Consider the following 57,671-nt stretch of genomic DNA (forward strand, 5'->3'; position numbering starts at 1 on the left):
GGCAGACTTTTGTGCTAAAAATGGTTGCTATTTGGTTATTGATGAAGCGCATGCAACAGGAATCTTTGGTGATGGAAAAGATCTGGTCTGTCAACTGGGATTGGAGGAAAAAGTTTTTGCCAGAATCATCACTTTTGGTAAAGCATTGGGGAGTCATGGAGCAGTTGTTTTAGGGAGCCATGATTTAAAGACTTACTTGGTCAATTTTGCTCGAAGCTTAATTTATACCACCGCTCTTTCACCACATACAGTAGCTTCAGTTTTGTCTGCATATCAGTATTTGGAAACATCTAGTAGTGCAGATAGGTTGGAGTTAAAAGAAAACATCAAGTATTTTAAAGAACAGATTCAATTTTTAAATTTGAATGGGGGCTTTATTGAGAGTAATTCGGCAATACATTCTTTAATAATTCCTAGAAACGAAAGAGTAAAACAAGTATCAAAAAATTTACAATCTGAAGGCTTTGATGTAAAACCAATTCTGTCACCTACTGTAAAAGCTGGACAAGAGCGATTGCGATTTTGTTTGCATTCATACAATACAAAAGAAGAAATATCGCGAGTTTTGTCAATAACAAGAAATCTTATAAAATAATGGCGGAAGAATTTTACACACTTGCTTCTTTTGAATTCCCTGCAGATGTTCAAATTATTAAAGGAAGGCTTGAAGCAGAGGGTATTGCTGTTTTTTTAAAAGATGAGAATACCATTAACTCAGACCCTTTAATTAGTAGTGCTATAGGTGGGGTGAAATTACGAGTTTATGCTATAGATAAAGAAAGAGCAAAGGAGATTTATGATGAGGTGCGAAACTACGCGACGGATAATCAAGGTAATCTTATTATTTGCCCCAATTGTAAAGCAACAAAGTCTGAGACATACTACTCTAGAAACAGTATCTTTTACAAACTCTTCCCCTTTTTTGAGCCTAAAAAATACAAGTGCGCTCAATGTAATTTTATTACCAAACCGCAACAATGAGATTTTTTATAACAGGTATATCAACGGATGTTGGTAAAACCATTGCATCAGCAATAGTAGTAGAAGCACTTCAAGCAGATTATTGGAAACCAGTGCAAGCTGGGGATTTAAAATATTCGGATAGTCATAAGATTGAAGAGTTAATTTCAAACAGTAAGACAAAAATCCATATGAACAGTTATGCTTTACATACTCCAATGAGCCCTCATGCTGCCGCGGAAATAGATAGAGTCACTATTGAGGTTGACAAAATCAAAGAACCGAACACGGAAAACCGTCTGGTAATTGAAGGGGCTGGTGGATTGTTGGTGCCTTTAAACGATTCCGAAACCATCTTTGATTTGATTAAGTTGGATTACAAAGTCATAGTAGTGTCCAGACATTATTTAGGGAGCATAAACCATTCACTTTTGACCATAGAAAAACTTCAAGAAAAAAATCTAAACGTTGGTGTTATTTTCAGCGGAGATGAACACCCGACCACAGAAAGTATCATTTTAAAGAAAACCGGGGTTACATTTCTTGGGCGAATTAAGGAGGAGAAAGTTTTTAACAAGGAAGTGGTTAAAAAATATGCGGAACAATTTAGATCCGCTCTAGAGTCATTCTAACCTTTGGTAGATGAGTCCTCTGTCTATAGTTTTAACCAAGGCATAGTTTTTTTCTAGATAACCATCTATATAAGAGTTAAACTCTTCTAATTTTTTGTCAAAAATCTTTTTCCCTTTTCGGGTTATGACAGTTTTAGGTTGAACCACTTCTAAAATATAACGCAATTCTTCTATTCCTGTTTGCCGAGGATTTTTCATAAATGGGAAAAGCTCATCCCGGGTTATACTACTGGGGTGAGTGGCCGCTTTTGTAGGTGGTGTTTCGTCCAAAACCCAATATCCAATGTGATATTCTGTAAAAAAAATATTTTTGGTTTCTATTTCGTTGTCAACAATATATCTAGGAACATCAATTCCTTCGCCATTAAAAAAAGTGCCCTTTTTCATTTTGTTTGAAACAATATTTCCATATTCCAGATATGCTTCAACTGGAAGAAACACTAGCAGAAAAATAACAATCACGGTATACTTTTTCTTTATTGAAGGGAGCTTGCTTATGGCCATACCAGCTGGAACAAGAATAAATGGGTACAACTGTATTAGATAATGCCCGTTTACCTTTCCCGCTTGCATGAACGAGAGCAAAATACCAATAGTAATGACTGTTAACAACTGTAATTGTTTAGATTTAAAGTCAATTACTTTTGAGGCAAATCCGGCATATAATAGGCCTAGAATAACAAAAACAACAGGAAGCGTTTTAACCACAGAGTGTTGTTTTGAACCGGAATAGGCTAGTGGGGCTTCAAAAATGGATTGCCACCAGGTGGTAATCTCATTTTGTAAATAGTAGGGAATTGCAGTTGATATAATGAGACATACAAACCCAATGCCCATCACAAAAAGCCTTTGAAAACTATACCAAAATTGTTTTTCATGAACTGCTTTCCAAAGAAAATAGATTCCTAAAGCAAGTAAGGGATAAGCCATATTCAGTTTAGACATTACAGAAAGTCCAAAAAGAATCCCCGTTATAAAATACCAACCTTGATTCTGTTTGGCAAACAACAAATACACTCCTGCAGCAAAAAACATAGTGCAGATATGTTCAGACATTACCCCTTGTAAACTTCCAAACATGCTTTGAAAAAGGACACAAAATATAGCACACCAGAAACTCACCTTTTTAGAAGTGATTTTGGTTCCAATTCCGTACGTAAACAGCGCGGTTATGGCAACTAGGAAAACTCCAGCAAGGCGGATAGCGATAAAACTCTTTCCAAAAACTGAAATAACCGTAGCAAAAAATAAAAATGTAATAGGGGGCTTAAGGTCCCAAAGCTGTGTATATGGCAAATGGCCATTGATCCATGATTGTGCCATTATAATAAATGTACTTTCATCACGATCAATATAGTCCCTAAAAAAGAACGGAAACCGAATGAAGAAGGCGATTAAAAAAAGAACGACAAAAACAGTTTTCCAGTTCAGGTCTTTGTAGTTGGTAAGGTTAAATAAGGTAGCGTTTTTAAGCACTTTAGAGATTAAGTTTTTTGTGTTTTAATTACCATCTTTGCAAGATAGATAAATTGAAACATTTGATTAATCCAGAATTATTGGAAAAATTATCGGATAGAGATAAAAAACACCTTTGGCATCCATTGACCCAGCACAAAATTCATTCGGAGATGTTGGCGATTTCAAGGGCAAAAGGGGCGGTTCTTTATGATGACAATGGGAAAGAATATATAGATGGCATTTCTTCTTGGTATACAGCTATGTACGGACATTGCCATCCTTATATTTTAGAAAAAGTTGGAGCACAAATGCAACAATTAGATCAGGTTGTATTTAGTGGTTTCACCCATGAACCTGCGGTAAAACTATCTGAAGAATTGATTAAAGTTCTTCCAGACAATCAAGAAAAACTCTTTTTTTCTGACAATGGTTCCACAGCTACTGAAATAGGGATTAAAATGGCACTGCAATACCATTTTAACAAAGGAGAAAAACGTAATGTGTTGCTGGCGTTTGAAGAAGGGTTTCATGGTGATACTTTTGGAGCAATGTCTGTTTCTGGGCTATCAGTTTATAACGGTCCTTTTGCAGATTTCTTTATTGAGGTAGAGCGTATTCCCGTGCCTACTGAAGAAAATATTGAGACCATTCTAAATCATCTGCAAATCCAATTGAAGCAAAATAATATAGCCGGATTTATCTATGAGCCACTGGTTCAGGGGGCAGCAGCAATGAAAATGCATAATGCAGAAGGGCTTGACCGAATATTGAGCCTGTTGAAAGAACACCATGTGCTTACTATTGCAGATGAAGTAATGACAGGATTTGGAAAAACAGGCAAGTATTTTGCTTCTGATTACATGGAGGCCAAGCCAGACATCATTTGCCTTTCTAAAGCACTAACGGCAGGATTAGTGCCTATGGGGCTTACTACCTGCACCGAAAATGTTTACAATGCATTTTATAGTGATGAGCTTGCTAAAGGACTGTTTCATGGCCATACCTATACAGCAAATCCGTTAGCTTGTGCAGCAGCACTAGCTGCCTTGGAATTGCTTAAGACAGATGAGATTCAGGATAATATTCAAAACATCATCCAATGGCACAAAGAGTTTGATGATGGGATTAAAAATCATCCAAAAATTTCGTCAACACGTCAATTGGGTGTGATTTATGCCTTGGATTTGAATGTGAAAATGGAACGATACGGCAATTTGAGGGATAGGCTTTTCAAACATTTTATGGATAACGGTGTTTTTCTGCGTCCGTTGGGAAACACCATTTATATTCTAGCCCCTTTTATTACTACAAAAAAACAGATGGATTGTATTTACGATAACATCAAGTCTGCTATAGAAATGGTATAATTGGATTAAAATGTTGAAAGAACCAATTTCGATAACAGCGATATCCTCAATTTCTTCACTTGGAAATTCTTCAGAAGAAATATGGAATTCCTATTTAGACGATAATCATTATTTGTCCCAAATAACCATTGGCGAACAAAATGTTTGGGGATCAACAGTCTCAAACAAAATAAGATTAGACATTGAAAATCTAAGGGAATCAGATTCCAAGTACAGAGAGTTGGACGATTCGGTTCTTTTTGCAATGTATTCCGCTAGGCATGTAGTTTCTGATGCAGGTTGGGATGAGCATACCGATTTTGGAATCAATATTGGTTCATCTCGCGGAGCCACTTCACTTTTTGAAAAGTATCATGAGGAATTTTTAAGAGAGGGAAAATCTTCTACGCTATCTTCACCAACTACAACTTTAGGTAACATATCATCCTGGGTTGCCCATGATTTAAAATCCAAAGGCCCGGACATTTCACACTCCATCACATGTTCAACTGCTTTACATGCCCTTTTAAATGGTGTTGCTTGGATTCAAAGTGGTATGGCGGACAAGTTTTTAATAGGAGGTAGTGAAGCTCCATTAACACCCTTTACCATTGCTCAAATGCAAGCTTTAAAGATATACTCCGAAGATACGGGAGAGTTTCCGTGCAGAGCTTTTGATTTAGAAAAAAAGCAAAATACGATGGTTTTGGGAGAAGCCGCAGCAATGGCGTGTTTAGAAAAAGGCAAAAAAAACAGTACACTTGCTTTGATAGAAGGAATAGGGTTTGCAACAGAACCTTTGGAGCATAACGTTTCTATTTCCGCCGATGCGCTATGTTTTCAACAATCTATGAAGATGGCTTTGGGAGATTTACATCCAGATGAGGTAGATGCCATAGTGATGCATGCACCAGGAACAGTTAAAGGTGATTTATCTGAATTTAAAGCAATAGAAAAAGTTTTTTGTAACAAAACCCCTTTTTTAACTACCAATAAATGGAAAGTAGGTCATACTTTTGGTGCTTCGGGGATGTTAAGTGTCGAAATGGCAATTTTAATGTTACAGTACCAACAAGTCATAAAAGTCCCTAAGATAGCCTACAATACCATACCCAATACAATACAAAGAATAATAATAAACGCCGTGGGTTTTGGTGGAAATGCTGTGAGTATTCTTTTAAAAAAGACAAATTCTTTATAACCCTCTCATTTAGTTAATTCAAACTTCCTTGTTCTTTATTCTTATAATATGCTGTATTTTTGATTTTGATATTCAAGAAACATGAGTACTACAAGACACAACTGGACAAAGGAAGAAATCCTTAATATATATAACAGACCAATGATGGAGCTGCTTTACGATGCGGCAACTATCCATCGTAAAAATCATGACCCAAACACGGTACAGGTTTCCACATTACTTTCTATAAAAACAGGAGGTTGTCCAGAGGACTGTGGGTATTGCCCCCAAGCGGCGCGTTATCACACAGATATTGAAGGGAACGATTTAATGACCGTTTCTCATGTAAAGGCGCAGGCTTTAAGAGCTAAGGAATCCGGAAGTTCAAGGGTGTGTATGGGAGCAGCATGGAGAAATGTAAAGGATGGTCCAGAATTTGACCAGGTCTTAGAAATGGTTCGTACCATCAACAAATTGGATATGGAAGTTTGTTGTACCTTGGGAATGATTACTGAAAATCAAGCAAAAAGATTAGCGGAAGCTGGCTTGTATGCCTATAATCACAACTTGGACACTTCCGAGGACTATTACAAAGATGTAATTTCTACCCGCGCTTTTGAGGATAGACTGGAGACCATAGATAATGTAAGGAAGAGCAATGTTACTGTCTGCAGTGGAGGAATTATAGGAATGGGAGAGCAGTTGGAAGATCGTGCCGGAATGTTGGTAGCTTTAGCTTCTTTAAATCCGCAACCAGAATCCGTGCCAATAAATGCATTAGTTGCTGTAGAAGGCACACCTATGGAAGATATAGCCCCTATCTCTATCTGGGAAATGGTCAGGATGGTAGCAACTACAAGAATTGTAATGCCAGAGACTCAGGTTAGGTTATCTGCAGGGCGTACAGAGATGAGCAGAGAAGGACAAGCCATGTGCTTTTTTGCTGGGGCCAATTCTATTTTTGCCGGGGATAAATTGCTGACTACTCCAAATCCTGATGTGAATGAGGACATGGAAATGTTCAAACTTTTGGGATTGAATCCACAAAAACCTTTCACTAAAATCTCACAGCCCAAAACTGTTGAAGCTTCAGATTCTGAATATGAGTCATTAGGGGAGAAACCCAAATGGACCCGTCCAGGGCATACTATTGAACGCAATGAAGAAGCAAAACAAAAGCCCAATTTAGTTGCCAAGGAATGAGGTTATAGAACTATTTAAAAACCTTTTATTAATTTAGTTGTTTCAAAATAAGTGAAATTTTGGAGCTCAACCTTGAACAAATTCCTCGAGAACAAACACTTTCAAAGAAAGAGTTCATCCGTAAGTATTTCAAGCCACAAAAGCCAGTGGTGATAGAGAACTTTGTTGAGGATTGGCCAGCATATTCTAAGTGGAACTTGGAATATATGAAGGACATTGCAGGAGAGAAAATTGTCCCGCTCTATGATGATAGACCTGTAAAGCATGATGAAGGGTTTAACGAACCCCATGCTAGGATGAAGATGAAAGACTATATTGAACTTTTAAAAAGTGAACCTACAAAATATCGTATTTTTCTTTGGAATGTTTTAAAGGAAGTCCCGCAACTGCAAGACGACTTCACATATCCTAACTTTGGCCTAAGACTAATGAAAAGATTGCCGATGTTATTTTTTGGAGGGAGTAACTCGCATACATTTATGCATTATGACATTGATTTGGCCAACATTTTCCATTTTCATTTTGAAGGAAAGAAACAATGTATTCTTTTTTCACAATCAGAAACAAAATTCTTGTATAAGATTCCACATTCTTTAATTACTAGGGAGGATATAGATTTTGCAAAACCAGATTTAAAAAAATGGCCGGCATTAAAAAATGCCAAAGGCCATAAAACGCAATTGGAGCATGGGAATGTGCTATATATACCGGAAGGATATTGGCATCATATGAAATATATGACACCAGGGTTTTCCTTAAGTTTAAGGGCGATTGCCAGGAATCCAAAAAACTTTGGAAAAGCGGCTTATAATATTCTTTTTATGCGTCATTTTGATAATCTAATGCGCAGACTCAAAGGACAAGAATGGATCGATTGGAAGAATGAAAAAGCAATTAAGCGTACACATAGTGCACTAATTCAAGAATAGGGCTCTTAGGGTTATATGAGTTCCTTTAGCTTTTCATAGACTAGATTACTTTCCCAGCCTCTATAGAGAAGATAATCGGCCAATTTTTTCTTTTTCTTTTGAACGTTGGTTTCACTGATTTGAGTCACCCTTTTTTTGGCAAGTTCATCTAGGGTCCTGTGATAATCTTCTTCGTTTATTTCTGCCAAGGCACTTTTAATATTGAATTTTGATACTTGACGTAGCTTCAATTCGTTCACAATACGATTTTTGCCCCATTTTTTAATGGTAAATTTTCCTCTAGCATAGCTTTTTGAAAAACGTTCCTCGTTTAAGAAATTCTCTTGAATAAGGTGTGTGGTAATTTGATCTATAGCTTCTGGAATCATGCGCATGCCCTTTAGCTTTTCTACTACTTCTTTATGGCAACGCTCTTGGTAGGCACAATAACGCTCTAATTTCTTGGTAGCTTCGGTAAGGCTATATGCTTTATGGCTGATCAAGTTATCGGTTTTTACGGGAGTTCAGTTCAGCTTGCATTATCTTGGCTTGTTTCAGATTAATGATAACAATAATCGCGGAGCCTATAGTAACGATTAAAAGAGGTAGTGCAGAAGTATCTTTTTTGAATATAAAGAGATATAGAACCGTAAGCAATACAAGAATAGAGGTTCCAATCAACATCGCAACAATTGCTTTAATGGTTTTTATATTTTGTCTTAACTGTTCAGACGATTGTGTCTTTATTTTTTTGTTCTTCATTTTAAGATATAATACCTCTCAATAATTAGCTTTCAATATACTAAAAACAAAAAAAGCGACTCTAGAAATAGAGTCGCTTTGTATTATCTAATTGTTTTACCGTCTTTGTTTTTAAAACGATATTCAAGGTATGTATAGGCATCTCTGGGTTGAATTTTAACCCATTTCTTATAATCTAAGAACCACTTATAGCGTGGAGATGGAAATCCTTTAGTTAAGTAAGCAGCAATAAAAGGGTGTATATTCAAAATAATACCATTCTCTTTTTGGTTACCTTTCATGATTCGCTCTAAATCAACATTGATTTTGTCTATTAAAACTATGGGAGCTTCAACTTCGGTTCCTGAACCATTTGGATTTTCCTCACTTGTCTTGATATTCATTTCTGGACGAACCCTTTGTCTGGTTATTTGTACCAGGCCAAATTTACTGGGGGGCAAGATTTTGTGCTTTGCCCTATCATCTTTCATTTCATCCCTTAAATGATCAAACAATTTTCTTCTGTGATCACCTTTGATCATATCAATGAAATCGACAACAATAATTCCACCCATGTCACGAAGGCGAAGCTGTCGTGCTATTTCGGATGCTGCTGAAAGATTTACTTCCAGGGCAGTATCTTCTTGATTTTTAGCTTTATTAGAACGGTTACCACTGTTCACATCAATTACGTGAAGCGCTTCTGTATGTTCTATAACAAGATAAGCTCCTCGGCTCATGGAAGCCGTTCGACCAAAGGAAGTCTTTATTTGACGTTCAATTCCAAATTTTTCAAAAATTGGAGATGTGCCAGAATAATGTTTTACAATAGACTCCTTTTGGGGTGCGATTTCATGTAAATAATCCTTGATTTGATTATAAAGCGTTTCATCGTCAACATGTATTCCTGTAAAGGAATCGTTAAAGACATCTCTTAATATGGAAGAAGCTCTGTTTAGCTCTACCAATACTTTGGATGGATGAGGTGCTTTTTGCAGTCTCCTGCACATTTTCATCCATTTGGATGATAAATTCTGAAGATCTTTGTCTAGTTCTGCAACTTTTTTGCCTTCTGCAACGGTACGTATAATTACGCCAAAACCTTTGGGCTTAATACTCTTTACAAGACGTATTAGCCTATCTTTTTCTTCTTTGCTTCCTATTTTTTGTGATACGGAAACACGGTCAGAAAATGGAACCATAACCAAATAACGCCCTGCTAAGGAAAGTTCTGAGCTTATTCTTGGTCCTTTGGTGGAAATGGGTTCTTTTACAATCTGTACCAATAATGACTGATTGGCCTTAATAACTTCGTTAATACTGCCATTCTTGTCTATATCTTTTTCAAATGGAAAATCTTTCAAGGAATAGTCTTTTAACTTTCCCGTTCTAACTTTTTTTATGAATTGCAACATGGATGATAATTGCGGACCTAGGTCATGATAGTGCAGGAACGCATCTTTTTCATAACCTACATTTACGAATGCCGCATTTAGACCGGTAACGGGTTTTCTTATCTTAGCTAAGAAAATATCCCCTACGGAAAAATTGTTGTCATCCTCATCTTTGTGTAATTCTATAAGTTTTCCATCCTTTAGTAAGGCAAAATCGACTGCTTCCGGGCTAGATCTAACAATTAACTCTCTATTCACCTGAATCGATTTTTATTTATCCTGTAATATTTTACGGGATAAATGATTAAACAATATATAGAATCGGTTTTTTCAAACCGATTGAAATTCTTTTTTTGAATCTCTATGTCAAAGAACGTATGTGTGTAAAATGAAAAAGTAGTTGTTACAACTACTTTTTCTTGTGTCGGTTAGCTCTCCTGCGTTTTTTACGCTTATGGGTAGCTACCTTATGTCTTTTTCTTTTTTTACCACTCGGCATATGGCTCTTCCTTTAATGTTAATTATATTATTTTACTTGAACGTTGCTCTTTACACCTTCAACAAACACTTTTGCTGGTTTGAAGGCAGGAATATTGTGTGCGGGAATTTTAATGGTAGTGTTCTTAGAAATGTTTCTACCTGTTTTTTCCGCTCTTGTCTTAATGATAAAACTTCCGAAACCTCTTAAATAAACATTATCACCATTCTCCAAGGACGATTTAACCTCCTCCATAAACGATTCTACCGTTGCTTGTACGTCTCCTTTTTCAATACCTAGTTTTTCTGAGATTCTAGTTACAATATCTGCTTTCGTCATTTCGTATTATTATTTTCTTATTTTTTTAGGCTTGCAAATATAAAAATTAAAATCAATCTTTTGTTTAAACCCTTTAATTTTAAGTATATAAACTGCTACATTTAACCATTAGTATTTACCTGCATGTCTTTTTCCTTAAAAATCTTGAAATGGTACGATGAACATAAACGTGAACTTCCATGGAGAGCTACCAGAGATCCATACAAGATTTGGCTTTCTGAAATTATGTTGCAGCAAACACGTGTTGCACAAGGAACACCTTATTATCACAAGTTTTTGGAAGCTTTTCCTACGGTCTACGATCTTGCAAATGCAAAAGAGGACGAGGTTTTAAAGCTCTGGCAAGGTTTGGGATACTATTCTAGGGCTAGAAACCTTCATGCAACCGCAAAAATAGTGGTTGAGCAATATAAAGGTGAATTTCCCAACACTTATAAGGAACTAAAAGAACTAAAAGGAGTTGGAGATTATACCGCCAGTGCTATCGCATCCATTTGTTTTGATGTGCCTGAACCCGTTGTAGATGGTAATGTATATCGTGTTTTGTCTAGGTATTTTGGAGTGGATTTACCTATAAACAGTCCAAAAGGGATTCAACATTTTAAGCAATTGGCGCGAGATGTAATGAATACGGAAAATATTAGAGACTACAATCAAGGTATCATGGAATTCGGGGCGATACAATGTGCCCCAAAAAAACCATACTGCTTATTGTGTCCTTTAAATGATAGTTGCGTGGCCCTAAAAGAAAACAAAGTAGGCCAGTTACCGGTAAAACTTAAAAAAACCAAAGTTAAAGATAGATATTTTAATTATTTGGTTGTTTTGGATTCTAATAAGAACACTTTATTGGAACAAAGACAAGGTAGAGGAATATGGCAAAACCTATATCAGTTTCCTTTATTGGAATCAGAAAAAATACTGGAATTGAATGAATTACATGAGCAAATGTCCAAAGAATCTAGTTTGCCCGTTTCGCAAACGGTAACACTATTTAATGAGCAAGCTATAGTGCACAAACTATCCCATCAACACTTGCATACAAAGTTTTGGATTTTGGAAACAAAGGACGCAATTGAAGGGGGGGTTTCATGGGAACAGATTCATACTTTTCCCGTTCCGGTTTTGATTGCCGATTTCATCAAAACATTTAAAATTTAGTACTTTTGACTAATTAAAGAATTATGAGCGGGACATTAAATAAAGTGATGCTAATTGGGCATTTGGGAGACGAAGTAAAAATCCATTATTTTGAAGGAGGCAACTGTATTGGAAGATTTCCTTTGGCCACCAATGAAACCTATACCAATAGACAAACGGGAGAGAAAGTCACCAACACGGATTGGCATAATATTGTTGTAAGAAATAAAGCTGCTGAAATATGTGAAAAATACCTGAGCAAAGGAGATAAGGTATATTTAGAAGGAAGGTTGAAAAACCGACAATGGCAAGGTGAAGATGGCAATACCAGGTATACTACAGAAGTACATGTTCAGGATTTTACATTCTTGTCCACTAAGAAGGAGAGTATGGCTAATACACAACAGTCCTCAGGACCAGCAGTGCAAAACGACCCTGTTAAACCTACAGAACCTGCACCGGTTGATGGAACGGAACAGGATGATGACCTACCATTCTAGAGAAATAAGTTTAAAACAATTTACATTTGGATCCTGAGCCCTATTGTTTGGCGTTTTTCTTGACCACTTTTAGCGGTATATTCACAATCAAGGTGATTGTACTTTTACTTCTTTTAGGATGTTCTGCACTAATATCTGGAGCTGAGGTGGCATTGTTTGGCCTCTCCCAGACAGATTTAAACGAACTTGAAGAAACAGATACCTCAAGAGGGAAACTTATAGTCCGGTTATTGAACAAGCCAAAAAAACTGTTGGCAACGATATTGATTACCAATAATGCCATCAATATTGGAATAGTTTTATTGTTCAGCTCAATTGGGAATACCATTTTCTCAGAGATAACCCAAAACCTTTTTGGAGTGGTCTCCGTGCGTTTTCTTTTAGAGGTCATCGTTGCTACATTTTTAATTTTAATGTTTGGCGAAATCTTACCGAAAATCTATGCAAATAGAAATAAGGTTCAGTTTTCGCATTTTATGTCTATTCCCTTAAAACTTTTAAATACTCTCTTTACACCTTTAAGTTCGCCCATGAGTTCCGCTACGGTTTTTCTTCAAGAGAAATTGGGAAAGCAAAAATCCAATTTAAGTGTGGATCACTTATCTCAAGCATTAGAGCTTGCTTCGGAAGGAGATACTACAAAAGAAGAACAAAAGATATTGGAAGGGATAGTAACCTTTGGGAACACGGATACAAAACAGGTCATGCGTCCTCGCATTGATATTTTTGCGTTGGATGAGGAGATGAAGTTTCTGGAGGTTATACAAGAGATAAAAAAGAATGGCTATTCTAGAATCCCTGTTTTTTCAGAAAATATGGACAATGTCCTCGGTGTTCTTTATGTCAAAGACTTGTTGCCATATATAGATAGAAAGAGTTTCAATTGGATGTCATTGATTCGTGAACCCTATTTTGTTCCAGAAAATAAAAAGTTGGATGATTTGTTATTAGAATTCCAAGAGAAGAAAAACCACCTTGCCGTTGTAGTGGATGAATATGGTGGAACTTCTGGGATAGTAACACTGGAAGATATTATTGAAGAAATTGTTGGGGATATTAGTGATGAATTTGACGATGAGGATTTAGTTTTCTCCAAGCTGGACGATTATAATTATGTTTTTGATGGAAAAACCACATTGAAGGATTTTTACCGTGTTGTTAAGATTGAGGATGAAGAAGATTTTGAAGGGCAAAAAGGAGAATCAGAAACCATTGCCGGGTTTGTGTTGGAGATTTCGGGGAACTTTCCAAAGCGAGGAGAAAAAGTACTGTTTAAGAACTATCAATTCATTGTAGAAAGTTTAGATAAGAAGAGGTTAAAACGTATAAAAATTACATTGCCGCATGAAGCATAGTTGGATTTCAATCGTAGTTATTCTTGTTCTTTTTGTAAGTTGTAAGGACGAAGTCTTGCCAAAACCAAAGGCAATGTTGCGTTTGGAATATCCAAAAGCGGAGTACAAAGAACTGGACGCTGACTGCTCCTACATTTTTGACCTAAATACCTTATCCGTGGTAAAAGAAAATAAAGATTGCTCTTTGGTTTTGGATTATCCAGCCATGAAAGGGTCAATTTATATTACCTATAAACCTGTTAAAGACAATCTTAATACGCTGCTGACAGATGCGCAAAAACTCTCATATGAGCATGTGGTAAAGGCGGATAATATAGTAGAACAGCCCTTTATAAATTCCAATGGTAGAGTTTATGGAATGTTTTATGAGGTTAGTGGCAATGCAGCATCCCAGTCACAATTCTATATTACGGACAGTATCAACCATTTTGTAACTGGGTCACTCTATTTTTACGCGAAACCTAATTATGATTCTATTCTTCCTGCAGCTTTTTATATGCAAAAAGATGTTAGACGGATAATGGAAACCTTACGCTGGAAAGAATAACATTATTCCGTAGCCAATAACGCTTCTGCTTTTTTAATACTGGAATTAATCTGTTCCTTCAGCGCGTTCACCTTAGCTTCTTCTTCATTTAACCATCCTTGTTTTTCTTCGGAAAGTTCTTTTCCGTCTAAAATTTCATCAGAATCAAAACGGTTCCCAAATGACATCATCCAGTCCATCATATTAGTATTGGCCGCTTGAAGGTCTTTCATAGCTGCTTCGTATTGACGACCGGTTTCGGTCGTGTCTACTTTGCTTTTGAGTTCTCCTACCAATTTCCCTAATTTCCCCATTTTGGGCATTACCTCATCATGAACAGCCATTACTTGCTCCATTTGAGTTGGTCCTTCAGGCACTTTTTTTTCTTCCTTACATGCAGTTGCAAAAAGCAAAAGCGCAATTAAAAACATGGGATATTTCATTATTTCTTTCTTTTGTTCAAATGTATTTATTTTTCAATATATGGATCCAAACCTAAATCATACATTTTTTCAGTCATAATGCTTACAACGCGATCCGCTTTATCGGGGTGTCCACTTTCAAAAGGAGGTTGTGGGTCATACTCTAAATTTAATGCTACAAACTCGGCATAGTTACGACCTAAAATTTTGTCTACCAGAGCCATGCTCATATCAATGCCAGCAGAAACTCCCGCGCTTGTCCAGTATTTACCATCATTTGTGTAACGCTCTTTAACAAAAGTTGCTCCATATTCGGCCAATTTTTCTTCGGCACGGTACCAATGGGTAGTTGCATTTTTTCCTTTTAAAAGTCCTGCTGCACCTAAAATCCAAGCGCCAGTGCACACACTAACTGTATATTTGCTGTTTTGGTCAATTTTACGCACCCAATCCAATAGCTCTTGATCTTTGGTGGCTTGGTATGTTTCTATAAAACCTCCAGGAATGACCAACATATCCAGCTGTTCAATATCTTCAATCCCGTACTCAACTTCAATTTTCACCTTGTCACTGCTGGTAATGGTTCCTTTGTTCCTTCCTATGAGTATTTTCTCGGTAGGGAACATACTGTTCAATACGGAAAGCGGCCCCATGGCATCCATAGTAAAAAAACCATCATAAAGTAAAATCCCAATGCTTTCAATGGTATCCGTTGGGACCTCGTATAAAACGGCCATAGACTCTGTGTGTCCCATAAGGGCCAATTCTTCATTGGAATAGGCCGTGCCATCTGGTTTTAAGTTACGATCTTGTTTTTTTACCACTGCCTTTTCGTGGGCATTTGTATTGGAAGGGGTCTGTTTTTCTTGGCATGATAGAAGCCCTATTACTAAAAAGATGATTATTGTATTTTTCATTTTGTACTTTTTTTTGGATTAAAAATTCTTGAGGTTAATAGGTAAAGACTGAATCCTGAAAGGATGGTTACCAATCCAAACAGGGCAAACGCCCTAAGCAAAAGGTTGTTGAAGTTATCCCGCTCTTGATAGTCCATGGTATGAAGCATCCAAAAGAAATCAAAAACACGCCATTTGTTGCTTCTAAAGGTTTGTACGTTCCCATATTCGGTAGAAACATATACGGTTGTGTTCGCAGGCTCATCAAAAGTAATGGCGTATGCAGGTAATGGTCTGCCCCTATACTCATGATGTTTCCCCGTTTCGGTTAGATATTCTACCATTGTTATTGGAGCATTTACGGAAAGTTTTGCTTTGGCCACATCTATGCTTTGTTTCTTACTCAATGAGGGTAGTTTTTGTCCAGTTTTTGCATCAAATAGAAAAACTTTTTCACCCTCTCCCGTCCGTACTATCAATCTATAAGCGGGATGATTTAGATTTGAGAAAACTTCTAAAGAAACAATACTGTCGTTATCCCCAAGATTCTGAGTGAATATTGATGGAGACACTAAAGTATCTGAGACAAAAATTGGGGCATCTTTTTTCTTTAGGGTACTGCCTCGTATTTCCTCAATGTTGGTCCAACTGAAATAGAGACCGCCAAGGGTCCAAAGAAAGAATTGGATTCCTAAGATAACGCCCAAATAGCGATGCCATTTTCGATTAAGTTGAATAAGTTTTCTCTTTGTCATAATGGTAAGCCCGGAAGCATTGCTTCCGGGCATTTTTGGTTAAAATCTATAAATAACTGAACTTCCAAAGGTTAATGGCGCTGCTGTCCTAACATTTCTACTTCCAAAACTAGTATCCGCATTTCCAAAGGCCAAGTAGGTTTCATCCGTGAGGTTTTGTCCCCAAATAGCCAATTGGTAATTTTTATACCCAAAAGTGACCCTAGCGTTCAGCAATGTGTATGAAGGTTGTTCCAAGGTATTTTGAATATCTGTATAGTAACGGCCTATACTTCTAAGTTCCGTTCTAAAGGTTCCCTCGATTTCTTTAGAAAGGCCTGCGGTATATTGAGCGCCTAGAAATAATGTATACTCAGGTGCATTACCCAGTGAGTTACCGCTAATATCTGTACGTACCTCTTCTCCAGAAAGGAAATCCTGCCGAACCAGTTCAAAATCCTTGTACTCAGTGTCCGTAAATCCAAAACTTGCATCAAATTGTAATCCGTTCACTGGTATTATGGCAGTTTCCAACTCAACACCCAACGATCTTGCATCGCCAACATTTTCCCTTGCAAATGTAGATGGCGCCACTAAGTTGAAAAATTGAATATCTGTCCAGTCAATATAAAAAGCTGTTGCTCCCAACCTAAAACGATTGTTAGGGGTGTTTACCTTATAACCCAACTCAAAGTTGTTTGAGTATTCTGGGTCAAAGGTCTGTTTTGTCCCTTCTGGCAATCGCTGTGCATTTATGCCTCCTGCCCTAAAACCCCTGGTGTAACTTGCATACAAATTGGAATTGTTATTAGGGGTAAAAGAGACGGCAGCTTTAGGTGATATTGCTGAATAGTTACCATTTTCAGTAATCTCCGGATTAAATTCAACAAACGTTCCATTGGAAAAGATTAAATCTCCAAATCCATTGAATGTGGCTTTGCGTTCCTCATAATCATAGCGAAGGCCTCCTGTAAACTGAAACTTTTGGGTAAGGTTGACAGTAAATTCCCCAAAAGCAGCAAACCCTTTGTTTGATCCTTCGTTTTTGGAGATAATGTTGGAACCTCTTGGAAGCCCAAAAAAATCAGCTTCGGGGTCAGTCAATTCTTGAGCTAAATTGGTGGAAGGTTCAAATGCATTTTGTGTGAACCCAAAAAGCCCCCCGGTGTATTGCCATCTAGAATCTAAATTGACCGAATTAATTCTAAACTCCTGACTCCATACTTCTTGTGGTGGAAGTTTCTCACTAATCTCATCATCAACAAAAGAATGAAAAAAACCAGGAAAATCGATATCTTCAAACGCCAGAACAAGATTTTGATAGGTTGTTATGGAGCTCAATGTATAGCTTTCCCCAAAATGTTTGGCAACCAAAGCTGTATTGACAATGTTTCTATTATGGCTTGCCAGTCGGCTTAAATAAATCTTATCAGGATTTTCAAAAGCGATTTCTTCATTCGGTTGGGAGACGAAAAATCCAGAGGCATCGGACCAATCTCTTTGTCCTTTTACATTAAGAGAAAGACTTAGCTTTTGACTTGCCAACCACTTTAAACTAAGATTCCCATATAAATTGCTGAAATCACCAACCGATTCCCCATTTAAGGAGATATCTGGTATTGGCGCTAGAGAAGCATCGTTTTCCCAATATCCGTCCCTAGATTGAAACAGACCATTAAAACCAAAGAACAGTTTGTTCTTTACTAAAGGAGTTTTAATGCTTATTGCATGACGCTGTAAACTTAAATTCCCAAAACCAACCTCGGCAAAACCTTCGGTTTTATTTGTTGGTTGCTTAGTCAAGATATTTATTACCCCGCCCATTGCGTTTCTGCCAAATAATGTTCCTTGAGGCCCTCTAAGGACCTCAATACGCTCAATATCTGTTAATGCAAATCCGTTTGCAAGAATGTCCAACTGATTCACATCATCAATATAAGTTGCCACTGCAGGGTTCTCACTAAAAACCTGTATGCCCCTAATAGATTGGATGGCCTGGAATGGCACACCAGATTCTTGATAGAGATAATTGGGTACAACTGCTGTAAGTCCATCCAACCCCCAAGTACGAGTATCCTCAATGGTCTTACTGCTTAATGAACTGATCGAGATGGGAGAGGCCACTAAGGTTTCTTCACGTTTTCTTGCTGAAACCACCACATCTCCCAAAACTGTAGTTTGTTCCAATAAGACTATAGTTAGCTCAGATTCCTCAAAGATGACCACGGTCTGTGCTGCAAAACCCAACGCAGAAACCACCACAGCTTTTGAGGGAGTATTTAACTTTAGTGTAAACAGCCCCTTTTTGTCCGTAGCTGTACCAAGATCGCTATTTAGAACCGAGATGTTTGCCAAAGGGATTGGATTTCCTTGAGAATCTATAACATTCCCTTTTAATGTAATTTGAGCCGTTGCGCATAAAAACGAACATGCAAAAATTGCCAGTATCAGTACTCTTTTCATGAATAAATCTTAGAAAGAGTATTGTGTGCCAAAGGTTAAGGTCTCCTTGGTCTGCAATTGAATGCCATTTAGATTTTGATAAAGTGGATATCCAAATTCAAATCCAAACCTAAGGTTTTTAAGTGCTCCCTTTGAAATATAGGTGTTTACTCCAATTCCTGAGTTTATATAGGTTCCGCCAGAGTTGTTAGTGTCTGCCGTAATGACCATCATTGGGTTCAGGTTTGGGTCTACTCCCTCAATTTCTCCAACTATAAGACCTTCCAGTCTTGCTGAAACACTAAGCCAGTTACTTGTTTTAATTGCAAACCAGTTGTTTAGACTGTATCGATTGCCATAGCGGTACTCCCTATCATTTTCTCCAAATCGGAAGACCCCTCTTATTTGACTTCCCCAAGAAATAGATTCATTTTGACCTAAATAAGTCAATGACAAGTTGGGATCAAACGTACCACTGCCTACTTGCATGGGATAGGGCAATTCAGTTTCATTTGGTGCTGAAGCCGGAGTAACATCACTCTCCGTAACACTTCCGGTAGGAATTGAAAATCCTAATTGCCCATGTAGTGTTTGTTGGTTTTTGTTGAAGAATTTATACAAAATGGCAAGTTGAATATCTCCAAAACCACTAGACTCTGTAGTAAATGTTCCACCCATACGAGTAATATGATCCATTTCCATGGATAGATAATTGAACATGGCCATTAAGGTGATTTTGTCACTTGGCGCAAACATGGCCCCAAGCATATGCATGTTCATGGGCATATTTGTAGGGGTTACCATATAATTGGCCAAAGCGTCATCAAAAGAAGCATCATCACTGCCCTGTTTAAGCTCATCCATATTCATATACATATAGCGATAGGAAAACATCCATTCTCCCTTACCGTGCATATGATCTCCCATGACGGAAATTGGGGCGTGTCCATCTGGTCTGCCCGCGGACCATTTTTGAGATTCATCATTAGTTTCTTGTGCATAAAATGCGATTGTGGCCACCATAAAAATGGCCGATATATATATTTTCATCGGTTTTTATTATTGAAGTTGTTGGTGATTTTTGCAACGAATGTTTTAATGAATCACCTTAAAATAAATTTGTGTAAGCGTATGCTAGGAAATAGCGCTGGGCGGATGAAAATTGTAAGCAGAATACAAAAAAGTATAGCTGTTGGAATAATCAAAATGATTTTGATTAGGAACTAGATGAGGTTTTTTGGAATTGTAAAACATTAAATCAACAAAGCCAATAGGATATTCTTCTAAAGCAATTTTGGGAAGGTTTTGTTTTTTTTCCTCATTTTGTTCAGAAAGTCGCTGCATAAGATAGCACTTACCATTACATTGCAACTCCACCTTATCCTTGTTGACACAAAGAAATTCGGCTATGTAATCTTCATAGATGACATACTCTAACATTGGACCAACGGGACGTACCATGGCCATAATGTATAGCAATACAAAACAATATACGATTGAGTGTTTCAACTATGTTCTTTACGTATTGCAAAATTAGGCTATAAAGTGTAAAAAGTCTTAAATAAGACGCACTTTTGCATTTTAAAATTTTAATGTGAACGAACACAAAAGAAAGTGGATTTATCTAATTGTGCTGTCCATAATCTGGGGAACATCTTATATATTAATTAAAAAAGGGCTACAGGGTTTTAATCCAATTCAATTAGGTTCCATTCGTATTGTTTTGGCCGCACTTTTTTTGTTCATTGTTGGGTTTAAATCCTTAAGAACTATTTCTAAAAAAGAGTGGTTTTGGGTAGGTGTTTCTGGAATAGTTGGAAGTTTTATCCCCATGTTTTTGTTTGCTTTTGCAGAAACTGAGATAGATAGCAGTATAGCATCAATATTAAATTCGCTGGTTCCACTTTTTACTTTGTTTGTTGGGTTGTTTGCTTTTGGGGTGGGGTTTACGAGAAATCAATTATTGGGTGTTGTAGTTGGATTGTTGGGTGCCGCTTTTCTAATCTTTTTTGGGACGGAAGTGAACCCGAACCAAAATTATTGGTATTCGGGTTTTGTTATTATTGCAACCATTTGTTATGCATGTAATGCAAATATTATAAAGAACAAGTTACAAGATGTATCTCCTATGGGAATCGCAGTTGGAAATTTTGCTGTTATTTTAGTACCTGGAATTATCGTTCTTTTGTTCTCCGGATTTTTGAAAGAAGAGGTTACCACTGGCCCATACTTTTTTAGCTCACTGGGTTATATAGTAGTATTATGCATAATGGGAACCTGTGTTGCTAAGGTTATGTTCAATAAATTGGTTCAGATCTCTACTGCTGTTTTTTCTGTTTCGGTAACATATCTAATTCCCATAGTGGGTATTTTTTGGGGAGTGCTGGATGATGAAAAGTTTACATTATGGCAATTATTTGCAGCACTCGTAATTCTATTCGGAGTTTATTTGGTAAACAAAAAGAAGACGCCACAAAGGACGCCTTCTTCTAAAAAGTAATTGGACTTTATTCGAAATCTGAAGCTGTGACACCTTCATTGACTTTAATTTCTTTTACCACAAACTCAAAGTTTTGAGGCCCCATGGTTTGAGATAACTTGAAAGGGAATTTGATACCCGAAACTTCTTGATAGTTATCAAACCCTAGTGTATTTGACATTTGCTGTCCCTGCACTTCTTCCATACTGATTTCTTGCAGCTTAAGGCCGGTTTCCACATCATAGAATGAAGATTTTTTATCGGTTATCTTAAGTTTGTATGCTTTTTTATCACCTACTGATTCAACACCTTCTAAAGTGATATTGCCAGCTGCCAAATAGTTCAACTCTGGAAAGGCCGCAGACTCTTCTTTTACTCTTTTAATTTCTTCAGGAGAGAGGTCTTTTCGCTGGCCTTGAGCCACCATATAACCCTTGTCTCCATCCAAAACCTGCTTCTGCATAGAGTTGCCCATGACCTTTACATCTTGCATGAATTGGTCTTTTGAGGTTTTCTTCATTTCCAATTCTAACTTCATCCCCTGCATTTCTGCTTCAGCCACCATAGCATAGGACTCTACTCCTTCTAATTTTTCTTTTCCTCCAATGGCTTCCATATACTTTTCCAAAATAGCTTCCACAGTTATTCCTTCAGGGATAACACTGTTGTAATCTGGCTTTTCTGTTTTGTTTGCATATTTGTCATAAAATAAAACAGGAACGGCTTTGTCATTAAAGGTCACTTTCTCTAGATTTTCCAAGACTTCGCTTCCTTTTCCAGTCACTACGACTCGCGCATTTGAGGTGGAGAAATACTTTTGTGCTGCCTTTTGAACATCATCAATGCTTACTGCTTCAATTCGTTCCAAATAGGTTTTGTAAAAGTCTTTGGACAAATCTTCAGTTTCTATGTTCAAAGCATAATTGGCAATGGTCTCAGGGTTTTCTAATGCCATAACAAAGCTCCCGGCATATTTGGCCTTTGCATTGGTAAGCTCTTCTTCCGTAACAGGTTCTTTTGTAATTCTATCTATTTCACTTAGGATTTGAACTACTGAACTATCCGTAACTGTGTTTCTTACCTGTGCATATGCATTAAATCGCATTGGACTATACTTATTGTCCCTAATACCAGAGTAAGAGCCGTAGGTGTATCCTTTATCTTCTCGAAGATTCATATTCAACCTAGCTTGTGATCCTCCTCCCAATACTCTATTGGCTAAAAGAGCATCTAAATAATCTTCATCCTTCATTTTTAATTCAGTAATATTTTGCACCACAACTTCTGATTGTACCGAATTGGGAACATCTACAAAATTAATTTGATTGTATTGAGCATCTGTGGGTTTGGTATAGCTAAAAGATGGAGGGACTGCTTTTGACCATGGCGTAAAATTAGTTGTAACGAGCTCTTTTACATTGTCAAAATCGACATCACCAATAATGACCAAATAAGCATTGGCCGGCACAAAATAATCTCGGTAGTATTTGTCCACATCGGCAAGGGTAACGTTGTTTACGGTTTTTTCAGAGGTGATTTCTCCATAAGGATGTTTTTTCCCATACGCCAGTGCCAATTGAACTCTGGTTGCAATGGCAGAAACATCTTTTTCCTCAGATTTTATCCCAGTAATAATTCTGTCTTTTTCCTTATCGAACTCCTCTTGAGTAAAATTTGGATTTAACGCTGCATCTGTCATAAGTTCTAGAATTCTAGGGAAGTATTTGGAAAGGCAACTTGCAGACGCACTTTGGTCACCGATACTTATTGAAGCTCCCAAAAAATCTACCTCTTCATAAAAATCATCCTTTGGAATAGACTTGGATCCTTTACCCAACAAACTGGATGTTAAATCTGAAACACCTGCCTTGTCTCCTTGTAGAATGGGTGGGTTGTCTATGGTCAATTGAATGGAAACTCTTGGTAACTTATGGTTTTCCACCACCATAACCTTGAGTCCGTTGTTTAGTTCAAAGCGAGCAGGTTCCTTCAAATTTATCTCGGGAGCGGGACCTGCTTTGGGTGGTGTGCTTCTATCAATTTGTGCATATGATACTGCCATGAAAAAGGACAGTAAAGAAAAAATTATATACTTTTTCATCTTAATTGGCTTCTTTTTGTTCTGGTAAATACTCTAATTCTACCCTTTGATTCATCTTTAAATATTTTTTCGCAACTTCCATTATTTCTTCACGGGTGATGGAACGATAAATATCAATCTCAGTGTTTATGAGGTTGGTGTTATCACGTAGCATATAATTTTCTGCAAGAGAGTTCGCTATTCCCGCGATACTACTGTTGGCATTTACAAAGTTGTTTTCAAACTTGTTCTGAAGTTTCTGGTAGTCTTTTTCTGAAATCAATTCTGACTGCACTTTTAGAATTTCTGCATCTATTTCTTTTTTGATGTCTTGAATTGAATTCTCCCCTACAGGTAAGCCACCAACAACATAGCAACTATAATCTTCGGCATCAATGGGCACCGAAAATATTTGGAGTGCTATTTTTTTCTCATCTACCAATTTTTTATACAACTTGGAACTTTCACCATCGCTTAAATAAGTAGAAATCATATTGATGACATAGGCATCTCTTTCGGCCTGCCCCGGAGTTCTATAGGCAAGTAAGATTGCCGGAATCTGAATATTGGGATCGTGATACGTGGCCTTTATAGTTGTTGCAATTGGTTCTTCAACGACAATGTTTCTTTTTATCTCGGCACCTCTGGGAATCGGGCCAAAATAATCTGAGACCATTTTTTTTGTTTTTTCCATATTGATGTCGCCGGCTATGACCAAAACGGCATTGTTTGGCACGTAGTAAATCTTGTTGAAATTTTTAAAGTCATCAAGGCTTGCGCTGGCCAAGTGATCCAGAGAACCTATTACGCCCCATCTATATGGGTGTTTGGTATACAGGTTCTTAAGAAGTTCCTCAAAAAAAGCACCGTAGGGAGAATTATCTACCCTCAGTCTTCTTTCTTCTTGAACCACTTCTTTTTGGGTGTCCACACCAATTTGCCCTATTATGGGATGCATTAATCGTTCCGATTCTAACCACAACCCAGTTTCTAAACTATTTGAAGGAAACGTCTCATAGTAATATGTTCGGTCCAGAAAAGTATTGGCATTGCCACTTCCTCCATTCGAGGAAACTATTTTATCCCATTCCCCTCTTTCTATATTTTTGGTCCCTTCAAACAATAAGTGCTCAAAAAAATGTGCAAATCCGGTTTTACTGGGGTCCTCATCTTTAGAGCCTACATGGTACATTACTGCAGTGGTAACTACGGGAGCGGTATTGTCTTGATGTAAGATTACATGTAGTCCGTTATCCAAATCATACTCTTCAAAAGCAACTTCTTGAGCTATAAGAAAATTACCAGCAGAGAGCACGAAAAGTGCGGATAGTAAATGTCTTTTCATAATAGTAAGTTTTGTATAGATATAATAAAATAGGATTAGTAGAGAATTTTAGATTGATGTTACATTAAATATAGGATAAAATTTAAAAGGTAGACAGAATATTAAGTAAGTCTTTAACAAGAAATTATGGCATAATTCAACAACATTCAGTAAATTAAACATCCACCAAAAATTTAATGAGATGAAAAATCTAACGCTACCTATTCGTTTTGGAATTGTCACCAGTGCATGTTTGATGGCTTATTTTTTGATTTTATCCCTTTTAGGGAAACACACCAACGTGTTTTTTAGCTTATTAAATGGAGTGATTACCGGGTTTGGAATTTATGAGACCATTAAATACACCAAGGTAAGACTGGGAAAGGATTTTTCATATGGAAAAGGCTTTGTGGCCGGGATTACAACCGGGTTTGTAGCTACATTGCTCTTTACTGTTTTCTTTGCTATCTATTCCACGGAGTTAAACGCCAGTTTTTTAACTGAACTCTCTGAAGTTTGGGCCAAAGATTACGCCAATTTTGAAGGAATAGTCTTCTTTACAGTCGCCATAATGGGTTTTGCAACCACATTGGTTTTAACACTTTCTTTTATGCAACTCTTCAAAACCTCTAATAATCCTAAAAAATAATCTTTCAAATGGTTGAATATTACTTGTGAATTAAGGATTTAGCAGTATATTTGCACCCGCTAATTTTAATAAATAGCAAGTAAATTAATCTAATTAACGCATTATGTACGCAATTGTAGAGATGGCAGGGCAGCAGTTTAAAGTTGCAAAAGACCAGAAAGTGTACGTTCACCGTTTGCAGACAGAAGAAGGTAAAAAAGTAACTTTTGACAAAGTTCTTCTTTTGGATGACGGAGGTAACGTTACTGTTGGCGCCCCAGTCATAGAAGGTGCGGCCGTTGAGGCCAAAGTAGTAAAACACCTTAAAGGTGATAAAGTAATTGTCTTTAAAAAGAAAAGACGTAAAGGATACCGTGTAAAGAACGGACATAGACAATCCTTAACAGAGATTGTTGTTGAAGGTATTGTTGCAAAAGGAGCTAAAAAAGCTGCTCCTGCAAAGGCTAAGGCTGAAAAGCCAGCTGCAGAACCTAAAAAAGCAACGGCGGCTAAAACTGAGGCCCCTAAGAAGGAAGCTCCAAAGAAAACTGCGCCAAAAAAGGCAGCTGAAGATTTGAGTGGTAAAACAGTGGCAGAATTGAAAGAAATGGCAAAAGCAAAAGGTATTGCTGGTATTTCTTCCATGAAAAAAGCTGATTTAATAGAAGCTTTAAACAAATAAGATTAAGAACTAAAAATTATATATCATGGCACATAAGAAAGGTGTAGGTAGTTCAAAAAACGGTAGAGAATCAGAATCAAAACGCTTAGGTGTTAAGATATTTGGTGGACAAGCCGCTGTTGCTGGTAACATCATTGTTAGACAACGTGGTACAAAACACAATCCTGGTGAAAATGTTTATGCGGGAAAAGACCATACATTACATGCCAGAGTTGATGGTCTTGTAAAATTTGAAAAGAAGGCTGGTGGAAAATCATTTGTTTCCATTGAACCATTTGAAGCTTAATACTTTAGGTAATAAAATTTTTAAAACCCTCACTGTACAGTGAGGGTTTTTTGTTATCTGATTGTTAAGTCATTCTAAAACACCTTCAAAATGACACTAAATATGACTTATTCTTAAAAATGAGCTAACCTCTTTTTTTAAACATACTAATTTCTTTGTGGTCTAAAATCAACCACTTAGAAAATGAAAAAATATATACAGTTTTTTATCTTAGTTTTTGTCCCTTTATCCCTTTTTGCTCAAACAGGAAATATTCAAGGAACGATTTCCGATGAAAACGGAATTTACCTCCCTGGAGCCAACATTGTGATAACCTCTTTGGCAAAAGGCGCTATCTCTAATTTTGATGGAAGATTCACAATAGTGGATATTCCTGAGGGCACTTATACCTTGAAAGTATCTTATTTAGGCTATTCAGACATTGAAAAAGAAGTTACTATTAACGCAAATGAAACTACAGAAGTATCATTCTTTATTGAGCCCAAGAGTTTGGAATTGCAAGGTGTTGAGATTACCGCATACGGATTAAGTGGACAATCCAAGGCCCTAAACACACAAAAGAACAACTTAAATATCACCAACGTAGTTTCAACGGATCAAATAGGTAAATTTCCAGATGCAAATATTGGGGATGCCGTTAAAAGGATTCCTGGAATTACCATGCAGGTTGACCAAGGAGAAGCAAGGAACATAATTGTACGTGGACTTTCACCACAATTGAATTCGGTAACCTTAAATGGGAGTCGTGTTCCATCTGCCGAAGGCGATAACAGGAATGTACAGATGGATTTGATTCCTGCAGATATGATTCAAACCATAGAAGTTAGCAAGGCAGTTACCCCTGATATGGACGCAGATGCTTTGGGAGGTTCAGTGAACTTGATAACCAGGACTTCGCCACAAGGCTTTAGAGTTTCAACAACCTTGGGCTCAGGAATAAACTTTATTACTGATAAGGCAATTTTAAACGGTTCTTTTCTAATTGGGGACAGAAGCGACAACGGAAAATTTGGTTGGATGCTCTCGGCTTCCTTTAATGACAATGACTTTGGTTCTGACAATATTGAGGCTGAATGGACAGACGAGTTTGAATATTATACTGGAGTTGATGATATAGAGGGCGAGCCCATTTTAGATGAGGTTGATGTAGATCCATATGTAAACGTTTATGAACAACGTGAATATCTGGTGCAACGTGTACGAAGAAGTTTCTCTGCCAACATGGATTATAAGTTTGATGCCAACAATACTGTTTTCCTAAAGACCATGTACAATTGGAGAGATGATAGAGAAAATAGATTTCGATTAGAACATGAAATTTTAGATGGAGAAGATATACAGATAGGAGACTTCACCATTACCAACGGGGTACCAACAAGATTTCCTGTAGCGGTTAAACGCCAAAGCAAAGGGGGAATAGACAACAACAGAAACAAAAACCGTAGGTTGGAAGACCAACGTATGCAGAATTACACCTTGGGTGGTGACCATCTATGGGGTTCACTAAAAGTAGATTGGATTACCTCTTATGCTAAAGCATCAGAAGAGCGACTGAACGAACGATATGCAGAGTTTGAATCAGAATATATAATTAGCAACGATGTCTTTAATCCAAGATACCCAAGATTCTCAGCAGCGGATGCCAGTGATGCTTCGGATTTTGACAGTTTTGAATACAGCGAAATCACCGAAGAAAACCAATATACAGAAGAAGAGGATGTCAACGTTTTTGTCAATTTCGAACTGCCATCAGATTTGTTTGGTCAAGGAGACGGGAGTATAAAATTTGGCGCCCGTGGAAGATTTAAATCCAAAGTGCGGGACAATAATTTCTTTGAGTTTGATTTAGAAGATGATTTTCCAACATTGGCCAATACTCCATTAAAAGATTATTCAGATCCAGACTATTTGGCCGGTAGCCAATACCTTATTGGATCTTTTGCCAGTGAAGAATGGTTAGGTGCCTTAGACCTAGTGGATGGTGAATCATTGCCAGAGGAATTTTTACCTGGAAATTTTGATGTAAGTGAAAATGTTATTGCGGGTTACCTAATGATAAACCAAAAACTGTCTGATAAGTTTAGTGTGCTTGCGGGCGTACGCTTGGAAAGTACAAATTTGGAGTCCACAGGTAATAGTTTAACGTTTATTGAAGAAGATCAGGATAATGGTATTGAGGAGAGTATAGAGGTAGAAGAAGTAAATGCAGAAAATAGCTATACCAATGTTTTGCCAGGAGTACACTTCAAATATGATGTCTCCAATAGTACTGTTTTACGGTTTGCTTGGACAAATACGTTGGCAAGACCAAATTATGTAGATTTAATTCCAAGGGCTGAAATTATTAATGAGGACAACGAAATTATTCTAGGGAATGCAGATTTGGAACCCACTACCTCAATGAACTTTGATGTAATGGCAGAGCACTACTTTCAAAGTGTGGGATTGCTTTCTGGAGGAGTTTTTTATAAGGATATCAAAAACTTTATCTATACCTTCCAAGGAGAAACAACAGATGATACTTTTGGAGCTGGAACCACGGGTTATGAAACCTTTCAACCTTTGAACGGTGACGGGGCTTCGGTATTTGGATTGGAATTTGCATTTCAGCGTCAGTTGGATTTTCTTCCTGGATTTGCCAGAAACTTTAGCTTATATTTAAACTATACCTATTTATCCTCTTCTGCTGATGGGATTAGAAATGAGGATGGTGATGAGCGTGAGGATATAGATTTGCCAAATACAGCTCCAAACATGTTCAACGGCTCTTTGGCCTATGCGGACAAGAAATTTAGTGCGCGTTTATCTGTGAACTTTTCAGATAGTTATATCGATGAAATTGGAGGTAATGAATTTGAAGACCGGTATTATGATACCCAGCTTTTTATAGATTTTAATGCTTCTTTTCAAATCAATTCCAATCTTAGTTTTTATGCTGATTTGAATAATATCACCAACCAACCATTGCGCTATTTTCAGGGTGTAAAAGAGCGTACACAACAGATGGAATTTTACGGCCAACGATTGACTTTTGGTTTAAAATATGATCTATTCAAAAAATAAATACACGCAATTCGTGAGTAAACAAGAACCTAATTTTATCTTTAAAACATGTATAGATCTATTTATTCTTTAGTTGTAGTTGTGCTATTTTTTACATCGTGCAATACAAAAAGTACGTTACCGCCAATTCAACCAGATATCATTACAGAATTTACATTGAACGATACCGATGACCCCGCAATTTGGATCAATCCAGCAAATGCATCAAAAAGTATTGTTTTTGGAACTGATAAGGAAACCAATGGAGCCATCTATGCATTTGATTTGGATGGAAAAATAATCGAGGATAAAACTATCCGAAATATGAAACGGCCTAATAATGTGGATATTGAGTATGGTTTTCAATTAACCGATTCAACCACAACGGATATTATGGTTTTTACTGAACGGGAGAAACAACAAATCAGGATGTTTTCGGTTCCAAACATGAAACCTATGGATGGCGGTGGTTTTCCTGTATTTTCTGATGAAGAATTACTTGAAAATAAATTGCCTATGGGCATTAGTCTGTATAAATCGCCATTGGATTCTACGATTTACGCCATTGTGGGAAGAAAAACAGGCCCTGGTACTGGTTATTTGTATCAATATACATTGCAAGCAGATAGTTTAGGGGTCAAAGCAAAATTGGTTCGGAAATTTGGAAAGTTCAGTGGTCAAAAGGAAATAGAAGCTATTGCTGTTGATGATGAAAAAGGGTTTATATATTATTCAGATGAAGGAGTATGTATCAGAAAATACTATGCAGAACCTAAAAAGGGAAATGAGGAGCTATCATGTTTTGGAGGGGAACATTTTTTGAAGGATATTGAAGGTATTGCTATTGCCTCATATCCAAATAAAGAAGGTTTTATAATTGTCTCCGATCAACAAAGGGGGCAATTCAATATTTTTTCTAGAAAAGAAAATGTATTCGTTAAAGCTGTAAATCTTTCCACGCTTGAAACAGACGGTTGCGAGGTAGTGACCGTTCCATTGAACAGCACTTTTCCAAATGGACTTTTTGCTGCTATGAACGATGAAAAGAACTTTTATTTCTATGATTTAGGAAAGGTTTTAGAGTAAGATCATATAAACAGATTAAAAGTTTAATTTTCTTTTTCTAGCGGTAATTTCCCAGGTCGTTACTTTTAATCCATCCTCGATTACAGATACTTCATCGTGGAGGTTTATAGTTGGGCAAATGTGATATGGAATGCCATATAAAACATCTCCAATTTTTAGATTATTCCAATTATCAACTTTGAGAACACCATGCTCTTCACTTTGTGAGAGAAGCTCGTAATTGTCAATATTTAGAAACTTCACTCGCTTATCAATAGGGTTTTCTGGAGCTACGGATTTGTGACCTAAGTCTAGGGTTACAATCCCCTCAGTGGGCTTTGAGATAACTCGTGTTACTAACAGTGCAGCATACTTAAAGTTCTGTTCCGTTAGTTTTTCACTATACCCCCAATCCCATAAAACACAGGTGCCAGGGCTGGTAATTCGGTTTTCTTGTAATAGGTGGGTTGTAAACGAAGGAGTTCCGCCACAAATCATTTGTGCTGTAGAAAATACTTTTTTTATGTTGTTGAAATAGGCAGTTACATCTTCCAAACCGGTTTCTATCTTTCCGCTTCGTGTAGAAAAATCATTATCCCTCAAATGTCCATCATACACATGTAATCCTTTAAAATCTAAACCTTTGCAATCAGAAATAAAAACCATAAGCTCATCTAGGCCGGACCCTATTTTGATTCCTGAACGATCCATTCCATTATTGATGTCAACGTAAAAGTTGACAGTCAACCCATTTTCAAGAGCTTTTCTATTTAACAGATCAGCAGCTTCGATAGAATCTAGAATTGTAGAGAAATTGGTTTTAGGAAAATGTGTTACCAAAGAAAGAAAGCGGTCCACCTTAGGGCCAACCAATTGATGCGAAATCAAAACAGAATTAGCACCTGCTTCTGCTGCTATTTCCGCTTCCGAGATGGTTGAAGCTTTAAAATTAGATATTCCAACAGCCAATAGTATATCCAGAACTTTTGGCATTTTGTTGGTTTTGATATGAGGCATTAACCTTTGTGTTTCGCCATTGACCAAAGAAATCATCTCTTGAACATTATAATCCAAATGATTTTTATATACGGCTATTGACGGCGAATCAACTGTTTCAATATTTTGAATTTGGAACCAATTCTTTGTCATTTTTTGATTGCTTTTTGCGAAGAAACTCCTTTTTTATTTATTCTTTTAAAATGTCCTTTATAATTTTTAAGTGATGTTGTGTGTGTATTTTCAGAAAACGTTTGGTTTGCCCTTTATCAATTACATTGAAATAAGGATGTTTAAAATGTGCCTTTTCATTTAAAGCTTCAATTTTTTTAGATTTTCCTTGGCTTCTTCAATTTGAAGGTAAAGACTGTCTGTTAAAATTACTTTTGGCGGAATAACAGATTTAGGAGATTGTGCAACACCCCGTGGAATGATTGCCGAGGTGAAAACAAATATCCTTGACCAACTAAAATTTGATTTAAATTCATTTGGATTCGAACGTTCCAATGCTTCACAAATCCTATTAATGGTTCTAAGGCTATGATCTAAATGCCAGTCCACATTCACTTCCGATATTCTTTTATTGGATTTATCCTTTTTTGGAATGTAATCCACAATTTCCGAAAACTGTTCATCCAAGAAATATGGACCTGATTCAGTGTTTCTAGCCAAAATAATTGCTGTTAAAATGATGCTTAAAACTAGCAAAATAACCCCAATCTTTTTCATGATATTCTTGTTTGCCAGTATTTAGAACTGAAATTTATAGCCTACATCCGGAAAGAAACCAATCTGATCTATTTGATCAACATTATTGGTTAAACGGTTGTAACGTCTTGCAAATATGTTTTCATTGGCGGTAACGTTTTGTAAATCCACAAAAAAGCGATGAGACTGTTTTTTGTTTCTACTGTTGAGCTTAATTCCAAATTTAACATCCCACCTAAAATAGTCGTCATATTGTTGGCTAAAAGCAAGATCATCCTGCAATACCTCAAAGCCTGCTTGCTGAGAAGCGGCTAAATCCACTGGCGTATAATATCTACCCCCTGAAAAGGTTAAACGAGAATCTACAAATAGTATGTTTTTATTCTTTCCGCCCAAACTAAATTCTTTACCTGCCAAGGCATTTACAACATAGCCGTTGTTGAATGGTGAATTACGCTCAATACCGTCACTGCCTTCATATTTACTTTCATAAAATGACCCCGTAAGCAGACCATAATAACTGTTGCTAAAAAACTTTTCTAATGTGAATTCAATTCCTCGATTAAAGCCAGTACCTCCATTAATTAAAGAAACCTTATCATCATCAAAATCGAAATCAGCACCTTCCGTTAAAGAAGAATAGCTTGAAGGAAAAGATTCTATCGCGGCATTGTCAATATCTTGGTTGTACACTTCAATTTTTCCTCGCCAATCATTCCCTAATTTTACATCATAGCCCAAAACATAGTGATTGCTTCTAACAAGGTCAAGATTTCTATTGGTCTGTATTAGTTCTCCGTTGACTTCTTCGTTCAAAAACAATAAAGGAAAAGGAACAGATTGATGATGAAGACCATACCCAATATTTAGTTTGTGGTTTGGAGCCAGTTGAAAATTTAATGCAGCCCTAGGCTCAAATACGAATTGTTCGTTCAAGGAGCTGTATTGCGAATGCATTCCCGCATTAAAAGTAATTTTTTCAGTTAGGCGAAACTGACCCTGAATATAAGGTTGAAAAATGGTGAAGTTTTCATCAAAATCTCGGAAAGTGAATAAATCGGGGTCACCATCTCCATTCGTATCTGGCTGTTTTTCGCGGTCTCTATTGAAGGCATCAATTTTATAGCCTTCAACCAATACCCCTGTGCGCAATGTGGCTCTGTTGCTCAACTTTGAATTGAACAAGGTTGAAAATGAAACACGAGATTCTGAATTGTCCGCCTCTGTATATAGAATAATGCGTTCCTGGGAAGTGTCCTTGTCAATAAGCCGATCTGCCGTAAACTTGTTTCCAGTATAGGATCCTGCTACTATGGTCCTTAAAAACGAGTTTTTACCAACTGGAAGTTGATGTTTCAATCCTATAACCCCAAATTGAGAATCCACAAATGCGTTTTCATCTTCTGCTGCAAAAAGATCATCTTCATCAATATCATTCCCTAGAAACTCAATGTCAGAAGTACCAATGATTCCAAATAATGATAGTCTTCCAAGCTTCCCTTTTCCAAAATCAAAATTGAAGGAAACATCGCTATAATTAGGAGTTGCTGAGGTGCCCCCTGCACCACCGCCTACCAAACTGACTAAGGAATACCTGGCAGATAGCAGGAAAGAACCATTTTTGCTGCCCATAGGACCTTCGGCCATTGCTTCTACTCCGGTAAAAACCCCAACCTGTGCGGAGAATTCAAAATCGTCTATGTTTCCTTTTCTAAACCCAAGATCAAAAACCCCTCCAAGAGCATTGCCATATTCTGATGGAAATGCCGAAGTGATAAAATCTGAGTTCTTCAGTAGGTTTGGATTTACCGCTGAAACCGGACCACCCGTTGTACCAAAACTTGCAAAGTGATTTGGATTAGGGATTGGAATTCCTTCTAAGCGCCAAAGCAGACCAGTAGGAGAGTTACCGCGCACAACAATATCGTTACGGCTATCATCCGGTGCTGAAACCCCGGCAAAGTTTGCGGCCAGCCTTCCAACATCACTGCGCCCTCCGGAGAATCGGGTCACTTCTTCAACACCAAATTGCCTGGCGGATACAGTGGCCAGTTTGTTGTTTGCTCTATCTTTATTGGTTTCGGTGGTAACAATTACTTCATCCAACTGATTAAATGATTCAATTAACGAAATAGTCAATAAAACATCCTTCCCAGTGGTTACTTCTATGTTTGGAATTGTTGTGTTTTCAAAGCCTATATAACTTACTCGAACTATTTGTCTGCCCACGGGAACATCCTTGATTGTGAATCTCCCATCAAGATCAGTGATTACTCCTGTATCTGCTTGTTGATCTAATAATTCTACTGTTGCTCCTACCAAAGGACCTTCTGATTGTTTGTCCAAAACAATGCCTTTAATGACTCCCGTTTGCGAAAAGCCGACTGCGGTACAAAGAAAAGCGAATATCAAAATGATTTTTTTCATGATACGTTTATTTGATTTTCTTCCAAGATGAAACTATGAATTGGTAAAAAAGACGAAGAAATATTGAGATGTTCTTTTGCGGACTGAAGTGTTATAGGATATTTTGAAAGGGAATAGTGCTATATGCTCACGATCATATTCAACTAAATAATGTTTTGCTACGGTTCAATTCCTTTTTTGACAGTTGATGTGATGAGATTGCAAAGGATATAGTGTCTTATGTATCTTTAACAAATGGCAACAAGCATGTTCAAGAAAAAAGCGGTTAAAAAGTTTTTGTTCCGATGGATGGTGGTCAATGTTGTATATATTCTTATAAAAACTACTGTAAATCATGAGGTTGAAGAGCTAGACACTTTTTTTGCGCCTACAAATATTTTCTACTACAGCACAGCTTTTCTTTTTTTTATGCTCACCTGGGAGTTCAATGACTGGTTGATAAAAAGAGAACGTAATTATGGAAAGCTGAACCTTAAAAATAGTCTGAAAATTTATGCCCAGACCATGGCGTTATTACTGCCATTAAGTGCAGTGATTTATTACTTGGCCTTGTTCCCATTCAGAGAGACTATTGGCATTCACTGTGATGATCCCAAGGTGGAGTTTATGGGCGATTTTCTAAGAGCTGGTTTAATAGGTTCAACGGTGGTATTTTTTAATCTGTTCTATTTTTCAATGAAGCAAAAGGAAGAAATGGATGAACAAATGGAAAATTTAAAGAGGGAAATGTTAGTCTCTAAATATTCTTCGCTAAAAAGCCAGATAAGCCCACATTTTTTGTTTAACAGTTTAAATACCTTAACGTCCTTAATGTACGAAGACCGGGACTTGGCTTCTGACTTTGTGACTAGACTAGCTTCTAGTTACCGTTATATTTTGGATAATAAAGAGGAGGATTTGGTAAGCTTGCAAAAGGAATTAGGGTTTTTAGATGCTTATGTATTTATGATGGAAGTAAGACATAAAAATGCAGTGGTCATAGAAACGGACATCAGGGTTTCTCCAGATCAGTATTGGATTCCTACATTGACTTTACAAATGTTGATAGAAAATGCGTTAAAGCATAATTTGTATTCCAAAGAAAGACCTTTACAAATTTCCATTACTTCTATTGAAAATAATGCACTGGCCATTAAAAACAATCTTAGAAAAAGAGAGTTGAAACAGAAGACAACAAGGCTTGGCCTAGAAAACATTAAAAAAAGATATTCATATTATACCAATAAAACAGTTTTGGTGAGAGAAGACACTAATTCTTTTGAGGTTATTATTCCATTATTGGATAAAGAAGTCAAGGAAATCAATTTAATATCTGTATCCTAAAATGAGAGCTGTAATTATCGAGGATGAAGAGTTTGCTACCAAACGATTGATGAAATTGGTGGAAGAGTTAGCGCCAGAAATAGAAGTTATTGGTACTTTAAATTCTGTTGAGAGTGGTGTAAAATGGTTCAAAAAGAATGATCGTCCTGATTTGATTTTTTTGGACATTCAACTTAATGATGGTTATGGATTTGATATTTTGGATGATGTTACCGATCACCCTCCAGTTATATTTACTACTGCCTATAATGAATTTGCTATCAGGGGATTCAAGTATAATGGAGTGGATTATTTACTGAAACCTATCGTGAAAAGTGATTTAAAAACAGCTCTTGAAAAATTTAAGAAAAACGTCACACGAAATGGAAATACTTCTACCGATAATCTGGAGCATTTAAAACAACTTTTTCATAAGGAATACAAGCATCGTTTTATGGTAAAGGTTGGGAATCAGTTTAGATCTTTCAATGTAGAGGATATAGCGTATTTTAAATCGCATGAAGGTTTAATTTGTTTGCAGACACATACCGGACAGTCTTATCCCATTGAATATACTATTGATCAGTTGGAGAACATTTTAAATCCAATTCATTTTTTTAGAATCAATCGCAAGTTTATGGTTTCTGTGAAAGCAGTTGTTGAAATTCATAGTTATTTTAATAGTCGATTGCTTTTAAAGTTGCTGCCCAAAGAGGAAGAACAGATAGTTGTTTCAAGGGAACGTACCACTAATTTTAAGCGTTGGTTGGATATGTAAACCGTGGCAATTAAACTACCATTTTCTTCTTAGAATAAACCATGAGTATAAGCAATAAGCTTACCATCGTTGATTCCGAAACCCGTTGGTTTTAGCAAACTCAACAGTGGACACCAAATAATCTTCCAGGTTATATTTAGGTATGGGAAGAATACTTTCTAACAAAGTAGTATCCCATTCATAGGGTTTTGAAGTTAGATAAGGAGTTAGATGAACACCAATGGTCTCATAATAAAATTGCTCTAAAGAGCTTTCAAACTCTGAAGCAGTATCCATTAGCTCTTGTGTAAGTTTAAAATTTTTAAAGTTGACCGTCTCTAAAATTTTGGCAATTCCATTAAAGATGTTTGTGCCTTCTGAATTGACAATATTAAGCTGTTCCACATCGGTATCGAATACTTTGGCAATCACTTTTGCAGCATAATCCGTGGGAATGATATTAAGCTTACTGTCCATATTTGCTTGTATGCGCACGGCATCAATGGAGGTGTTTCGATAGAAGAACTTGGCAAAAAGATAAAATACCATGTATTTGGAAATAAAGAAACTTGGCTTGTCAAGTATATTTCCACCCAACACACTTGGTCTTAAGATTTGAATAGGAATGTTTGATAACTTCCCTGCTTTTACCAAAAATTTTTCTGCAGCATGTTTTGAAGCTTCATAATAATTGCGGTAATCATTCTGCTCCGTAGTCACATAATTGTCATTTAGAATTCCGCTTAATTTTCCAATTGAAAATGCAGTGCTTATATAGATAAATTTAGTGAGGTATGGCGTGTAGGCTTTGAATATGTCCTCTGTAAAGGTGAGGTTTTCTTTAAAAATCTCTTCCTTACTGTCTGGGTCTATGGATAGGTTTACATAACCCGCTGAATGTATAAAATGGTATTTTTTACTTTTTTGTAGAAAAGTGCTAGGTTCAAGTATCTGTTGTGCGGAAATGACTTGAATTTTTTCAGCTATTTCAGTTTTATGTTCACGTATAAATTCTGAAACTACATTGCTCTCGAGCATTTTGGAAACCCGTGCCTCAGGTGAGACCAAGTTTTTCTTGCGAACGATCAAGTATATCTTTTCCAAAGACTCAAACCTACTTTCTAGTATAGAAAAAAGTACTTGTGACCCTAATGTTCCTGTAGCCCCTGTTAAGATAATGTTCATACAGTAATCGTTGTTATTGTAAATATCGCATCAAAAAATAAACCCTCGCACAATTGCAAGGGTTTATTCTTGAATTTAACCTAAAAAAGGTTAATATCTATAATATTCTGGTTTATATGGGCCTTCAACAGTTACGCCAATATATTCTGCTTGATATTCCTTAAGTTCCGTAAGTTCAGCACCTAAACGAGCCAAATGTAACTTAGCAACCTTTTCATCCAAATGTTTTGGAAGCATGTATACATCATTATCGTACTTGTCACTGTTCTTCCAAAGCTCAATTTGTGCTAAGGTTTGATTGGTGAAAGAATTACTCATTACAAAACTAGGATGGCCAGTGGCGCAACCAAGGTTTACCAATCGGCCTTCTGCCAAAATGATAACGTCTTTACCATCAATGGTGTATTTATCGACCTGAGGTTTTATTTCATCTTTTGTGTTGCCATAGGTTCCATTCAACCAGGCCATATCTATTTCATTGTCAAAATGCCCAATGTTACAAACAATAGCTTTGTCCTTTAGAGCTCTGAAGTGTTCCTCACGGATAATATCTTTATTCCCAGTTGTGGTAATAACTACATCAGCTTTGCCAATAACGGTTTCCAGTCGTTTTACTTCATAGCCATCCATACATGCTTGCAATGCACAGATGGGGTCAATTTCGGTAACGGTAACAACGGCACCAGCACCTCTAAAAGAAGCGGCAGTTCCTTTGCCAACATCACCATAACCGGCAACCACGACCTTTTTTCCAGCTAACATGGTATCGGTGGCACGACGAATGGCATCCACAGCACTTTCTTTACAACCGTACTTGTTATCAAACTTAGATTTGGTGACAGAATCGTTTACATTGATTGCTGGCATGGGGAGTGTACCATTTTTTACTCTTTCGTACAAACGGTGTACTCCAGTGGTAGTTTCTTCAGAAAGTCCTTTGATTGCTCCGGCCAACTCAGGGTATTGATCCAAAACCATATTGGTTAGATCCCCACCATCGTCCAAAATCATGTTTAATGGTTGTCTGTCTTCGCCAAAGAACAACGTTTGCTCAATGCACCAGTCAAACTCTTCTTCATTCATTCCTTTCCACGCATAGACCGGAATTCCTGCAGCAGCTATTGCGGCAGCAGCGTGATCTTGGGTAGAGAAAATATTACAAGAACTCCAAGTAACATCCGCTCCTAATTCAACCAAAGTTTCAATTAAAACTGCAGTTTGAATGGTCATATGCAAACAACCGGCAATTCGTGTGCCTTTTAGAGGTTGTTCATCCTTGTACTCCTTTCGTAATGCCATAAGACCGGGCATTTCCGCTTCTGCAAGTTCAATTTCTTTTCGCCCCCAATCCGCTAGAGAAATATCCTTTACCTTAAAAGGTACGTAAGGAATTGTTTTTGTGCTCATATCTTTATTGTTAATTTACTTTTGTAGCTTCGTTTATGCAGTCTGCAAAGGTACAAATAACTTAAATATTAGCCGTGCCCATTTACAAAACCATAACAGTTTCACCAACTACCTCCGCATACCTTTGGAAGGTTACAGAGCCTGAAGATGAATTATCTGAAGGAATTGTGCTTACACCTCATTGTCAAAACCGCATGGATGGCATGAAATCTGAAGCTCACCGAAAAGCATTCTTAAGTATTCGTCATCTTTTAGCGCTATCAGGATATACGGACAGCGATTTATTCTATGATGAAATGGGCAAACCGCATTTAAAAGACGGTAATCATATTTCTATAACCCATTCCCATAATTTTACTGGTATTATTGTGAGCGAAACGGATGAAGTAGGAATCGATATTGAAATGCAACGGGACAAAATTCTTCGAATTGCCCATAAGTTTACACCCATACAAGAATATAGAACGTTAGCCAATACAGACGCAATAATTAGAAAATTAACCATGGTTTGGGGAGCAAAGGAGTCTCTTTACAAGATTTATGCCCAAAAGGGACTTAGCTTTTTGCGACATATAGATGTCATGGATTTTACATTTGAAGATAAGAGAACCGTGGCAGAAATTCTTTATGAAGGAAACAAATCACATTATGATGTTGAATTTTTAGAATTTGAAGGGTTTACATGTGCCTATGCGCTCAAATTAATGGGCAGTTGAAAGTTTCCTTTTCACTAGCTTTGTTCTTAAAAATTTTGCATAATCCATGAACATATCCGTAGAGCTTACATTGACTCCGCTTCAAGATAATTTTGAACCTCCAATTATAGAATTCATCAAAAAATTGCGAGCATCAAATCTTACCGTCCTAGAGAACCCGTTGAGTACCCAAGTTTATGGTGAATACGATAAGGTTATGGAATTACTTCGAAATGAAGTAAAGGAAACCTTTAAAAATCTAGAACATGTAGTGTTGAGCATGAAGATTGTAAAATCTGACCGAAGCGAGTATGAGCCACATTTTTGATTTTTTCCTTGATGCCTACCGCAATAAGGAAACCTATGTAATTCTCTTAGAGGCTATAGTTTTTGTTACTGGCATTGCAAGTGTTTGGTTTGCAAAACAGGAAAATATATTAGTATATCCAACCGGGTTAATAGCCACAATAATTTCCGTATATCTTCTATTGAAGGATGACCTTTATGGAGATATGATGATGAACTTCTACTTTTCCATAATGAGTATTTATGGATGGTGGAATTGGGCAAGAAAAAAGAACAATGAAAAAGTTGTCAAAATTTCTAGAACAAATACCAAAGAAAAAATCATTGGTTTCGGACTGTTTTTATTGACCATGGCAATTACGTACCTAGTCTATAAAGCTTCTGGAATTACCATTGAAAATTCAAACTATATTGACATTTTCACATCAGGATTATTCTTTACGGGCATGTGGTATATGGCCAAAAAGAAACTTGAAAATTGGACGCTTTGGATTATAGCCGACATAATAACAGTTCCACTATATGCCTATAGAGGTTGGGGGATGTTATCACTACAATATTTTATTTTTACCATCTTGGCAATACAAGCCTATGTTTTATGGAAAAAAAGCTTGGGCAAGAGCCCTCAGACCTTGTTAAAGTAGTTTTATTTGGTCCTGAATCCACAGGAAAAACGACCATTTCACAACAATTGGCCAGACATTACAATACCGTTTGGGTACCGGAGTATGCTAGGGAGTATTTGCAAAATAAATGGAACAATGAGCGCAAGACTTGTGAACCACAAGACTTGCTTCCAATTGCTGAGGGGCAAATTCGCTTGGAAAATGAACTGACCAAAAAGGCAATCGATTTGCTTATTTGTGATACCGATTTGTTAGAAACCAAGGTATATTCAGAAGCGTATTATATAGGCAATTGTGACCCAATCCTTGAAAAATACGCTTTGCAGAATACATATGACATTTACTTCTTAACTTATATAGATACTCCTTGGGAAGCGGATGATTTGCGTGATAAGCCCAATGAACGGGAACAAATGTTTACTTATTTTAAAGAAACCTTGGAGAAATATGATAGGAATTTTGTTATTTTAAAGGGAGATAAGGTACAGCGACTTTCAACAGCAATCCAACACATTGATAAACTCCTCTAGAACATGATCGATTTAAGTCAAAAAGACATAGAACAACTGGAAAAAAAAGGAATTTCCAAAGAAAAGGTGTTCAATCAAATTGAAACATTTAAAGAAGGAATTCCATTTGTAAAACTCGTTAAGGCAGCTGTTGTTTCAGATGGAATTTTAAGGTTTTCAGAAACGGAACAAGCCGATTTGATTCAGTACTTTGAAGATTCTCGCGGAACATTGGAGCTTTTAAAATTTGTGCCAGCATCTGGAGCTGCATCCCGTATGTTCAAGGCCATGTTCAATTTTGTGGAGGTTTATGATCATTCAAAAGAATCACTTTCCGAATACATTGACCGGACTGGAGATAAAGCAGTAAAGCAGTTTACGGAGAAGATGTCCAGTTTACCTTTCTATGAATTGATTATGGATAGGATTGCGGGAAAAGCCGCTAACGAAGATGAGAAAGCATATTTGTTTGTAAAGGAAATGTTGGTGGCAGATGGCTTAAATTATGGCTTCTACCCCAAAGGATTACTGCCCTTTCATAAATATGGTTCTTATAGTGCCACGCCGTTTCAGGAGCACCTAAAGGAAGCAGCACTGTATGGAAAAACAAATGGAAAGGCCAATCTTCATTTTACCATATCAGAACAACATGATGAAATGTTCAAAAAAGAGCATTCAGAAGTAAGCCCAAATATTTCAAGTGCTACGGATACCGAGTTTAGGATTTCTTATTCTAATCAAAAGCCATCTACAGATACTATTGCTGTGGATGTGGAGAACAAACCTTTTAAAAATAACGATGGTTCAATTCTTTTTAGACCGGGAGGACATGGGGCGTTGATTGAAAATTTGAATGACCAAGATGCTGATGTCGTTTTTATCAAAAATATTGATAATGTGGTGATTGATAAGAATTTGGAAACCGTTTCGGATAGCAAAAAAATGTTGGCAGGAGTATTGTTGAAAGCGCAATCCAAAGCATTTGAATATGCCAAGGCAATTGACAACGATACCATTTCTTCTGAACAGATTGAGGAAATAAAAAGCTTTCTGGAACAAGAGTTGAATGTACGTTTCTCAGAAAACTATGATCAAATGGGTTTTGAAGAGCAGCTTTCAATCCTTAGAGAAAAAATAAATAGACCAGTTAGAGTATGCGGAATGGTTAAAAATGAAGGAGAGCCGGGAGGAGGTCCATTTTGGATAAACAGTACGGAAGGAAATGTTTCGCTTCAGATTATAGAATCCGCACAAATAGATATGGAAAATGAGGAACAAGCTGCCATACTAAAGAATTCAACACATTTTAACCCAGTAGATTTAATCTGCGGCGTTAGAAATTATAAAGGAGAAAAGTACAATCTTTTAGACTTTGTAGACCCAAAACAAGGTTTTATAACAGGGAAAACCCAAGAAGGAAAAGAATTAAAGGCGTTGGAGCTTCCAGGGCTTTGGAATGGTGCCATGGCCTTTTGGAACACCATTTTTGTAGAAGTTCCACTAGTAACTTTTAACCCCGTGAAAACAGTGAACGACCTTTTAAAGACAACGCATCAAGCATAAAAAGAAATAAATACACTTGTAAAAAGACCGCAATTGCGGTCTTTTTTGTTTTAAATGTGACCAAACTACTATAAATGTGTCTTAATTGTAGATACGAAAACAAAATAGTATGGTAAAGGCAAAATTTAAGGTTTTACTAAAAAGATAAAAGGTATATCTAGGTGTGGTTGCCTAGATTATTTTGGTTGGTTGATTTGGTTGAAGGTCGTACATAGTACGACCTTTTTTTGTGACCTAATCAAAGATGTTGTGTCCAATAACTAGAAATGCGAAATAATGCTTTATAAAATAGTGTTGATTATAAGTATTCTATCCTTTGTGTTATCTGTGTTTTTGGTGGCATCTTATTTGAATAAAGAGTATAGGGGAAAGAAAAGAAAATAACTTGGATGGTGCTATGCGAACACTAACCGTGCGTTGTCCATTCCCGCCAATATCGTTTTAAATCTTATCTCCATAGAATGGGTTTTAAGATATTGGCAACATTGAAAAGGCTGCTTAGGCAGCCTTTTTTGTATAAAAAATATACATCCTGTACCATTGCTTACACACTATTACACAGTAAACTACAATCACATAATTTTTTAATAAATTGATTATCAATAAATTAAATTGATTTTAAAACTATTTGGAATGCTGGCACTAGATTTTCATATAGATAGTCAAGTTTAATTTTTAAAATAGAATACACCATGAGAAAATTGATTTTTGCAACTGTTTTATCTTTTGTTGGTTTAACAGCTATCGCCCAAGAAGAAACTGCTGAACTACAAGCAGACGAAACTACAGTAGTAAGTTCAACACAGGATTTTGAGGAAATAAGCGTATCCGACCTTCCTGAAGCTGTTGCTGCTGCTGTTGCCAAAGATTACCCAACAGCTACTGTTAATAAGGCTTATAAAAATGAATCAAATCAATTCAAATTGGAATTGTCATTGGAAGACGGTACTTCAGGTACTTTATATGCCGATGGTGAAGGAAATTGGATAGAGATTTAGTACAAATTTGATTAATCGTGTTAGGTTAGTTTGGTTAAGGAGAGGTCTGCATTGGCGGGCCTCTCCTTTTTATGATAATTTTACAATGCACTTGAAGTCCCATCCTAGTTCAGTATCGTATATTAGATACTGAGATATGCCCAAAATCTTAATCATTGAGGATGATACCGCTTTCTGTCAAATGCTTCAAAAGTTTTTGACCAAGCATGATTTTGACATTTCCACAAGCTTTACCGTTCATGAAGCCAAAAAGGAATTAAAGACTTCTTTTTTTGATGTAATACTATCAGATGTAAGACTACCTGAAGGAGATGGGGTAGCATTGCTTTCGGCAATAAAGACCGATTCCCCTAAAACTCAAGTTATTTTAATGACAGGTTATGCCGAGGTAAAAACCGCGGTAAGTGCTATGAAAAAAGGCGCATTCGACTATATTTCCAAACCCTTTACCCCAGAAAATATCTTAACGGTAATTAAGAATGCGCTGCATACGGAGACACAGAAAAAAATAGAGCGTTCGGATTCTAAAAATGAAAATGCAAAGCATACCAATAAAAAGAAATCAAGTATTATTATTGGAATAAGTGAGGTTTCCAGAAAGTTACAGCAGTATATAGATTTGGTTGCACCTACCAATATGTCAGTTTTAATAACTGGAGAGAGTGGAACAGGAAAAGAGGTAACCGCTAAAGCTATTCATGATAAAAGTAAGCGAAGTAATCAAAATTTTGTTGCTGTGGATTGCGGAGCAATACCAAAAGAGATAGCTACAAGCGAATTTTTTGGCCACCTAAAAGGGAGTTTTACGGGAGCTGTTGAAGACAAAGTGGGTCATTTTGAGGCTGCCAATGGAGGCACACTTTTTTTGGATGAAATTGGAAATCTTTCTTATGAAAATCAAGTCCAACTACTAAGGGCGCTTCAAGAACGAAAAATTAAACGAGTTGGTAGCACAAAAGAGATTACTGTAGATATACGAATAATCACTGCCACAAATGAAGATTTATTGGAAGCTGTTGACAAAGGAACTTTTAGGGAAGACCTGTATCATAGATTAAATGAATTTTCCATTGAGATACCTTCGCTACAGGAACGAATTGAAGATCTATTGCTCTTTGCCAATTATTTTTTGGACAGGGCAAATGAAGAACTCAATAAGAATGTATTAAGTTTTTCTGATGAGGTTAAGCAAACGTTCCAAAATTATTCATGGCCGGGTAATCTTAGGGAGTTAAAAAATGTGATAAAACGAGCTGTGTTATTTTCAGATGGAGATACAGTAATTTCAAGTTCAATTCCTAAAAGATTGGGCATTTCTTCAGAGGTGTCATCAGAATCCAGGTTTTCCAAATCCAATTATGAGAAAGAAAAAATTCTCAGCGCTTTGAAGCAGACTAACTTTAATAAGAGTAAGGCTGCCAAACTTTTACAGATAACAAGGAAAACCCTTTACAACAAAATCAATCAATATCAATTGGAAGTGTAGTTAAAAAAGAGCTTATCGCTTCCTCTAAATTTGAAATGGCGAGTTTTAGTTTTTCAAAATCTTGAAGGTTTTTCTTGTGTTTGGCATCATCAGAAATGTGCTCAAATTTTTCCAATGTTGGTATTGTGTTGTCCGCTTTTAATTGTCGGAACATGGGCAACATTTTATGTGAAATGGACCTTACTTCACTGTAGTTTCTGTTTTCAATGGCAATAGAAAGCAAATTCATGTTATCCTTTGTGTTTTCCAGAAAACTATCCAAAACCTCATATACTCCTTGAGAACTATCTAAAAAGGAAGAGATTGTTTCAATACTGAACAATTCAGAATTTGATTTTTGTGATTTGCTTTGTAAAGAATTCCGAAAAGAATAGGATCCAGAAGAATTTAGAGTGCTTCCAAGCACATCTAACAGAATCATACGAGAAAAGGGTTTTTGGAGCACTTCAGAGAACCCGGCATCCGTGTAAAAACTTTTGTCCAAATTTTTTTGGCCCGTCATGGCAATTATGGGTTGATTTTTATAGTGTCCATAATTTCCACTTTGTAATCTTTTAACAACCTCAAACCCATCCACTGTAGGCATTTGTATATCTGTCAAAACAATATCATATTGAAAATCATCTATATTATCTAGATCCTCAAAACTTGAAAAGGCTCTGATGGGGATTGCATGCATTTGGCACACTTCTGCCAATAGCCCCAATAATGTTTCATCATCATCAAATATCAGGAGTGACAGATGATGGCTTTTATGATTGGGCTTCAGTATCTTCTGGACCGGAATTTCTGTATTTGAGAACTCCAAGGGTAGGGAAAGTGTAAAAGTACTTCCTTCATTTTCTTTGCTATCTAAATGTAAAGTACCCTCCAGTAATTGTGTCAATTTTTTAGAAATGGTCAAGCCCAGTCCGTAACCTCCATATTTTTTTTCGATTGAATCCCCAGCTTGTGTAAACTCTTTAAATATGAGTTCTTGTTTTTCCTGCTCAATTCCAATACCGGTATCAACAACCATGATGTCAATAAATGGTTCACCAGCAATTTCTTTGGTACTAGCTTTTACCTTCACATAACCTTTATGGGTAAATTTAAAGGCGTTGCCAAGGAGATTGGTTAGTATTTGACGCACTCTAAATGGGTCTCCAATAATTGGAATCCCTAATTCTTCGGCAATTTCCAATTTAAGTTCGATGTCTTTTTTATGATAGATTTCTTGAAAATTGGAAGCCGTTTCTACAATTAGATGAGAAAGTACATAAGGGACTTTTTCCATTTGGATTCTTCCCGCTTCCAACTTTGAAAAATCCAAAAGGTCATTGACCAAATCATCAACGTATTTTGAAGCAGATTTTACATTTTTCAAATATTGCAATTGTTTGCCATCCAAGTTGCTGTGCTCCATTAACTCTGTATATCCGCTAATAGTGTTTAAAGGTGTTCTTAAATCATGACTGACAGTTGAAATCAATTGTTCTCTACTTTTCAAAAGGGATTCAGAGTACTTCTTTTCTTTTTCCAACTGCTGACGGTATTGCTGTACCTTCCAAAAATCTTTAGTGATTAAAAAAGTAAAAAGACAGACAAAAAGGAAACCCAATACAACTGCTGCAATGGTTAATTGGATGCTTGTTTTTAAAACCTCTTGCTTGTTTAGATTGTCTTGGTAGGCACTCATAATAATTTCTTGTTCAAAAGCCGAGATCATGCTCCTAAGCTTTTGGGATAGCTCTAGATCTGCCTTGTAAATCTGAAGCTCCTTATCAACCAAGGAACGTTCAATTCTTGCATTTTTGGTTTTGGCCTGCTCTAAGATGGATTTAGATAGCTGCAATACAGAATCTATATCTGTGTTGGTGGTACCTTCATTGGGGTCTTTGGGAATGTTTTTGTTCAATATTGCTACATATTCCCTAATGGATTTCTGGGTTTCAGGCGAAAGCTGTTCAAAATTGGGAACGAAGGTTTCTGGGGTTATTCTTCCCAAATCCACTTCCATTTTGTTAAACTTTTTCAATAAAGAGTCAATGGGAGCACTATTTTCATTCTTTACCTTTAATTTTCGTAATTCGGCGTTGTTGTAAACCTTTTGTTGCAATAACTTTTGAACACTATCCAATTTAACGACCTGATTGCCATTTGTGGTCAAAAGCTTCAAGCTATCTATAGAGTTGAATATGGAGTCTACCTTTTGCGCATATGCTTTTAGATTGCTCCTTTTCTTGCTCTGTAAGGCCAGTTTTGACAAGTTTTCTGCTTCATAGATATCAGTGAGCAATGAATTTGTCTTCAATAACTTGATGTTATCCTCTTCTTTATTTTGAGAAGCATTATATTTTTTAAATTCGGAATAAATAAAAACTGAGGCCAAGAGGGCCACTATACCTAAAACTAAATAGCTCGAAATTATCTTTAAGGTAAATCTTCGTTTAGATGTGGGGTACATATAAAGTGTTATTCCTAATATATACGAAATGGTACATGAGAAAGATTGTTGGGAAAAGTTAATTAACACGCTTTTTTTCTATGAAAAATGAATTTGAGGAACTACATTTGCGCCATCTCAAAGGGGTGCTAAGTCCTGAATTTTTTTCAGGATAAAGCTGAGATTATACCCAATGAACCTGGGCGGGTAATGCTGCCAAGGGATTGCGCGTAGCGCACTTGGAATTTCTATGTTTCTTTTGAAACAAAAACCATTTTTTAACAAGAATAATGGCCCCTTTTATTCGTAACATTTTTACGAATGAAAACTTTATTCACAACTACTGCCCTTTGCGGGCTGGCACTCATTGGCAGTGCCCAAGAAAAACCAACAGATTCTTTAGAAGGAAAAAAAATTGTACTGGACGAGGTGTTGGTTCAAGCTATTAGGGTTACAAAAGAGTTTCCAATTACTTTTTCCAATTTGGACAAAGAAGAAATTGCTCCTAGAAACTTAGGGCAAGACATCCCAATTTTGATGAATTTTTTACCTGCTGTGGTGACCACATCCAATGCTGGGGCAGGGGTTGGCTACACTGGTATTCGTGTTAGAGGTAGTGATGCAACGAGGGTGAATGTGACCATCAATGGTGTTCCATACAATGATGCCGAGTCGCAAGGAACTTTTTGGGTCAATATGCCTGACTTTGCTTCGTCTACGGAAAGTCTTCAGTTACAACGAGGCGTGGGGACGTCTACAAACGGTGCTGGTGCATTTGGTGCAAGCTTAAATTTATTGACAGATGCCTATACTGAAGAAGCTTATGGTAGAGTATCTTCATCTATTGGAAGCTTTAATACCCTAAGGAATAATCTAAAGTTTAGCACTGGTCTGCTCAACGACCATGTTGAGATTTCAGGAAGACTGTCAAGAATTACCTCTGATGGATATGTGGATAGGGCAAGCTCAGAACTGGATGCATATTTTTTGCAGGGGACTTATAAAGATGATAATACGCTGATTAAAGCATTACTTTTTGGAGGCCATGAGATTACCTACCAGTCCTGGTTTGGAATTGATACGGAAACATTAAGGACCAATCGAACTTTTAACCCGGCCGGATTATATACGGACGAAAATGGGAATACTCAGTTTTACGATAAAGAAGTGGACAACTACAAGCAAGATCATTTTCAATTACACTGGAATGAAAATATTGGTCTTGAATGGAGTTCTAATATTGCGTTTCATTATACAAGAGGAAGAGGTTATTTTGAGCAATTTAGGGAAGATGATGATTTTGCAACCTATGGTTTTGAGCCTATAACGGTTAATGGACAAGCGGTAAATACAACGGATTTGATTAGAAGAAGATGGTTGGATAATGATTTTTATGGAACAGTTCTGTCTTTAAATCACAAGAAGGAAAATCTAGATTTAATTATTGGTGGCGGTTATAATGTGTACAAAGGGGACCATTTTGGAGAAGTTATCTGGGCACGTTTTGCCAGCAATAGTACTATTAGAGATCGTTACTATGATGACAACTCCACTAAAACTGATTTTAACAGCTATGTAAAGGCCAACTATAAACTAGATAGTAAATGGTCCATATTTGGAGATTTGCAATATAGAGGTGTTAGCTATGAGGCCAATGGTGAGGATACAGGACTGGTTGATGATACTTTTAATTTTTTCAATCCAAAAGCGGGAATCACTTTTAATCTTAACCCAAGCAACAATTTCTATTTTTCATATGCTGTTGCCAATAGGGAACCCAATAGGAATGATTACGAGAATGGAAACCCCAAACCAGAACGTTTAAACGATTTTGAATTGGGATGGAGATATGTTTCCCCAGATTTTCAGCTAAATACCAATGTGTATTATATGCGTTATAAAGATCAGTTGGTGCTTACAGGAGAGCTAAATGATGTAGGGGCGCCATTACGGGCCAATGTTGGGGATAGCTATAGATTGGGACTGGAGATAGATGCAAATATTAAATTAGGGAATAAATTTGCTTTGCAACCTAATGTTGCATTAAGTGATAATAGAAATATCGATTTTGTTTTTCAAAGAGATGGAGCACTTGAGGATTTGGGAAACACAAATATTGCATTTTCACCTAACGTAGTAGCAGGCAATATTCTTTCGTTTCTACCAAATGAAAACCTGCAACTGTCCTTGCTTTCAAAATTTGTAGGGAAACAATACATGGGTAATATTGATTCTGAAGTTTCTGTTTTGGAAAGTTATTCGCAAACAGACTTTAATGTGCAGTACATTATTGAAACCAATTCATTTATAAAGAATATTGTGCTTTCTGGTTTGGTCAACAATATTTTTGATGAGGACATCGTTTCAGATGGATTTTTCTTCACTTTTGATGATGGCGGCACCACAGTTGAAGGAGCAGGTTTCTATCCACAGGCAGGCATCAACTTTATATTAGGAGCAACCATTAATTTCTGACATAGGGCAAAACTATTTTAAGGGATTCTGTATTTTTATTAAATCATGACAGAATCCCTTTCTTTTTTTAATAAATCACCCATAAAATGGGGTGTTATAGGTTGCGGAAGTGTTACTGAGAAAAAGAGTGTCCCAGCCTATCAAATGACCCAAGATTTTCAGGTGAATATGGTCATGAGGCGAAATGCCGAAAAGGCAGAAGATTATGCCAAAAGGCACAAAATACCAAATTGGACGACCAATGCAAAAGAAGTCATAGAGCATCCAGATATTGATGCCGTTTATATTGCCACACCACCAGACACCCATAAATTTTATGCCCTTCAAGTGGCGGAATCGGGAAAACCATGTTGTATAGAAAAGCCAATGGCTCCAAATTATCAGGATAGTTTGGTAATTTATGAGGCCTTTAAATCAAGAAACCTGCCACTTTTTATAGCCTACTATCGCAGGTCCCTTCCAAGGTTTCTAAAAATAAAGGAATGGTTAAATGGAAATCTGATTGGGGAGGTAAGGCATATTCATTGGCAAAAGACAAAACCTCCTAGCGATATAGATATGCGAAGAACATCTAATTGGAGAACAGATAAGAATGTAGCACCTGGAGGCTATTTTGACGACTTGGCCAGCCACGGGCTGGATTTGTTCACCTATCTTCTGGGTGATATAAAAGAAGCAAAGGGTATAGCATTAAACCAGCAAGGACTATATTCTGCTTACGATGCCGTTTCAGGTATTTGGCTTCATGATGGTGGGGTTACCGGAGAGGGTAATTGGAATTTTGGAAGTAGCCACCGTATTGATGGAGTTGAAATTTTTGGTTCAGAAGGGAAAATAAACTTTTCTGTTTTAGATGAAGCCCCAATTGAATTGGAGAATGCATCGGGACACCAAGTCATGAATATTAAACATCCGGAGCATATTCAGGAATATCATGTACAAAACATAAAAGACCATCTTTTAGGAAAAACAGTGCATCCTTCTTTGGGGTATTCTGGATTGCATACCAGCTGGGTTATGGATAAAATATTAGGGAACCATTAATAGCACCTAATTAGAAATAGTTATGGTGTTTCCACTTTGTGTAGCTCTATAAAAAAGTAGGTCATAATAACGATTGCCGTCATCCGGTCTGTCTAATTGCTGCCCGGTAAAAAGACTATAGGTATAACCCTCACAAGAACAGGTTACGTTTTGCCCATCAATGGTCATTGTAGAGCAATTATTGGGCGCATGATTGGGACAACTTGCTTCAAAAGCAAAAAAAGTATCCAATCCGGACTTGATTACAAAAGCTCCACGGGTTCCTACTCCATTGTTATCTACAAATACAGGGTTACCAATATTGTTCAAATCACTGTAAAGTGGCAAATTCAAGTTTAGGTCAAATCTAAAACCTACCTCTTGAAGGAAAGGATTTCTGTTGGTGCTATCAGAATCACAAGAAATCAGAAAAATCAATAAAATACAGCTCCAGAAGTGCCTCATAGTGTAGATTTCAAAACGTTATTTGAGCAAATTTGGGCAAAAAATACCTATATTTGCGTTAAATCCTCGCTAAAAACCTATGCTTGTCATAGAGGCAGCTGGGGATTTTTGTATTTGTGGCCATAAGATGCATTGGGAAAATAATTATATTTTCTTCAGTGTTCTTTTGTATTAAAATATGACGATATGAGTAAAGTATCTTATTATACAGCAGAAGGATTAAAAAAATTAAGGGAAGAGGTCAACTACTTAAAAGATGTGGAAAGACCTAAAGCTTCACAAGCTATAGGGGAAGCAAGAGATAAAGGGGATTTGTCGGAGAATGCGGAATATGACGCGGCCAAAGAAGCACAGGGTCTTTTAGAGATGAAGATTTCTAAAATGGAAGAAACGCTGGCCAACGCCAGATTAATAGATGAGTCGCAATTAGATACTTCGAAAGTATTGGTTTTATCAACTGTGAAGTTGAAAAACCAAACCAATGGTATGGAAATGAAATACACCTTGGTAGCCGAGAGTGAGGCCGACCTTAAAACAGGTAAGATATCTGTTACTTCTCCTATAGGGAAAGGGCTGTTGGGTAAAACCGTTGGTGATGTTGCAGAGATCACTGTGCCCAATGGAACGTTAAAATTTGATATTTTGGAGATTACACGAGATTAAGAGGTGCTATAATTCTTATATTTAATCTCGTTCCTAGCGGGATTTTTTATTCAAAACCAAACCAAACCAAGCATGCCCAGTATTTTCACCAAAATTATTAGTGGAGAGATTCCCTGTTACAAGATAGCTGAGGACCCAGATAATTTTGCGTTTCTCGATATTAATCCAAACTCAAAAGGACATACACTTTGCGTTCCTAAAAAGGAAGTGGACAAAGTATTGGATTTAGATGAAGAGTCGTATATCAACCTTATGTCATTTTCCAGAAAAGTAGGAAAGGCGATTGAAGCAGCTGTTCCGTGTAAACGTGTAGGCATGACCGTTATAGGTTTGGAAGTTCCCCATGTTCATGTACACCTAATTCCATTGCATAGCATGAAGAACGCAACTTTTGGTTACAAAGAAAGTATGGAGGCTGAAGAATTTGAATCTATTGCCGAAAAAATTAGAAGCTTCATTAAATAAGACCTTCCAAATAGAAATAAACCGCTGTCCCTCCTAAGCCTAGCATCAGCAAAAGTATTATAAAGAAGAGTGTCGTAAACCTCACAGAAGTCTTGTCAGGGGTTACTAATTTATTGTAATATTCAAAGACCCTTTCAATATCTGGAGTCCAGTTTACAGGGTAAATAATAGAATAACATTTCTTACATTTTATCTCATGGGTAACCTGATCTGTGGTCCTGTGAAAAAATGGGTTGTACGTATGTTTCTGGTAAAAAGTGAGCTTAAGCTCCTGGTTAAAGCATTCAGGGCAGTTATTGGTAATTTCGGCTTCTTTTATTGCAATCTGTTTTTCCTTTGCCATGACTCATTAAACATTTGCTCTAAGGGAAATTTGCATGATTGTTCCTTCTTTACTTGACGAAAGTACTTTAATTTTTCCTTTATGGTACTCTTCTACAATTCTTTTTACCAATGAAAGCCCTAGTCCCCAGCCTCTTTTTTTAGAGGTTACCCCTGGACTAAAAATGTTTTGAAAATCACTTTTTGGAATACCATGCCCCGTATCTGAAACCAAAATATTGACAAATTGTCCTTTTTTCTCAATCTCTATGGTAATGTTTCCTCTCCCTTTCATAGCATCAATTCCATTTTTCACAAGGTTTTCAATGCTCCAATTAAACAAAGGGGGATTTAAAAGAACAGGTAATTCATCAATACCAGAAGTAAAAGAAAAATGGATAAGTTTGGAGCTTCTCCGCTTTAAATATTCATAGGCCTTTTCAGTTTCAGAAACTATGTCATGCACTTCCAAATCAGGGATAGACCCTATTTTTGAAAAACGGTCTGTAATGGTCTCCAGTCTCGAAATATCCTTTGCAATTTCTTTGGTGATATCTGGGTTGATGCTTTCAGATTTCAAAAGTTCATTCCAACCCAAAAGCGATGTTAGTGGAGTTCCTATTTGGTGTGCGGTTTCTTTGGCCATTCCCGCCCAAAGCTTGTTTTGTTCTGATGCTTTGTTGGTTTTGAAGAAAAAGAAAATGACCGCTCCAAAAAGAAAAATAATCAAAAGGAGGGCCAGAGGATAATATTTCAATTTGTTCAGAACTTCAGAGTTGCCATAATACAGCGTTTCCAATAGCTCTCCTTCTTGAATAATATGTACTGGTTCGTTCTCACTTTCAAACTGTCTTATTTTTCTTTGAATGTAGGCACTGTCTGCCGCTTTTTCTTCGGAAATATTGTGCGTTTTTATGGAACCTTCCTCATTTACCAGGATCATGGGGGTAGAGGTGTTGTTGCCCATAACCTTTAAAGTTAAGTTCCCTAATTCTTGATCTACGGAAGATTGAATGAGTTCCGACTGTGCGGTAGCCCAAATCTCCATTTTGAGTCGTTCTTCTTCCTTAAAATTCTTAAAGAAACTATTTGTGTTCCAAAGAATAAGGCTCACAATAACGAATGCCGAAATTAATAGGGTAATGTTGGAAGCCTTCTTTTTGGGGCTAAAGTTCATTTTTTAGTACAATTGTGATTAAAGATAGCAGAAAATGTAAAAATATGTTGATACTTCGTTGTTGTACATGGTTTTTATTAGGGTTCATTTTATGTATTTTTGGTGCTTATTGAAAAGTAGCATAGATGGAAGTCCAAGGAAAAATTAAAATGATTGATGAAACCAAAACCTACGGTAACAATGGTTTCAGAAAAAGAGAATTAGTTATTACTACAGAGGAGCAATATCCTCAGCATATTTTAGTGGAATTTGTACAGGACAAGTGCGATTTGCTTAACAATTATAGCGTGGGGCAAATGGTGAAAGTTAGTATTAATTTAAGAGGTAGAGAGTGGGTAAATCCACAAGGAGAGACCAAGTATTTTAATTCTGTACAAGGTTGGCGAGTAGAGAACTTGCAAACCGAAGGAGGTGCTGAGAATATGCCGCCTGTTCCACCAATGGAAGCTTTTGAACCTGCAGATAACCTTAAAGAGGAAGACCACGACGATTTACCATTCTAGTCCGCTTTGGGTCTTACCAAGGTAATAGAACGTGTATTTAGAAGGTATTTGCCTTCACCTTTTACCATTGCAGTACTTCTAACAATACTGACGATTGTTCTTGCTTTAATTTTTACTGACAACACCTCAGATAAAAATCATGTAACTGTTATCCTTTCTCATTGGGAGAATGGGATTTGGAACAATGGTCTTTTGGTATTTGCATACCAAATGATGCTCATTTTGGTTCTGGGTCATGTATTGGTATTGAGTAAGCCCATGGAGCGATTAATTCTGAGCATTACCAAGTTAGTAAAGAACACCTCTAATGCAGCTGTTTTGGTAGCGTTGCCAACAATGTTGGTTTCCTTTTTTAATTGGGGGTTAGGGCTAATTTTTGGAGCTATTTTGGCTAGAAAAGTTGGTGAATATGCCCAAGCAAACAACATCCCGATCAATTACCCCCTAATAGGCGCTTCTGGGTATGTGGGCTTAATGGTTTGGCATGGAGGAATAAGTGGGTCTGCCCCAATAAAGGTTTCAGAAGCGGGGCATTTGAAGAGCTTGTTAGAAGGAATTTCCAACGTTGAACTCTTAGGTCAATTGCCAGAAACTATTTCTACCTCGCTTACGGTATTCAGTTATTGGAACCTTATTCTATTTACGGTTGTAGCTTTATCTATTGTCGTTACGGTATATCATTTAGGGAAAAGAGTTAGCCCAAATAGTGTTAATTTAAAGGAGTACAAATTCAAATCTGTTGAGAAGGAAAATCTAGAAGGAGCGGAAAAACTGGATTACTCAAAAATAGCAGCTACATGTTTTGGGTTTTTAATTTTGATTGCTTTTTTACTTCAATACTTACCTGCTCTACAAGCCCTTAACATTACTCCAAATATGCTCAACTTCTTCATGTTGGGTCTGGCAATTATACTTCACGGAAGTTTTAAGAGCTTTTTGGTCGCAGTGGAAGAGGCCATTGGAGACACTGCAGGGATATTGATTCAATTTCCACTGTATTTTGGAATTATGGGAATTATGGGTAGCAGTGGAATGATCAATGATATTTCAGATTTTTTTGTATCAATAAGCACCACAGTTACCTTACCTATTTTCACCTTTTTAAGCGCAGGTCTTGTCAATATTTTTGTGCCCAGCGGAGGTGGTCAATGGGCTGTGCAAGGGCCACTGGTATTGGAATCTGCTATACAATTGGGCGTTCCATTGCCACAGGCAGTTATGGCCTTGGCCTATGGGGATCAAGTAACAAATATGTTACAGCCTTTTTGGGCCTTACCGCTTTTAGGGATTACAAAATTAAAGGCCAAAGAAATTCTACCGTATACCTTGATTTTTATGTTAATAGGCAGTCTAGTTTATATAAGCGGTCTCCTTATTTTATAACCCTTTTTCCGTAATTTTATTAAAAATTGCACTTTGGAAAAAGACTCTAAAAATCTTCCTTTATTCTTTTTAGGAGATAGATTGGAATTTCCTCCAGTTGAAGCTGCCAATGAAGATGGCCTTCTGGCAGTGGGAGGGGATTTATCTCCAGAGCGACTGCTTTTAGCTTATAAAAGCGGAATTTTCCCATGGTTTAATGAGGATGCTTTAATTTTATGGTGGAGTCCTGATCCAAGAATGGTTTTATTCCCTGAGAAAATCAAAATTTCAAAAAGTATGAGAAAAGTATTGCGTGCTGATCAATTTAGATTGACACAAAACACTTGCTTTGGAGAAGTACTGGAAAAGTGCGCAAAAGTTGAGCGCAAAGGTCAGGAAGGAACATGGATTACTCCAAAAATGAAATTGGCCTACCTAGATCTTTTTGAGAAAGGCTTTGCCAAATCTTTTGAGGTATGGGAAGGTGATGTTTTGGTTGGAGGTCTATATGGAGTGGATTTGGGCCATGTTTTCTGTGGAGAAAGCATGTTCAGCACCAAGCCAAACGCTTCTAAGTTTGCTTTTATAAAAATGGTTCAGGAATTTAAGGAAAAAGAGTATAAACTTATTGATTGTCAAGTTTATACGGAACATCTTAAAAGTTTAGGGGCAGAAGAGATTTCAAGAGATTACTTCATGAAAATTTTAAAGGGATAGTTTCAGACTGGTCAACAGGGGAAAATGGAGTCAATATGTACTTAAACTTCGTCGTACCTAAAACAACTTACCTCGTGATCATTCACCATTCCCGTAGCCTGCATTTGGGCATAGATTACCGTACTTCCAACAAATTTAAAACCACGTTTTTTTAAATCCTTGCTAATGGTGTCCGAAAGTGCTGTGTTTGCTGGCCCTTCTTTGTAGTCCTGTAGTTTATTTTTGATGGGCTTTCCATTTACAAACCCCCAAATATAAGTACTAAAACTGCCAAATTCTTTTTGAACCTCCATAAAAGCTTGTGCGTTTGAAATTGTAGCTTTTACTTTTAGTTTATTTCTAATTATCCCTGGATTATCCAAAAGTTCATCAACTTTTATTTGGTCATAATTGGCAATCTTTTTGTAATCAAAATTGTCAAAAGCCTTTCTGAAATTTTCACGTTTTTTTAGTACGGTAATCCAGCTTAACCCAGCTTGGAATGTTTCTAAAATCAGGAATTCGAATAGCGTTTCATCATCTTTTACGGGAACGCCCCATTCATTGTCATGATAATCTTCGTAGAGCGAATCACCTTCGCACCAACCACATCTGTGTTTATTCATTGATAATGATTTTATCTAAAGATAATGGAAATAGTGTTTTCCATTTGGTCTTAATCTATAGTGGAATAAGTTCCTTGGCAACAATGGCTTGGTCAATAGTTACATACAGCCTGTTTTGACCTCTGTAGAAATCATTTTTATCTTTTCTTTCTAAAATCACCTTTTGGTCCGCATTTGCCAGTTTCAATATGCCAGTAATCACCACAGTTTGGTTGATTATCTTATGTGATGGTATAATTAGTTCTGCATCTGATGTATTGTCTTT

General features: G+C 36.9%; 57 protein-coding genes and 1 riboswitch (2 of these 58 running past the window's edge). Of the genes, 33 read left to right on the forward strand and 24 right to left on the reverse strand.

Annotation, left to right across the window (positions count from 1 at the left end; all coding sequences use genetic code 11):
- The 3 genes in view from LV704_RS10300 to bioD are tightly spaced (each overlapping or abutting the next) and all read left to right on the forward strand, a layout consistent with a single transcriptional unit that may run on beyond the window.
- A protein-coding gene (locus tag LV704_RS10300) for a pyridoxal phosphate-dependent aminotransferase family protein (RefSeq protein WP_163420397.1) crosses the window boundary here: on the forward strand, nt 1–595 show its 3' portion. It extends 566 nt beyond the left edge of the window; 595 of the gene's 1,161 nt are visible here — the last part of the coding sequence; the start codon falls outside the window, past its left edge; it ends in the stop codon at nt 593–595.
- A complete protein-coding gene (locus LV704_RS10305) occupies nt 595–981 on the forward strand; it encodes a DUF2007 domain-containing protein (protein WP_163420394.1) in 387 nt (128 codons plus the stop codon). Before LV704_RS10300 ends, LV704_RS10305 begins: the two co-directional genes overlap by 1 nt.
- A complete protein-coding gene (gene bioD / locus LV704_RS10310; RefSeq protein ID WP_163420392.1) occupies nt 978–1,592 on the forward strand; it encodes a dethiobiotin synthase in 615 nt (204 codons plus the stop codon). The genes LV704_RS10305 and bioD overlap by 4 nt, the downstream gene beginning before the upstream one ends.
- On the opposite strand, the gene LV704_RS10315 is transcribed toward bioD, so the two are convergent.
- Nucleotides 1,584–3,068: a glycosyltransferase family 39 protein gene (locus LV704_RS10315; protein ID WP_163420390.1), complete on the reverse strand. Its 1,485-nt coding sequence runs from the start codon at nt 3,066–3,068 to the stop codon at nt 1,584–1,586. The two genes, bioD and LV704_RS10315, sit on opposite strands and share 9 nt — an antisense overlap.
- A gap of 53 nt (nt 3,069–3,121) precedes the next feature.
- Here LV704_RS10315 and bioA point away from each other — a divergent pair, with 53 nt between their 5' ends.
- From bioA to LV704_RS10335, 4 genes are all read left to right on the forward strand, one after another.
- Nucleotides 3,122–4,417, forward strand: a complete 1,296-nt coding sequence (gene bioA, locus LV704_RS10320) for an adenosylmethionine--8-amino-7-oxononanoate transaminase (RefSeq protein WP_233782019.1) — start codon at nt 3,122–3,124, stop codon at nt 4,415–4,417.
- 10 nt (nt 4,418–4,427) lie between these two features.
- Nucleotides 4,428–5,597 carry a beta-ketoacyl synthase N-terminal-like domain-containing protein gene (locus LV704_RS10325; protein ID WP_163420388.1) on the forward strand — a complete coding sequence of 390 codons (1,170 nt, stop codon included), beginning with the start codon at nt 4,428–4,430 and terminating at the stop codon, nt 5,595–5,597.
- Nucleotides 5,598–5,678: 81 nt separating this feature from the next.
- A complete protein-coding gene (bioB, locus tag LV704_RS10330; protein WP_163420387.1) occupies nt 5,679–6,779 on the forward strand; it encodes a biotin synthase BioB in 1,101 nt (366 codons plus the stop codon).
- Between the two features lie 59 nt (nt 6,780–6,838).
- Nucleotides 6,839–7,708: a cupin-like domain-containing protein gene (locus LV704_RS10335; RefSeq protein ID WP_163420385.1), complete on the forward strand. Its 870-nt coding sequence runs from the start codon at nt 6,839–6,841 to the stop codon at nt 7,706–7,708.
- A gap of 11 nt (nt 7,709–7,719) precedes the next feature.
- Here LV704_RS10335 and LV704_RS10340 read toward each other — a convergent pair whose 3' ends face one another.
- The 4 genes from LV704_RS10340 to LV704_RS10355 form a co-directional block, all read right to left on the reverse strand.
- Nucleotides 7,720–8,190, reverse strand: a complete 471-nt coding sequence (locus LV704_RS10340; protein ID WP_163420384.1) for a regulatory protein RecX — start codon at nt 8,188–8,190, stop codon at nt 7,720–7,722.
- A gap of 1 nt (nt 8,191) precedes the next feature.
- On the reverse strand, nt 8,192–8,449 hold the full coding sequence (locus LV704_RS10345) for a hypothetical protein (protein WP_163420382.1): 258 nt from the start codon (nt 8,447–8,449) through the stop codon (nt 8,192–8,194).
- 83 nt (nt 8,450–8,532) lie between these two features.
- A complete protein-coding gene (locus LV704_RS10350) occupies nt 8,533–10,080 on the reverse strand; it encodes a ribonuclease E/G (protein ID WP_163420380.1) in 1,548 nt (515 codons plus the stop codon).
- 268 nt (nt 10,081–10,348) lie between these two features.
- Nucleotides 10,349–10,639, reverse strand: coding sequence for an HU family DNA-binding protein (locus LV704_RS10355; protein ID WP_036380395.1), 291 nt, complete (start codon nt 10,637–10,639; stop codon nt 10,349–10,351).
- 123 nt (nt 10,640–10,762) lie between these two features.
- On the opposite strand from LV704_RS10355, the gene mutY reads away from it, so the two are divergent.
- From mutY to gldD, 4 genes are read left to right on the forward strand one after another with little or no spacing between them, the layout of a single operon-like run.
- Nucleotides 10,763–11,800: an A/G-specific adenine glycosylase gene (gene mutY / locus LV704_RS10360; RefSeq protein WP_163420378.1), complete on the forward strand. Its 1,038-nt coding sequence runs from the start codon at nt 10,763–10,765 to the stop codon at nt 11,798–11,800.
- A gap of 23 nt (nt 11,801–11,823) precedes the next feature.
- Nucleotides 11,824–12,279: a single-stranded DNA-binding protein gene (locus LV704_RS10365; protein WP_163420376.1), complete on the forward strand. Its 456-nt coding sequence runs from the start codon at nt 11,824–11,826 to the stop codon at nt 12,277–12,279.
- Between the two features lie 26 nt (nt 12,280–12,305).
- On the forward strand, nt 12,306–13,634 hold the full coding sequence (locus LV704_RS10370; protein ID WP_163420375.1) for a gliding motility-associated protein GldE: 1,329 nt from the start codon (nt 12,306–12,308) through the stop codon (nt 13,632–13,634).
- Nucleotides 13,624–14,181 (forward strand): gliding motility lipoprotein GldD, encoded by a 558-nt coding sequence (gldD, locus tag LV704_RS10375; protein ID WP_163420373.1) that lies wholly within the window; start codon nt 13,624–13,626, stop codon nt 14,179–14,181. The genes LV704_RS10370 and gldD overlap by 11 nt, the downstream gene beginning before the upstream one ends.
- A gap of 2 nt (nt 14,182–14,183) precedes the next feature.
- On the opposite strand, the gene LV704_RS10380 is transcribed toward gldD, so the two are convergent.
- The 6 genes from LV704_RS10380 to LV704_RS10415 all read right to left on the reverse strand — a co-directional run bounded on the left by LV704_RS10380 (nt 14,184) and on the right by LV704_RS10415 (nt 20,163).
- A complete protein-coding gene (locus LV704_RS10380; protein WP_163420371.1) occupies nt 14,184–14,603 on the reverse strand; it encodes a hypothetical protein in 420 nt (139 codons plus the stop codon).
- A gap of 26 nt (nt 14,604–14,629) precedes the next feature.
- A complete protein-coding gene (locus tag LV704_RS10385) occupies nt 14,630–15,499 on the reverse strand; it encodes a DJ-1/PfpI family protein (RefSeq protein WP_163420370.1) in 870 nt (289 codons plus the stop codon).
- On the reverse strand, nt 15,496–16,266 hold the full coding sequence (locus LV704_RS10390; protein WP_205597855.1) for a PepSY domain-containing protein: 771 nt from the start codon (nt 16,264–16,266) through the stop codon (nt 15,496–15,498). Before LV704_RS10390 ends, LV704_RS10385 begins: the two co-directional genes overlap by 4 nt.
- A 6-nt stretch (nt 16,267–16,272) precedes the next feature.
- The gene (locus tag LV704_RS10395) at nt 16,273–18,675 is read right to left on the reverse strand and encodes a TonB-dependent receptor (RefSeq protein WP_163420369.1); all 2,403 of its coding nucleotides are present in this window, start codon (nt 18,673–18,675) and stop codon (nt 16,273–16,275) included.
- A gap of 9 nt (nt 18,676–18,684) precedes the next feature.
- On the reverse strand, nt 18,685–19,704 hold the full coding sequence (locus LV704_RS10410; RefSeq protein WP_163420368.1) for a transporter: 1,020 nt from the start codon (nt 19,702–19,704) through the stop codon (nt 18,685–18,687).
- Between the two features lie 84 nt (nt 19,705–19,788).
- Nucleotides 19,789–20,163 (reverse strand): hypothetical protein, encoded by a 375-nt coding sequence (locus tag LV704_RS10415; RefSeq protein ID WP_233782020.1) that lies wholly within the window; start codon nt 20,161–20,163, stop codon nt 19,789–19,791.
- 85 nt (nt 20,164–20,248) lie between these two features.
- Here LV704_RS10415 and LV704_RS10420 point away from each other — a divergent pair, with 85 nt between their 5' ends.
- A complete protein-coding gene (locus tag LV704_RS10420) occupies nt 20,249–21,154 on the forward strand; it encodes a DMT family transporter (protein ID WP_163420366.1) in 906 nt (301 codons plus the stop codon).
- 7 nt (nt 21,155–21,161) lie between these two features.
- Here LV704_RS10420 and LV704_RS10425 read toward each other — a convergent pair whose 3' ends face one another.
- Both LV704_RS10425 and LV704_RS10430 read right to left on the reverse strand, forming a co-directional pair.
- Complete coding sequence (locus tag LV704_RS10425; protein WP_163420364.1) at nt 21,162–23,234, reverse strand: pitrilysin family protein; 2,073 nt, start codon at nt 23,232–23,234, stop codon at nt 21,162–21,164.
- 1 nt (nt 23,235) lies between these two features.
- A complete protein-coding gene (locus LV704_RS10430) occupies nt 23,236–24,558 on the reverse strand; it encodes a pitrilysin family protein (protein ID WP_163420363.1) in 1,323 nt (440 codons plus the stop codon).
- 181 nt (nt 24,559–24,739) lie between these two features.
- Between LV704_RS10430 and LV704_RS10435 the strand changes: the two genes are divergently transcribed.
- The 5 genes from LV704_RS10435 to LV704_RS10455 all read left to right on the forward strand — a co-directional run bounded on the left by LV704_RS10435 (nt 24,740) and on the right by LV704_RS10455 (nt 30,261).
- The gene (locus tag LV704_RS10435; RefSeq protein WP_163420361.1) at nt 24,740–25,186 is read left to right on the forward strand and encodes a DUF4199 domain-containing protein; all 447 of its coding nucleotides are present in this window, start codon (nt 24,740–24,742) and stop codon (nt 25,184–25,186) included.
- 103 nt (nt 25,187–25,289) lie between these two features.
- Nucleotides 25,290–25,847, forward strand: a complete 558-nt coding sequence (gene rplU / locus LV704_RS10440; protein ID WP_163420360.1) for a 50S ribosomal protein L21 — start codon at nt 25,290–25,292, stop codon at nt 25,845–25,847.
- Nucleotides 25,848–25,872: 25 nt separating this feature from the next.
- A complete protein-coding gene (gene rpmA / locus LV704_RS10445) occupies nt 25,873–26,133 on the forward strand; it encodes a 50S ribosomal protein L27 (RefSeq protein WP_163420359.1) in 261 nt (86 codons plus the stop codon).
- A gap of 183 nt (nt 26,134–26,316) precedes the next feature.
- Nucleotides 26,317–29,196: a TonB-dependent receptor gene (locus LV704_RS10450; protein ID WP_163420357.1), complete on the forward strand. Its 2,880-nt coding sequence runs from the start codon at nt 26,317–26,319 to the stop codon at nt 29,194–29,196.
- 48 nt (nt 29,197–29,244) lie between these two features.
- Nucleotides 29,245–30,261, forward strand: coding sequence for a phytase (locus tag LV704_RS10455; RefSeq protein ID WP_163420356.1), 1,017 nt, complete (start codon nt 29,245–29,247; stop codon nt 30,259–30,261).
- A 15-nt stretch (nt 30,262–30,276) separates the two neighbouring features.
- On the opposite strand, the gene LV704_RS10460 is transcribed toward LV704_RS10455, so the two are convergent.
- From LV704_RS10460 to LV704_RS10470, 3 genes are all read right to left on the reverse strand, one after another.
- Nucleotides 30,277–31,389 carry an alanine racemase gene (locus LV704_RS10460; RefSeq protein WP_163420355.1) on the reverse strand — a complete coding sequence of 371 codons (1,113 nt, stop codon included), beginning with the start codon at nt 31,387–31,389 and terminating at the stop codon, nt 30,277–30,279.
- A gap of 159 nt (nt 31,390–31,548) precedes the next feature.
- A complete protein-coding gene (locus LV704_RS10465; RefSeq protein WP_163420354.1) occupies nt 31,549–31,965 on the reverse strand; it encodes a hypothetical protein in 417 nt (138 codons plus the stop codon).
- A 21-nt stretch (nt 31,966–31,986) separates the two neighbouring features.
- On the reverse strand, nt 31,987–34,371 hold the full coding sequence (locus LV704_RS10470; RefSeq protein ID WP_163420353.1) for a TonB-dependent receptor: 2,385 nt from the start codon (nt 34,369–34,371) through the stop codon (nt 31,987–31,989).
- A 246-nt stretch (nt 34,372–34,617) separates the two neighbouring features.
- Here LV704_RS10470 and LV704_RS10475 point away from each other — a divergent pair, with 246 nt between their 5' ends.
- Together LV704_RS10475 and LV704_RS10480 are read left to right on the forward strand one after the other, a co-directional pair.
- The gene (locus LV704_RS10475) at nt 34,618–35,694 is read left to right on the forward strand and encodes a sensor histidine kinase (RefSeq protein WP_163420352.1); all 1,077 of its coding nucleotides are present in this window, start codon (nt 34,618–34,620) and stop codon (nt 35,692–35,694) included.
- Between the two features lies 1 nt (nt 35,695).
- The gene (locus LV704_RS10480) at nt 35,696–36,451 is read left to right on the forward strand and encodes a LytTR family DNA-binding domain-containing protein (protein WP_163420351.1); all 756 of its coding nucleotides are present in this window, start codon (nt 35,696–35,698) and stop codon (nt 36,449–36,451) included.
- Nucleotides 36,452–36,511: 60 nt separating this feature from the next.
- On the opposite strand, the gene LV704_RS10485 is transcribed toward LV704_RS10480, so the two are convergent.
- Nucleotides 36,512–37,615 carry an SDR family oxidoreductase gene (locus LV704_RS10485; protein ID WP_163420349.1) on the reverse strand — a complete coding sequence of 368 codons (1,104 nt, stop codon included), beginning with the start codon at nt 37,613–37,615 and terminating at the stop codon, nt 36,512–36,514.
- Between the two features lie 90 nt (nt 37,616–37,705).
- Nucleotides 37,706–39,022, reverse strand: coding sequence for an adenosylhomocysteinase (gene ahcY, locus LV704_RS10490; RefSeq protein WP_163420348.1), 1,317 nt, complete (start codon nt 39,020–39,022; stop codon nt 37,706–37,708).
- Nucleotides 39,023–39,096: 74 nt separating this feature from the next.
- Here ahcY and LV704_RS10495 point away from each other — a divergent pair, with 74 nt between their 5' ends.
- From LV704_RS10495 to LV704_RS10525, 7 genes are all read left to right on the forward strand, one after another.
- Nucleotides 39,097–39,738, forward strand: a complete 642-nt coding sequence (locus LV704_RS10495) for a 4'-phosphopantetheinyl transferase superfamily protein (RefSeq protein WP_163420346.1) — start codon at nt 39,097–39,099, stop codon at nt 39,736–39,738.
- Between the two features lie 46 nt (nt 39,739–39,784).
- Nucleotides 39,785–40,045, forward strand: coding sequence for a YkoF family thiamine/hydroxymethylpyrimidine-binding protein (locus LV704_RS10500; RefSeq protein WP_163420343.1), 261 nt, complete (start codon nt 39,785–39,787; stop codon nt 40,043–40,045).
- Nucleotides 40,029–40,667, forward strand: a complete 639-nt coding sequence (gene pnuC / locus LV704_RS10505; protein ID WP_163420341.1) for a nicotinamide riboside transporter PnuC — start codon at nt 40,029–40,031, stop codon at nt 40,665–40,667. The genes LV704_RS10500 and pnuC overlap by 17 nt, the downstream gene beginning before the upstream one ends.
- Nucleotides 40,622–41,179, forward strand: a complete 558-nt coding sequence (locus LV704_RS10510) for an AAA family ATPase (RefSeq protein WP_163420338.1) — start codon at nt 40,622–40,624, stop codon at nt 41,177–41,179. Before pnuC ends, LV704_RS10510 begins: the two co-directional genes overlap by 46 nt.
- Nucleotides 41,180–41,182: 3 nt before the next feature.
- On the forward strand, nt 41,183–42,721 hold the full coding sequence (locus LV704_RS10515) for a DUF4301 family protein (protein ID WP_163420336.1): 1,539 nt from the start codon (nt 41,183–41,185) through the stop codon (nt 42,719–42,721).
- Between the two features lie 692 nt (nt 42,722–43,413).
- Nucleotides 43,414–43,719 carry a hypothetical protein gene (locus LV704_RS10520; RefSeq protein ID WP_163420334.1) on the forward strand — a complete coding sequence of 102 codons (306 nt, stop codon included), beginning with the start codon at nt 43,414–43,416 and terminating at the stop codon, nt 43,717–43,719.
- Nucleotides 43,720–43,855: 136 nt separating this feature from the next.
- Nucleotides 43,856–45,205 carry a sigma-54 dependent transcriptional regulator gene (locus LV704_RS10525; RefSeq protein WP_163420332.1) on the forward strand — a complete coding sequence of 450 codons (1,350 nt, stop codon included), beginning with the start codon at nt 43,856–43,858 and terminating at the stop codon, nt 45,203–45,205.
- Here the strand turns inward: LV704_RS10525 and LV704_RS10530 are convergent.
- A complete protein-coding gene (locus LV704_RS10530; RefSeq protein WP_163420330.1) occupies nt 45,180–47,651 on the reverse strand; it encodes an ATP-binding protein in 2,472 nt (823 codons plus the stop codon). The two genes, LV704_RS10525 and LV704_RS10530, sit on opposite strands and share 26 nt — an antisense overlap.
- A 111-nt stretch (nt 47,652–47,762) precedes the next feature.
- Nucleotides 47,763–47,871: riboswitch (TPP riboswitch) on the forward strand.
- Between the two features lie 80 nt (nt 47,872–47,951).
- On the opposite strand from LV704_RS10530, the gene LV704_RS10535 reads away from it, so the two are divergent.
- Together LV704_RS10535 and LV704_RS10540 are read left to right on the forward strand one after the other, a co-directional pair.
- Nucleotides 47,952–50,105 (forward strand): TonB-dependent receptor, encoded by a 2,154-nt coding sequence (locus LV704_RS10535; protein ID WP_163420328.1) that lies wholly within the window; start codon nt 47,952–47,954, stop codon nt 50,103–50,105.
- A gap of 45 nt (nt 50,106–50,150) precedes the next feature.
- On the forward strand, nt 50,151–51,149 hold the full coding sequence (locus LV704_RS10540; protein ID WP_163420327.1) for a Gfo/Idh/MocA family protein: 999 nt from the start codon (nt 50,151–50,153) through the stop codon (nt 51,147–51,149).
- 6 nt (nt 51,150–51,155) lie between these two features.
- Here LV704_RS10540 and LV704_RS10545 read toward each other — a convergent pair whose 3' ends face one another.
- The gene (locus tag LV704_RS10545) at nt 51,156–51,593 is read right to left on the reverse strand and encodes a hypothetical protein (RefSeq protein ID WP_163420325.1); all 438 of its coding nucleotides are present in this window, start codon (nt 51,591–51,593) and stop codon (nt 51,156–51,158) included.
- Between the two features lie 186 nt (nt 51,594–51,779).
- Here LV704_RS10545 and greA point away from each other — a divergent pair, with 186 nt between their 5' ends.
- Both greA and LV704_RS10555 read left to right on the forward strand, forming a co-directional pair.
- A complete protein-coding gene (gene greA, locus LV704_RS10550) occupies nt 51,780–52,256 on the forward strand; it encodes a transcription elongation factor GreA (RefSeq protein ID WP_163420323.1) in 477 nt (158 codons plus the stop codon).
- A gap of 72 nt (nt 52,257–52,328) precedes the next feature.
- Nucleotides 52,329–52,721: an HIT family protein gene (locus tag LV704_RS10555; protein WP_163420321.1), complete on the forward strand. Its 393-nt coding sequence runs from the start codon at nt 52,329–52,331 to the stop codon at nt 52,719–52,721.
- On the opposite strand, the gene LV704_RS10560 is transcribed toward LV704_RS10555, so the two are convergent.
- Both LV704_RS10560 and LV704_RS10565 read right to left on the reverse strand, forming a co-directional pair.
- Nucleotides 52,714–53,064, reverse strand: a complete 351-nt coding sequence (locus LV704_RS10560; protein ID WP_163420319.1) for a hypothetical protein — start codon at nt 53,062–53,064, stop codon at nt 52,714–52,716. The genes LV704_RS10555 and LV704_RS10560 overlap by 8 nt on opposite strands.
- A 6-nt stretch (nt 53,065–53,070) precedes the next feature.
- The gene (locus LV704_RS10565) at nt 53,071–54,219 is read right to left on the reverse strand and encodes a PAS domain-containing sensor histidine kinase (protein ID WP_163420316.1); all 1,149 of its coding nucleotides are present in this window, start codon (nt 54,217–54,219) and stop codon (nt 53,071–53,073) included.
- Nucleotides 54,220–54,344: 125 nt separating this feature from the next.
- On the opposite strand from LV704_RS10565, the gene LV704_RS10570 reads away from it, so the two are divergent.
- The 3 genes from LV704_RS10570 to aat are packed head-to-tail and all read left to right on the forward strand — an operon-like array spanning nt 54,345 to nt 56,801.
- The gene (locus tag LV704_RS10570; protein WP_163420314.1) at nt 54,345–54,722 is read left to right on the forward strand and encodes a DUF3127 domain-containing protein; all 378 of its coding nucleotides are present in this window, start codon (nt 54,345–54,347) and stop codon (nt 54,720–54,722) included.
- A 6-nt stretch (nt 54,723–54,728) separates the two neighbouring features.
- Complete coding sequence (locus LV704_RS10575; protein ID WP_163420312.1) at nt 54,729–56,105, forward strand: short-chain fatty acid transporter; 1,377 nt, start codon at nt 54,729–54,731, stop codon at nt 56,103–56,105.
- A gap of 33 nt (nt 56,106–56,138) precedes the next feature.
- A complete protein-coding gene (gene aat, locus LV704_RS10580) occupies nt 56,139–56,801 on the forward strand; it encodes a leucyl/phenylalanyl-tRNA--protein transferase (RefSeq protein WP_163420311.1) in 663 nt (220 codons plus the stop codon).
- Nucleotides 56,802–56,842: 41 nt separating this feature from the next.
- On the opposite strand, the gene LV704_RS10585 is transcribed toward aat, so the two are convergent.
- A complete protein-coding gene (locus LV704_RS10585) occupies nt 56,843–57,406 on the reverse strand; it encodes a DNA-3-methyladenine glycosylase I (RefSeq protein ID WP_163420309.1) in 564 nt (187 codons plus the stop codon).
- A gap of 55 nt (nt 57,407–57,461) precedes the next feature.
- On the reverse strand, nt 57,462–57,671 hold the 3' portion of the coding sequence (locus LV704_RS10590) for a hypothetical protein (RefSeq protein WP_163420307.1). It continues 156 nt past the right edge of the window; the window shows 210 of its 366 coding nt (coding positions 157–366); the start codon falls outside the window, past its right edge — the gene reads right to left on this strand; its stop codon occupies nt 57,462–57,464.

Origin of the sequence: Flagellimonas sp. CMM7 (genome assembly GCF_021390195.1) — a bacterium.
Lineage (GTDB): Bacteria > Bacteroidota > Bacteroidia > Flavobacteriales > Flavobacteriaceae > Flagellimonas.

What these genes read in the sequence shown, in the direction of transcription:
- LV704_RS10305 (WP_163420394.1), top strand. Translation starts at nt 595, where the DNA reads ATGGCGGAAGAATTTTACACACTTGCTTCTTTTGAATTCCCTGCAGAT.
- bioD (WP_163420392.1), top strand. Translation starts at nt 978, where the DNA reads ATGAGATTTTTTATAACAGGTATATCAACGGATGTTGGTAAAACCATT.
- LV704_RS10325 (WP_163420388.1), top strand. Translation starts at nt 4,428, where the DNA reads ATGTTGAAAGAACCAATTTCGATAACAGCGATATCCTCAATTTCTTCA.
- bioB (WP_163420387.1), top strand. Translation starts at nt 5,679, where the DNA reads ATGAGTACTACAAGACACAACTGGACAAAGGAAGAAATCCTTAATATA.
- LV704_RS10345 (WP_163420382.1), bottom strand. Translation starts at nt 8,449, where the DNA reads ATGAAGAACAAAAAAATAAAGACACAATCGTCTGAACAGTTAAGACAA.
- LV704_RS10355 (WP_036380395.1), bottom strand. Translation starts at nt 10,639, where the DNA reads ATGACGAAAGCAGATATTGTAACTAGAATCTCAGAAAAACTAGGTATT.
- mutY (WP_163420378.1), top strand. Translation starts at nt 10,763, where the DNA reads ATGTCTTTTTCCTTAAAAATCTTGAAATGGTACGATGAACATAAACGT.
- LV704_RS10365 (WP_163420376.1), top strand. Translation starts at nt 11,824, where the DNA reads ATGAGCGGGACATTAAATAAAGTGATGCTAATTGGGCATTTGGGAGAC.
- gldD (WP_163420373.1), top strand. Translation starts at nt 13,624, where the DNA reads ATGAAGCATAGTTGGATTTCAATCGTAGTTATTCTTGTTCTTTTTGTA.
- LV704_RS10380 (WP_163420371.1), bottom strand. Translation starts at nt 14,603, where the DNA reads ATGAAATATCCCATGTTTTTAATTGCGCTTTTGCTTTTTGCAACTGCA.
- LV704_RS10385 (WP_163420370.1), bottom strand. Translation starts at nt 15,499, where the DNA reads ATGAAAAATACAATAATCATCTTTTTAGTAATAGGGCTTCTATCATGC.
- LV704_RS10390 (WP_205597855.1), bottom strand. Translation starts at nt 16,266, where the DNA reads ATGCCCGGAAGCAATGCTTCCGGGCTTACCATTATGACAAAGAGAAAA.
- LV704_RS10395 (WP_163420369.1), bottom strand. Translation starts at nt 18,675, where the DNA reads ATGAAAAGAGTACTGATACTGGCAATTTTTGCATGTTCGTTTTTATGC.
- LV704_RS10410 (WP_163420368.1), bottom strand. Translation starts at nt 19,704, where the DNA reads ATGAAAATATATATATCGGCCATTTTTATGGTGGCCACAATCGCATTT.
- LV704_RS10425 (WP_163420364.1), bottom strand. Translation starts at nt 23,234, where the DNA reads ATGAAAAAGTATATAATTTTTTCTTTACTGTCCTTTTTCATGGCAGTA.
- LV704_RS10430 (WP_163420363.1), bottom strand. Translation starts at nt 24,558, where the DNA reads ATGAAAAGACATTTACTATCCGCACTTTTCGTGCTCTCTGCTGGTAAT.
- LV704_RS10435 (WP_163420361.1), top strand. Translation starts at nt 24,740, where the DNA reads ATGAAAAATCTAACGCTACCTATTCGTTTTGGAATTGTCACCAGTGCA.
- rplU (WP_163420360.1), top strand. Translation starts at nt 25,290, where the DNA reads ATGTACGCAATTGTAGAGATGGCAGGGCAGCAGTTTAAAGTTGCAAAA.
- rpmA (WP_163420359.1), top strand. Translation starts at nt 25,873, where the DNA reads ATGGCACATAAGAAAGGTGTAGGTAGTTCAAAAAACGGTAGAGAATCA.
- LV704_RS10450 (WP_163420357.1), top strand. Translation starts at nt 26,317, where the DNA reads ATGAAAAAATATATACAGTTTTTTATCTTAGTTTTTGTCCCTTTATCC.
- LV704_RS10455 (WP_163420356.1), top strand. Translation starts at nt 29,245, where the DNA reads ATGTATAGATCTATTTATTCTTTAGTTGTAGTTGTGCTATTTTTTACA.
- LV704_RS10460 (WP_163420355.1), bottom strand. Translation starts at nt 31,389, where the DNA reads ATGACAAAGAATTGGTTCCAAATTCAAAATATTGAAACAGTTGATTCG.
- LV704_RS10465 (WP_163420354.1), bottom strand. Translation starts at nt 31,965, where the DNA reads ATGAAAAAGATTGGGGTTATTTTGCTAGTTTTAAGCATCATTTTAACA.
- LV704_RS10470 (WP_163420353.1), bottom strand. Translation starts at nt 34,371, where the DNA reads ATGAAAAAAATCATTTTGATATTCGCTTTTCTTTGTACCGCAGTCGGC.
- LV704_RS10475 (WP_163420352.1), top strand. Translation starts at nt 34,618, where the DNA reads ATGTTCAAGAAAAAAGCGGTTAAAAAGTTTTTGTTCCGATGGATGGTG.
- LV704_RS10480 (WP_163420351.1), top strand. Translation starts at nt 35,696, where the DNA reads ATGAGAGCTGTAATTATCGAGGATGAAGAGTTTGCTACCAAACGATTG.
- LV704_RS10485 (WP_163420349.1), bottom strand. Translation starts at nt 37,615, where the DNA reads ATGAACATTATCTTAACAGGGGCTACAGGAACATTAGGGTCACAAGTA.
- ahcY (WP_163420348.1), bottom strand. Translation starts at nt 39,022, where the DNA reads ATGAGCACAAAAACAATTCCTTACGTACCTTTTAAGGTAAAGGATATT.
- LV704_RS10500 (WP_163420343.1), top strand. Translation starts at nt 39,785, where the DNA reads ATGAACATATCCGTAGAGCTTACATTGACTCCGCTTCAAGATAATTTT.
- pnuC (WP_163420341.1), top strand. Translation starts at nt 40,029, where the DNA reads ATGAGCCACATTTTTGATTTTTTCCTTGATGCCTACCGCAATAAGGAA.
- LV704_RS10510 (WP_163420338.1), top strand. Translation starts at nt 40,622, where the DNA reads ATGGAAAAAAAGCTTGGGCAAGAGCCCTCAGACCTTGTTAAAGTAGTT.
- LV704_RS10515 (WP_163420336.1), top strand. Translation starts at nt 41,183, where the DNA reads ATGATCGATTTAAGTCAAAAAGACATAGAACAACTGGAAAAAAAAGGA.
- LV704_RS10520 (WP_163420334.1), top strand. Translation starts at nt 43,414, where the DNA reads ATGAGAAAATTGATTTTTGCAACTGTTTTATCTTTTGTTGGTTTAACA.
- LV704_RS10525 (WP_163420332.1), top strand. Translation starts at nt 43,856, where the DNA reads ATGCCCAAAATCTTAATCATTGAGGATGATACCGCTTTCTGTCAAATG.
- LV704_RS10530 (WP_163420330.1), bottom strand. Translation starts at nt 47,651, where the DNA reads ATGTACCCCACATCTAAACGAAGATTTACCTTAAAGATAATTTCGAGC.
- LV704_RS10535 (WP_163420328.1), top strand. Translation starts at nt 47,952, where the DNA reads ATGAAAACTTTATTCACAACTACTGCCCTTTGCGGGCTGGCACTCATT.
- LV704_RS10540 (WP_163420327.1), top strand. Translation starts at nt 50,151, where the DNA reads ATGACAGAATCCCTTTCTTTTTTTAATAAATCACCCATAAAATGGGGT.
- LV704_RS10545 (WP_163420325.1), bottom strand. Translation starts at nt 51,593, where the DNA reads ATGAGGCACTTCTGGAGCTGTATTTTATTGATTTTTCTGATTTCTTGT.
- greA (WP_163420323.1), top strand. Translation starts at nt 51,780, where the DNA reads ATGAGTAAAGTATCTTATTATACAGCAGAAGGATTAAAAAAATTAAGG.
- LV704_RS10555 (WP_163420321.1), top strand. Translation starts at nt 52,329, where the DNA reads ATGCCCAGTATTTTCACCAAAATTATTAGTGGAGAGATTCCCTGTTAC.
- LV704_RS10560 (WP_163420319.1), bottom strand. Translation starts at nt 53,064, where the DNA reads ATGGCAAAGGAAAAACAGATTGCAATAAAAGAAGCCGAAATTACCAAT.
- LV704_RS10565 (WP_163420316.1), bottom strand. Translation starts at nt 54,219, where the DNA reads ATGAACTTTAGCCCCAAAAAGAAGGCTTCCAACATTACCCTATTAATT.
- LV704_RS10570 (WP_163420314.1), top strand. Translation starts at nt 54,345, where the DNA reads ATGGAAGTCCAAGGAAAAATTAAAATGATTGATGAAACCAAAACCTAC.
- LV704_RS10585 (WP_163420309.1), bottom strand. Translation starts at nt 57,406, where the DNA reads ATGAATAAACACAGATGTGGTTGGTGCGAAGGTGATTCGCTCTACGAA.